At 51.6% G+C, this 40,521-nt stretch carries 35 protein-coding genes, 5 tRNA genes and 3 pseudogenes; 11 read left to right on the top strand and 32 right to left on the bottom strand.

Going from position 1 to position 40,521, the window contains the following annotated elements:
- The coding region (locus BHE85_RS04755; protein WP_000327172.1) for an IS1 family transposase at positions 1-200 on the top strand (200 nt) is incomplete at its 5' end.
- A gap of 233 nt (positions 201-433) precedes the next feature.
- On the opposite strand, the gene lnt is transcribed toward BHE85_RS04755, so the two are convergent.
- The 5 genes from lnt to miaB all read right to left on the bottom strand — a co-directional run bounded on the left by lnt (position 434) and on the right by miaB (position 6,046).
- Entirely contained in the window at positions 434-1,972 is a 1,539-nt protein-coding gene (gene lnt / locus BHE85_RS04745; protein ID WP_000853030.1) for an apolipoprotein N-acyltransferase, read from the bottom strand.
- Between the two features lie 24 nt (positions 1,973-1,996).
- Positions 1,997-2,875: a CNNM family magnesium/cobalt transport protein CorC gene (corC, locus tag BHE85_RS04740; RefSeq protein WP_001278605.1), complete on the bottom strand. Its 879-nt coding sequence runs from the start codon at positions 2,873-2,875 to the stop codon at positions 1,997-1,999.
- Positions 2,876-2,964: 89 nt separating this feature from the next.
- Positions 2,965-3,432, bottom strand: a complete 468-nt coding sequence (gene ybeY / locus BHE85_RS04735) for an rRNA maturation RNase YbeY (protein ID WP_000084469.1) — start codon at positions 3,430-3,432, stop codon at positions 2,965-2,967.
- Positions 3,429-4,469 carry a PhoH family protein gene (locus BHE85_RS04730; protein WP_004981284.1) on the bottom strand — a complete coding sequence of 347 codons (1,041 nt, stop codon included), beginning with the start codon at positions 4,467-4,469 and terminating at the stop codon, positions 3,429-3,431. Before BHE85_RS04730 ends, ybeY begins: the two co-directional genes overlap by 4 nt.
- Positions 4,470-4,621: 152 nt before the next feature.
- Positions 4,622-6,046: a tRNA (N6-isopentenyl adenosine(37)-C2)-methylthiotransferase MiaB gene (miaB, locus tag BHE85_RS04725; RefSeq protein WP_000162733.1), complete on the bottom strand. Its 1,425-nt coding sequence runs from the start codon at positions 6,044-6,046 to the stop codon at positions 4,622-4,624.
- Positions 6,047-6,191: 145 nt separating this feature from the next.
- Here miaB and ubiF point away from each other — a divergent pair, with 145 nt between their 5' ends.
- Positions 6,192-7,367 carry a 3-demethoxyubiquinol 3-hydroxylase gene (gene ubiF / locus BHE85_RS04720; protein ID WP_000184583.1) on the top strand — a complete coding sequence of 392 codons (1,176 nt, stop codon included), beginning with the start codon at positions 6,192-6,194 and terminating at the stop codon, positions 7,365-7,367.
- Positions 7,368-7,520: 153 nt separating this feature from the next.
- Here ubiF and BHE85_RS04715 read toward each other — a convergent pair.
- The 10 genes from BHE85_RS04715 to nagB form a co-directional block, all read right to left on the bottom strand.
- Positions 7,521-7,595 (bottom strand) — tRNA-Gln (locus BHE85_RS04715).
- A 48-nt stretch (positions 7,596-7,643) separates the two neighbouring features.
- A tRNA-Met gene (locus BHE85_RS04710) sits at positions 7,644-7,720 on the bottom strand.
- Positions 7,721-7,735: 15 nt separating this feature from the next.
- Positions 7,736-7,810, bottom strand: a tRNA-Gln gene (locus BHE85_RS04705).
- Positions 7,811-7,833: 23 nt separating this feature from the next.
- Positions 7,834-7,918: transfer RNA gene (locus tag BHE85_RS04700), tRNA-Leu, on the bottom strand.
- A gap of 8 nt (positions 7,919-7,926) precedes the next feature.
- A tRNA-Met gene (locus tag BHE85_RS04695) sits at positions 7,927-8,003 on the bottom strand.
- A 380-nt stretch (positions 8,004-8,383) separates the two neighbouring features.
- A complete protein-coding gene (asnB, locus tag BHE85_RS04690; RefSeq protein ID WP_000337089.1) occupies positions 8,384-10,048 on the bottom strand; it encodes an asparagine synthase B in 1,665 nt (554 codons plus the stop codon).
- Between the two features lie 396 nt (positions 10,049-10,444).
- Positions 10,445-11,197, bottom strand: a complete 753-nt coding sequence (gene nagD / locus BHE85_RS04685; RefSeq protein ID WP_000153135.1) for a ribonucleotide monophosphatase NagD — start codon at positions 11,195-11,197, stop codon at positions 10,445-10,447.
- A gap of 47 nt (positions 11,198-11,244) precedes the next feature.
- Positions 11,245-12,465, bottom strand: a complete 1,221-nt coding sequence (gene nagC / locus BHE85_RS04680) for a DNA-binding transcriptional regulator NagC (protein WP_000187594.1) — start codon at positions 12,463-12,465, stop codon at positions 11,245-11,247.
- 8 nt (positions 12,466-12,473) lie between these two features.
- Positions 12,474-13,622 carry an N-acetylglucosamine-6-phosphate deacetylase gene (gene nagA, locus BHE85_RS04675; protein WP_000271168.1) on the bottom strand — a complete coding sequence of 383 codons (1,149 nt, stop codon included), beginning with the start codon at positions 13,620-13,622 and terminating at the stop codon, positions 12,474-12,476.
- A gap of 59 nt (positions 13,623-13,681) precedes the next feature.
- Positions 13,682-14,482, bottom strand: a complete 801-nt coding sequence (nagB, locus tag BHE85_RS04670) for a glucosamine-6-phosphate deaminase (RefSeq protein WP_001237072.1) — start codon at positions 14,480-14,482, stop codon at positions 13,682-13,684.
- A 331-nt stretch (positions 14,483-14,813) separates the two neighbouring features.
- Between nagB and nagE the strand changes: the two genes are divergently transcribed.
- A complete protein-coding gene (gene nagE, locus BHE85_RS04665) occupies positions 14,814-16,760 on the top strand; it encodes a PTS N-acetyl glucosamine transporter subunit IIABC (protein ID WP_001023109.1) in 1,947 nt (648 codons plus the stop codon).
- Here nagE and BHE85_RS28020 read toward each other — a convergent pair.
- Entirely contained in the window at positions 16,730-16,852 is a 123-nt protein-coding gene (locus tag BHE85_RS28020) for a hypothetical protein (protein ID WP_001297734.1), read from the bottom strand. The two genes, nagE and BHE85_RS28020, sit on opposite strands and share 31 nt — an antisense overlap.
- Before the next feature lie 110 nt (positions 16,853-16,962).
- On the opposite strand from BHE85_RS28020, the gene glnS reads away from it, so the two are divergent.
- From glnS to BHE85_RS04650, 3 genes are all read left to right on the top strand, one after another.
- Positions 16,963-18,627 carry a glutamine--tRNA ligase gene (gene glnS / locus BHE85_RS04660; RefSeq protein ID WP_001287158.1) on the top strand — a complete coding sequence of 555 codons (1,665 nt, stop codon included), beginning with the start codon at positions 16,963-16,965 and terminating at the stop codon, positions 18,625-18,627.
- Between the two features lie 446 nt (positions 18,628-19,073).
- Complete coding sequence (gene chiP, locus BHE85_RS04655; protein WP_001258853.1) at positions 19,074-20,480, top strand: chitoporin ChiP; 1,407 nt, start codon at positions 19,074-19,076, stop codon at positions 20,478-20,480.
- Between the two features lie 49 nt (positions 20,481-20,529).
- Entirely contained in the window at positions 20,530-20,856 is a 327-nt protein-coding gene (locus tag BHE85_RS04650) for a ChiQ/YbfN family lipoprotein (protein WP_000733572.1), read from the top strand.
- A gap of 84 nt (positions 20,857-20,940) precedes the next feature.
- Here BHE85_RS04650 and fur read toward each other — a convergent pair whose 3' ends face one another.
- From fur to ybfF, 5 genes are all read right to left on the bottom strand, one after another.
- Positions 20,941-21,387, bottom strand: a complete 447-nt coding sequence (fur, locus tag BHE85_RS04645; protein WP_000131702.1) for a ferric iron uptake transcriptional regulator — start codon at positions 21,385-21,387, stop codon at positions 20,941-20,943.
- Entirely contained in the window at positions 21,380-21,466 is an 87-nt protein-coding gene (gene uof, locus BHE85_RS04640; RefSeq protein WP_001406816.1) for a fur leader peptide, read from the bottom strand. The genes fur and uof overlap by 8 nt, the downstream gene beginning before the upstream one ends.
- A gap of 209 nt (positions 21,467-21,675) precedes the next feature.
- The gene (fldA, locus tag BHE85_RS04635) at positions 21,676-22,206 is read right to left on the bottom strand and encodes a flavodoxin FldA (RefSeq protein ID WP_001018618.1); all 531 of its coding nucleotides are present in this window, start codon (positions 22,204-22,206) and stop codon (positions 21,676-21,678) included.
- A gap of 139 nt (positions 22,207-22,345) precedes the next feature.
- Positions 22,346-22,639 (bottom strand): LexA regulated protein, encoded by a 294-nt coding sequence (gene ybfE / locus BHE85_RS04630; RefSeq protein ID WP_001300829.1) that lies wholly within the window; start codon positions 22,637-22,639, stop codon positions 22,346-22,348.
- Positions 22,640-22,778: 139 nt separating this feature from the next.
- Positions 22,779-23,543 (bottom strand): esterase, encoded by a 765-nt coding sequence (ybfF, locus tag BHE85_RS04625; RefSeq protein ID WP_000773287.1) that lies wholly within the window; start codon positions 23,541-23,543, stop codon positions 22,779-22,781.
- 184 nt (positions 23,544-23,727) lie between these two features.
- Here ybfF and seqA point away from each other — a divergent pair, with 184 nt between their 5' ends.
- From seqA to BHE85_RS04610, 3 genes are all read left to right on the top strand, one after another.
- The gene (seqA, locus tag BHE85_RS04620) at positions 23,728-24,273 is read left to right on the top strand and encodes a replication initiation negative regulator SeqA (RefSeq protein WP_004981377.1); all 546 of its coding nucleotides are present in this window, start codon (positions 23,728-23,730) and stop codon (positions 24,271-24,273) included.
- 25 nt (positions 24,274-24,298) lie between these two features.
- Complete coding sequence (gene pgm, locus BHE85_RS04615; protein WP_001297249.1) at positions 24,299-25,939, top strand: phosphoglucomutase (alpha-D-glucose-1,6-bisphosphate-dependent); 1,641 nt, start codon at positions 24,299-24,301, stop codon at positions 25,937-25,939.
- A 214-nt stretch (positions 25,940-26,153) separates the two neighbouring features.
- Complete coding sequence (locus BHE85_RS04610) at positions 26,154-26,648, top strand: hypothetical protein (protein ID WP_000856357.1); 495 nt, start codon at positions 26,154-26,156, stop codon at positions 26,646-26,648.
- 40 nt (positions 26,649-26,688) lie between these two features.
- Here the strand turns inward: BHE85_RS04610 and BHE85_RS04605 are convergent, their stop codons facing one another.
- The 11 genes and pseudogenes from BHE85_RS04605 to kdpF all read right to left on the bottom strand — a co-directional run bounded on the left by BHE85_RS04605 (position 26,689) and on the right by kdpF (position 39,553).
- Entirely contained in the window at positions 26,689-27,339 is a 651-nt protein-coding gene (locus tag BHE85_RS04605) for a DUF2625 domain-containing protein (RefSeq protein ID WP_001208817.1), read from the bottom strand.
- Between the two features lie 123 nt (positions 27,340-27,462).
- Positions 27,463-27,597 (bottom strand): annotated as a pseudogene (locus tag BHE85_RS04600) (winged helix-turn-helix domain-containing protein); the annotation flags it as partial.
- A gap of 90 nt (positions 27,598-27,687) precedes the next feature.
- Positions 27,688-29,026: pseudogene (gene potE / locus BHE85_RS04595) on the bottom strand (putrescine-ornithine antiporter).
- Positions 29,023-31,221 carry an ornithine decarboxylase SpeF gene (gene speF / locus BHE85_RS04590; protein WP_000040185.1) on the bottom strand — a complete coding sequence of 733 codons (2,199 nt, stop codon included), beginning with the start codon at positions 31,219-31,221 and terminating at the stop codon, positions 29,023-29,025. The pseudogene potE and the gene speF overlap by 4 nt, the downstream one beginning before the upstream one ends.
- A gap of 257 nt (positions 31,222-31,478) precedes the next feature.
- Positions 31,479-31,583, bottom strand: coding sequence for a leader peptide SpeFL (locus tag BHE85_RS27200; protein WP_211180488.1), 105 nt, complete (start codon positions 31,581-31,583; stop codon positions 31,479-31,481).
- 233 nt (positions 31,584-31,816) lie between these two features.
- Complete coding sequence (gene kdpE / locus BHE85_RS04580) at positions 31,817-32,494, bottom strand: two-component system response regulator KdpE (RefSeq protein ID WP_000186097.1); 678 nt, start codon at positions 32,492-32,494, stop codon at positions 31,817-31,819.
- The gene (gene kdpD / locus BHE85_RS04575; RefSeq protein ID WP_005004937.1) at positions 32,491-35,175 is read right to left on the bottom strand and encodes a two-component system sensor histidine kinase KdpD; all 2,685 of its coding nucleotides are present in this window, start codon (positions 35,173-35,175) and stop codon (positions 32,491-32,493) included. The genes kdpE and kdpD overlap by 4 nt, the downstream gene beginning before the upstream one ends.
- Positions 35,168-35,711, bottom strand: a pseudogene (gene kdpC, locus BHE85_RS04570) (K(+)-transporting ATPase subunit C). The gene kdpD and the pseudogene kdpC overlap by 8 nt, the downstream one beginning before the upstream one ends.
- A gap of 8 nt (positions 35,712-35,719) precedes the next feature.
- Entirely contained in the window at positions 35,720-37,768 is a 2,049-nt protein-coding gene (gene kdpB / locus BHE85_RS04565; protein ID WP_000087963.1) for a potassium-transporting ATPase subunit KdpB, read from the bottom strand.
- Between the two features lie 22 nt (positions 37,769-37,790).
- Positions 37,791-39,464 (bottom strand): potassium-transporting ATPase subunit KdpA, encoded by a 1,674-nt coding sequence (gene kdpA / locus BHE85_RS04560; RefSeq protein WP_000730106.1) that lies wholly within the window; start codon positions 39,462-39,464, stop codon positions 37,791-37,793.
- Positions 39,464-39,553 (bottom strand): K(+)-transporting ATPase subunit F, encoded by a 90-nt coding sequence (kdpF, locus tag BHE85_RS04555; RefSeq protein WP_001365534.1) that lies wholly within the window; start codon positions 39,551-39,553, stop codon positions 39,464-39,466. The genes kdpA and kdpF overlap by 1 nt, the downstream gene beginning before the upstream one ends.
- 312 nt (positions 39,554-39,865) lie before the next feature.
- On the opposite strand from kdpF, the gene BHE85_RS04550 reads away from it, so the two are divergent.
- Both BHE85_RS04550 and BHE85_RS04545 read left to right on the top strand, forming a co-directional pair.
- On the top strand, positions 39,866-40,072 hold the full coding sequence (locus tag BHE85_RS04550) for a YbfA family protein (RefSeq protein ID WP_000424925.1): 207 nt from the start codon (positions 39,866-39,868) through the stop codon (positions 40,070-40,072).
- A 239-nt stretch (positions 40,073-40,311) separates the two neighbouring features.
- Positions 40,312-40,521: hypothetical protein (locus BHE85_RS04545; protein ID WP_000015110.1), on the top strand; the 210-nt coding region annotated here is incomplete at its 3' end.

Genomic DNA, 40,521 nt, shown 5'->3' with positions numbered 1-40,521 from the left:
GCTGGCCGCTGTATGAATCACGCCTGAAGGGAAAGCTGCACGTTATCAGCAAGCGTTACACTCAGCGCATTGAGCGACATAATCTGAATCTGAGACAACATCTGGCAAGGCTGGGACGGAAGTCACTGTCGTTCTCAAAATCGGTGGAGCTGCATGACAAGGTCATCGGGCATTATCTGAACATAAAACACTATCAGTAAGTTGGAGTCATTACCCGTTTTTCAGCGGATGGTAGAAAAATATTTGTCATGGCGAAGAACGGGTTGATCCAAATGGACAGGACGCGCTCGCTTGATCCGCAGGCAATTATTCGTCATCCCCAATATGGCAATGTGGCTTGTATCCCTGAACCGTAAGAAAAAGGGGCATGATAACCATGCCCCAAAGCTCAATGAGAAAGTACGTTTTGCTCATGCAGGATACATCAGGCACATCAACGTTTACGTGCTCGCAGACTCATCAACACAGCGGCAAAACCAAACAGTGCCGTCAGCACCCACAGTGGCCAGTTGCCGGTACGTGCATACGGTGTGAGTCCGGTGGTCGGTGTCACATTAGTGGTTAACACCTCGCGGGTGAACTGCGGGATCATCGCCTGAATCTCACCCTGCGGGCCAATCACCGCCGTAATGCCGTTGTTGGTGCTGCGCAACAGTGGGCGCGCCAGCTCCAGCGCACGCATTCGCGCCATCTGGAAGTGTTGCCATGGACCAATAGATTTACCAAACCACGCATCGTTGGAGATAGTCAGCAGATAGTCGGTATCCGGGCGGAAGTTATCGCGCACTTGCTCGCCGAGAATGATCTCGTAGCAAATAGCCGCAGTAAGCTCAATACCATTTACTGACAGCGGCGGCTGGATATATGGCCCACGGCTGAACGACGACATCGGCAGATCAAAGAACGGTGCTAACGGACGCAGAATCGACTCCAGCGGGACAAACTCGCCAAACGGCACCAGATGGTTTTTGTTATAGCGATCGGCTGATTCGTAGCTGTACGGTGCACCTTTACCCAGTGTGATGATGGTGTTGTAGGTATCGTAGCGGTTCTGCTTATTGAGACGCGCGTCGACAATCCCGGTTACCAGCGAGCTACCTTTATCGCGCAACTCACCGTCCAGTGCTTTGAGGAACGGTTGCTGATTAATTTCCAGATCGGTTATCGCCGACTCCGGCCAGATAATCAACGATGATTTGCCCATCAGCGGAGCCGTTGCGTTGTAGTAAATCTTCAGCGTATTAAGAAGCTGATCTCCATCCCATTTCAGTGATTGCGGAATATCGCCCTGAACCATCGAAACCTGAATGGTTTTCTCCGGTTGCGGGGTAAACCATTGGATGTAACGCAGCGGGAAGGGTAGGGCAAACAGCACGACGGCCACCACCAGCGGACGCCAGTTGCGTTTGACCAACGCCAGTGCCAGCAGGCCACTAACCATCATCAGCAGGAAGTTAATGGCTTCCACGCCCATTATCGGTGCCAGCCCTTTTAACGGGCCATCAATCTGGCTATAGCCGAACTGTAACCACGGGAAGCCTGTCAGTACCCAACCGCGCAGAAACTCGGTCACTTGCCAGAGAGCAGGGGCGGCAATCGCCACGCGCAGCCAGGTGGTTTTCGGCCACAGACGCGACAGCACGCCAGCAAACAGTCCGGTATACAGCGACAAATACGCCGCCAGCAGCACCACCAGGAAGATGTTAACCGGGCCAGGCATTCCGCCAAAGGTCGCGATGCTGACATAGACCCAGTTAATACCGCTGCCAAAGAGGCCAAATCCCCAGCAAAAGCCAATAGCGGCAGACTGGAGTGGACGGCGGTTAAAGGTCAACGCCTGAAGCCCCATCAACGAAATAATCGCCGCAGGCCAGACGTCGTAAGGAGAGAAGGCCAGCGTTCCGCAGGCACCGAATAATAACGCCAGCAGCAGGCGAATGCGCTGGCGTTCAATTAATGAGGCAAAAGCCATGTAGTTATCTATCCAGTTTCGGTTTTATTCATCCAGCTTCGGCTGGGGTGAGTCATCCGGGATTTTGACATGAACCTGAATAATACGTCGACTGTCGGCCATCGCCACTTTGAACTGGTAACCGTCGATGTCGATAGTTTCGCCACGCGCCGGAAGATGCCCAAACGCCTGCATCACCAGACCACCGATAGTGTCGACTTCTTCATCGCTAAAGTGGGTGCCGAACGCTTCGTTGAAGTCTTCAATGGAAGCCAGTGCGCGCACGGTCCAGGTATGACGACTCAGCTGACGGAAGTCGATATCATCTTCTTCGTCATATTCGTCTTCAATCTCACCAACAATCAGTTCCAGGATGTCTTCAATGGTCACCAGACCGGAAACCCCACCGAATTCGTCAATGACGATCGCCATGTGGTAACGCTGAGAGCGAAACTCTTTCAGCATCCGGTCTACGCGCTTACTTTCAGGAACGACAACCGCCTGACGTAACACTTTGTCCATGCTGAAGGCTTCAGCATCGCTGCGCATAAACGGCAGCAAGTCTTTCGCCATCAGAATCCCTTCAATGTGATCTTTGTCTTCGCTAATCACCGGGAAACGTGAGTGGGCGGACTCGATGATGACATCAAGGCATTCGTCCAGCGTCTGGTTGCGTTTCAGGGTAATCATCTGGGAGCGGGGGATCATGATGTCGCGAACGCGTTGGTCTGCGATGTCCATCACCCCTTCGAGCATATCGCGCGTATCTTCGTCGATAAGGTCGTTCTGCCCGGAATCACGGATCAGCGCCAGCAGTTCGTCACGGTTTTTCGGTTCACCGTGGAAAAGTTGGCTGAGTAACAGGGAGAAAAATCCCTTCTTGTTGCTTATCGTGTCACTACTGTGTGAATTGTCGTCGCTCATGGCGTCGTATGGGTTCTCATGTTAGTTAATCAAAACGCCGTCGTTAATCACCAACGGCGGGGACGTCTGCCAGTCAAATGCCTGGCAAATTATTCTTTCTCGGCAATGTACGGATCCTCATAGCCCAGAGCAAGCATAATCTCTGTTTCGAGGGCTTCCATTTCTTCTGCTTCGTCATCTTCGATGTGATCGTAACCTAACAAATGCAGACTGCCGTGCACCACCATATGCGCCCAGTGCGCCTCCAGTGGTTTGCCTTGCTCCTGAGCTTCCTTCTCAACCACCTGACGGCAGATAACCAGATCGCCCAGTAGCGACATTTCCATGCCAGGCGGCACTTCAAACGGGAAGGAGAGCACGTTGGTCGGCTTATCCTTACCGCGATAGGTCAGATTCAGACTGTGGCTTTCGGCGGTATCGACCACGCGAATAGTCACTTCCGATTCTTCCTGAAACTGCGGGATCACCGCATTCAGCCATGTTTGAAACTGGCTCTCTTCCGGTAACCCGGAATTATCTTCACATGCCAGTTGTAAATCGAGGATCACCTGACTCATTTTTGTTCCTGTTCTTCGCGCTTGCGTTCTGCCGCCAGCGCCGCTTTTCGTTTTTGTTCGGCTTCTTCCCAGGCTTCATAGGCGTTAACGATACGCGCCACCACAGGGTGACGAACCACGTCTTCGCTGTGGAAGAAGTTAAAGCTGATCTCTTCGACATCGGCCAGTACTTCGATGGCGTGACGTAAGCCTGATTTAGTATTACGCGGCAGGTCGATCTGTGTGACGTCGCCGGTGATAACCGCTTTTGAGTTAAAACCGATACGGGTCAGGAACATCTTCATCTGTTCGATGGTGGTGTTCTGGCTCTCATCGAGAATGATAAACGCGTCGTTCAGCGTACGACCACGCATATAGGCCAGCGGCGCGACTTCAATAACGTTGCGCTCAATCAGTTTCTCAACTTTCTCAAAGCCCAGCATTTCAAACAGCGCGTCGTACAGTGGGCGCAGATACGGGTCTACTTTCTGGCTTAAATCGCCAGGCAGGAAGCCCAGTTTCTCACCGGCTTCGACCGCCGGACGAGTCAGCAGAATACGGCGAATCTCCTGACGCTCCAGGGCATCAACTGCCGCAGCCACTGCCAGGTAGGTTTTACCCGTACCCGCCGGGCCAACGCCGAAGGTAATGTCATGGTCGAGAATATTGGCGATGTACTGCGCCTGGTTTGGCGTGCGCGGCTTAATTACGCCGCGTTTGGTTTTGATATTGACCGCTTTGCCGTACTCCGGCACGCTCTCCGCACTTTGCTCCAGTACTCGCGCTTCTTTAATCGTAAGGTGGATCTGTTCCGGTTCGATATCCTGAATCTGACCGCGCATCGGGGCTGTATCGACATACAGGCTACGCAGAATGTCTGCCGCAGCGGTGACGCAAATCGGACGGCCGGTCAGTTTAAAGTGGTTGTCGCGGCGATTGATCTCGATGCCGAGACGGCGTTCGAGCTGCTTGATGTTGTCATCAAACGGGCCGCACAGGCTCAACAGACGCGCGTTGTCTGCTGGCTCCAGGGTGATTTCGCGAGTGTCTATGTTCAAACCGTTCCTCTTATCTGTATGCCGCCGGAAGCTGAACATTCACCGGCCTATAAGGAAATTATTCACGCCACAGGAAAAAGGCGCAAGCATTGCGATAAAGATGGGGATAAAGAGAGAAAAAACAAGGCCCACCGGAACGGCGGGCCTGAGAATTACGGCTGATAATAACCCACGCCAAGGTCGTTTTCTTTGCGGGTACGGGCAATCACCGATTCCGGTGTTTCTGCCACGCGCAGGCCCATTTCATCTTCAGTACGCACCACTTTACCGCGCAGAGAGTTCGGGTAGACGTCGGTAATTTCTACATCGACGAATTTACCGATCATATCCGGTGTGCCCTCGAAGTTGACCACGCGGTTATTTTCGGTACGCCCGGAAAGCTCCATGATGCTCTTACGCGAAGTCCCTTCTACCAGAATACGCTGGGTGGTGCCGAGCATCCGGCGGCTCCATGCCATCGCTTGCTGATTGATACGTTCTTGCAGAATATACAGACGCTGCTTCTTCTCTTCTTCCGGAACATCATCAACCATATCGGCGGCTGGTGTACCCGGACGTGCAGAGAAGATAAAGCTGTAGCTCATGTCGAAATTGACGTCGGCAATCAGCTTCATCGTTTTCTCGAAGTCTTCGGTGGTTTCGCCAGGGAAGCCAACGATGAAATCAGAACTGATCTGAATATCTGGACGCGCCGCACGCAGTTTACGGATGATCGCTTTGTACTCCAGTGCCGTATGAGTACGGCCCATCAGGTTCAGAATGCGATCGGAACCGCTCTGTACCGGCAGATGCAGGAAGCTCACCAGCTCCGGCGTGTCGCGATACACTTCGATGATATCGTCGGTGAATTCGATCGGATGGCTGGTGGTAAAGCGAATACGATCGATCCCGTCGATCGCAGCAACCAGACGCAGCAGATCGGCAAACGATCCGGTGGAGCCGTCGTAGTTTTCACCACGCCAGGCGTTCACGTTCTGACCGAGCAGGTTGACTTCACGCACGCCCTGAGCCGCAAGCTGGGCAATCTCAAACAGAATATCGTCAGACGGACGGCTTACCTCTTCACCACGGGTGTAAGGCACCACGCAGTAGGTGCAATATTTATTGCAGCCTTCCATGATGGAGACAAACGCGGTCGGCCCTTCGGCGCGCGGTTCCGGTAGACGGTCAAACTTCTCGATTTCCGGGAAGCTGATATCTACAACCGGGCTGCGGTCGCCGCGCACGGAGTTGATCATCTCCGGCAGACGGTGCAGCGTTTGCGGCCCAAAAATAATATCGACATAGTGGGCGCGCTGGCGAATGTGCTCGCCTTCTTGCGATGCCACGCAGCCACCGACGCCGATAATCAGGTCTGGATTCTTCTCTTTTAACAGTTTCCAGCGACCCAACTGATGGAAGACTTTTTCCTGAGCCTTCTCGCGGATTGAGCAGGTGTTCAGCAGCAGCACATCCGCTTCTTCCGCCACGTCGGTCAGTTGATAGCCGTGGGTGGCATCCAGCAGATCGGCCATCTTCGATGAATCGTACTCGTTCATCTGACAGCCCCAGGTTTTAATATGGAGTTTTTTGGTCATCGACTTGCTCTTGCGAAATAGTAGCCAGGAATGCAGGGCGCATAGTGTAATGCTTTGCTGCCGTTGTGGCCAGTATGAGCGTTATCAGCCCTTGGGGGTAAAAATCCTGTAAACTTAAAGCATATTGCTAACAGGATGATTGACCATGACAAATCAACCAACGGAAATTGCCATTGTCGGCGGAGGAATGGTCGGCGGCGCGCTGGCGCTGGGGCTGGCACAGCACGGATTTTCGGTAACGGTGATCGAGCACGCAGAACCTGCACCGTTTGTCGCTGATAGCCAACCGGACGTGCGGATCTCGGCGATCAGCGCCGCATCGGTATCATTGCTTAAAGGGTTAGGGGTCTGGGATGCAGTACAGGCTATGCGTTGCCATCCTTACCGCAGACTGGAAACGTGGGAGTGGGAAACGGCGCATGTGGTGTTTGACGCCGCTGAACTTAAGCTACCGTTGCTTGGCTATATGGTGGAAAACACCGTACTGCAACAGGCGCTGTGGCAGGCGCTGGAAGCGCATCCGAAAGTAACGTTACGTGTGCCAGGCTCGCTGATTGCATTACATCGAGATAATGATCTTCAGGAGCTGGAACTGAAGGGCGGTGAAACGATCCGCGCGAAACTGGTGATTGGTGCCGACGGCGCAAATTCTCAGGTGCGGCAGATGGCGGGAATTGGCGTTCATGCCTGGCAGTATGCGCAGTCGTGCATGTTGATTAGCGTACAGTGTGAGAACGATCCCGGCGACAGCACCTGGCAGCAATTTACCCCGGACGGACCGCGTGCGTTTCTGCCGTTGTTTGATAACTGGGCATCGCTGGTGTGGTATGACTCTCCGGCGCGTATTCGCCAGTTGCAGAATATGAATATGGCGCAACTCCAGGCGGAAATCGCGAAGCATTTCCCGTCGCGTCTGGGTTACGTTACACCGCTTGCCGCTGGTGCGTTTCCGCTGACGCGCCGACATGCGTTGCAGTATGTGCAGCCGGGGCTTGCGCTGGTGGGCGATGCCGCGCATACCATCCATCCGCTGGCGGGGCAGGGGGTGAATCTTGGTTATCGTGATGTCGATGCCCTGATTGATGTTCTGGTGAATGCCCGCAGTTACGGTGAAGCGTGGGCCAGTTATCCTGTCCTCAAGCGTTACCAGATGCGGCGCATGGCGGATAACTTCATTATGCAAAGTGGTATGGATCTGTTTTATGCCGGATTCAGTAATAATCTGCCGCCGCTGCGTTTTGTGCGTAATCTCGGGTTAATGGCGGCAGAGCGTGCTGGCGTGTTGAAACGTCAGGCGCTGAAATATGCGTTAGGGTTGTAGCCTTACAACATTGCCGGATGCGTGCCAACCGTAGGTCGGATAAGACGCGGCAGCGTCGCATCCGACATTGAAGGATAAGACGTGTCAACATCGCATTCGACATTGAATGAACGCAGAAAAGCAAAAAGCTCGCCGAAGCGAGCTTTTTTAATGTGGCTGGGGTACGAGGATTCGAACCTCGGAATGCCGGAATCAGAATCCGGTGCCTTACCGCTTGGCGATACCCCAACAAATTGGTTTTTGAATTTGCCGAACGTATTCGACACATTCAGAATTTGGTGGCTACGACGGGATTCGAACCTGTGACCCCATCATTATGAGTGATGTGCTCTAACCAACTGAGCTACGTAGCCAGATTGTTTCTTCTATGGCTGGGGTACCTGGATTCGAACCAGGGAATGCCGGTATCAAAAACCGGTGCCTTACCGCTTGGCGATACCCCATCCGTACAACACTTTCTGGTGAATGGTGCGGGAGGCGAGACTTGAACTCGCACACCTTGCGGCGCCAGAACCTAAATCTGGTGCGTCTACCAATTTCGCCACTCCCGCCAAAAAGATGGTGGCTACGACGGGATTCGAACCTGTGACCCCATCATTATGAGTGATGTGCTCTAACCAACTGAGCTACGTAGCCATCTTTTTTTTCGCGATACCTTATCGGCGTTGCGGGGCGCATTATGCGTATAGAGCCTTGCAGCGTCAACCTCTTTTTCAAGGAAAATTGCTCGAAAGTGACTATTTGGTTAGGTTGCGAACAGCGTGGCGCTATATTCGTCAATTATTGTTTACTTTGTGTTTTTTCCCCACCCTACAGCCATTCTTTTGTCGTACAGGATGAAATTCGGAATTCAACAATAGTGGTGGGAAATTAATCTATGAAATACTGGCCTACAGTGATGAGTTGTCAAACAGTGATGTGGCAAACCCGGAACATTTCCTTACTGCATATCAGAATCAACAAGCACCTCAATAACTGAAACAGCCCCGGATTTCACCGGGGCTGTTTCGCATTTCTTACTTATATGCCGACTGGTGAACACCAACCGCACGACCAGATGGATCGTCCATTTTCTTGAACGCTTCATCCCATTCGATCGCTTTAGCGGAAGAACACGCGACGGAAGGACCGCCAGGCACGCACTCAGCGGCGCTCGGAAGCGGGAACAGTTCTTCAAAGATCTCCCGGTACAGATACGCTTCTTTTGAGGTTGGCGTGTTGTACGGGAAGCGGAAGCGGGCAGTTTCCAGTTGCTGATTAGAAACCTGCTGCGCCGCCACTTCTTTCAGGGTGTCGATCCAACTGTAACCGACGCCATCGGAGAACTGCTCTTTCTGCCGCCAGGCCACGCTTGCGGGCAGGTATGACTCAAAACATTCACGCAGGATGTGTTTTTCCATTTTGCCGTTACCGCACATTTTATCCTGCGGGTTAATGCGCATCGCCACATCAAGGAATTTTTTGTCGAGGAACGGAACGCGTGCTTCCACGCCCCAGGCTGACATCGCTTTGTTGGCGCGCGCGCAGTCATACATATGCAGGGCCAGCAGTTTACGCACCGTCTCTTCATGCAGTTCTTTAGCGTTGGGCGCTTTATGGAAGTAAAGATAACCGCCAAACACTTCATCAGAACCTTCACCGGACAGCACCATTTTAATGCCCATCGCCTTGATCTTACGCGACATTAAATACATCGGTGTTGAAGCGCGAATAGTGGTCACATCATAAGTTTCGATGTGGTAAATCACGTCGCGGATGGCATCCAGACCTTCCTGTACAGTGAAGTGAATTTCGTGATGCACCGTGCCCAGATGGTTTGCCACTTCCTGGGCTGCTTTAAGATCCGGTGAACCCGGCAGACCTACAGCAAAGGAGTGTAACTGCGGCCACCAGGCTTCAGAGCGTTCCTGATCTTCCACGCGACGGGCTGCGTATTTCTTGGTGATAGCGGAAATAATTGAGGAATCCAGACCACCAGAAAGCAGCACACCGTAAGGCACATCAGACATCAGATGGCTTTTAACGGAATCTTCCAGAGCCTGACGCAGCTCGTTTTTGTCGGTCACGTTATCTTTCACTGCATCAAAGTCGAACCAGTCGCGATGATAATAAGAACGGATTTCGCCGTCCTGGCTCCACAAATAGCTCCCCGCCGGGAACTCTTTAATCGTGCGGCAAACTGGCACCAGCGATTTCATTTCTGAGGCCACATACAGCTGACCGTGTTCGTCATAGCCCATATACAGTGGGATGATCCCCAGATGGTCGCGACCAATCAGGTAGGCATCTTTTTCGCTGTCGTACAGGGCAAAGGCAAACATGCCCTGCAAGTCGTCGAGAAATTCCGGCCCTTTTTCCTGATACAGCGCGAGGATCACTTCACAGTCAGACCCTGTCTGGAACTGATAACGATCGCCATATTCAGCGCGCAATGCCTGGTGGTTGTAGATTTCACCGTTTACCGCCAGTACGTGGGTTTTTTGTTGGTTGTAGAGAGGTTGCGCCCCCGCGTTAACGTCAACAATTGACAGACGTTCGTGAGCGAGAATGGCGTTATCGCTGGCATAAATACCGGACCAGTCCGGGCCACGATGACGCATCAGGCGTGACAGCTCGAGTGCTTTCTTACGCAGCTCAACTGCGTCTGTTTTGATATCGAATACGCCAAAAATTGAACACATAACCTTCTCCGTTAATCTGGTATTTGTTGCTTGTTGTGTTTGCTTGTTTAAAAAAATGCCGCAAAGCAGCACTGTGCGCAAGCGATTTGGCGGTGAAAAAATAAAAAACGTAATGGTGATTGTCGATTGGTGAAAAAAGGTCTGGTGTGAGGATATATTTATTGATGAATCGATAATTTTCAGCGGGTTTTATTGAATGTTTGTATTTTACGGGGGCCAAATTGCTGACAAAGTGCAATTTGTTCATGCCGGATGCGGCGTGAACGCCTTATCCGGCCTACAAAAGCATGAAAATTCAATATATTGCAGGAGCTGCGTAGGCCTGATAAGCGTAGCGCATCAGGCAGTTTGGCGTTTGTCATCAGAGCCAACCACGTCCGCAGACGTGGTTGCTATTCAGATAACGTCGATTTCAGCGACCGACGGGTAAATCCAGCTTGGGCGGAACGGCATACTGTCGATATCGTCGAGCGATGAAACACCAGAAAGCACCAGAATCGTTTCCAGACCTGCCTGGAAGCCCGCCAGAATATCGGTACGCAGGTTATCGCCGACAATCACCGTTTCTTCCGAATGCGCCTGCATTTTGTTTAATGCCGCGCGGATGATCCACGGACTCGGTTTACCAACATAGAACGGTTTACGCCCGGAGATTTTTTCGATGCCTGCACACAACGCGCCACACGCGGGATAAAAACCGCGCCCGTGGGTGTCCGGATTGGTGGCGATAAAACGTGCACCGTTAGCGACGAAATAGGCTGCTTTATGCATCATGTCCCAGTTGTAGGAACTCGTTTCGCCAACAATCACGAAATCAGGGTTCACATCGGTAATAGTGAAACCGGCTTTGTACAGTTCATGAATCAGTGCGCCTTCGCCCACCACATACGCTTTCTTGCCTTCCTGGCGACGCAGGAAATCGGCAGTCGCCATCGCAGAGGTATAAAACACGCTGTCAGGTACATCGACACCTGCGGTGGCAAAGCGGTTCGCCAGATCTTGCCCAGTCTGCGAAGGATAGTTGGTCAGCAACACCAGCGGCAGGCCTTTATCCATAATCCCGTGCAAAAATTCCGCTGCACCCGGTACGGCGACGTTATCGTGCATCAGCACGCCATCGATATCGCAAATTACATTTTTAATGGTCATGGACTACCCAGAATATTGACAACAATAAGCGCCACTATAAAAGCACATTAATTTTCCAGCAAATGCTGGAGCAAAATACCGTTGAGCATGGCGCGTTTTACCAGCGCAAAAGCGCCGATTGCCGAGCGGTGATCCAGCTCAGAACGTACCACCGGCAGATTAGTGCGAAACGCCTTCAGCGCCTGGGTATTAATGCAGCTTTCAATAGCAGGGAGCAGCACTTTATCGGCTTCGGTGATTTCACCGGCAATAACAATTTTTTGCGGATTAAATAAGTTGATAGCAATGGCGATGGTTTTACCCAGATGACGACCGACATACTCAATTACTTCCGACGCCAGACTATCGCCTTTGTTCGCGGCTTTGCAGATAGTTTTGATGGTGCAGTCGTCCAGCGGCACGCGGCTCTGGTAGCCCTGCTTTAACAGATTCAACACCCGTTGTTCAATGGCAGCGTTGGCGGCGATAGTTTCCAGGCAGCCAAAGTTGCCGCAGTGGCAGCGTTCACCCAGCGGTTCGACCTGAATATGGCCAATTTCACCGACGTTACCGTTGCGGCCAATAAAAATGCGCCCGTTAGAGATAATCCCGGCCCCGGTTCCGCGATGGACACGCACCAGAATGGAGTCTTCGCAATCCTGACTTGCACCGAAGTAGTGCTCCGCCAGCGCCAGACTACGGATATCGTGACCAACGAAACAGGTCACTTTAAAACGTTCTTCCAGAGCTTCTACCAGCCCCCAGTTTTCTACCTGAATATGCGGCATGTAATGAATTTTGCCGCTGTCCGGGTCAACAAGCCCTGGCAGGATCACCGAAATCGCGATCAGCTCGCGCAGTTTGCGCTGGTAGCTATCAATAAACTGAGCAATGGCATTCAACAGGGCATGTTCCAGCGTTTGCTGGGTACGTTCCGGCAGCGGGTAATGTTCTTCTGCCAGCACTTTGCTGCTGAGATCAAACAGGGTGATGGTGGCGTCGTGACGACCAAGCCGTACGCCGATTGCGTGGAAATTGCGGGTTTCGGTGACGATGGAGATAGCGCGGCGGCCCCCGGTGGAGGCCTGCTGATCAACTTCTTTGATCAGCCCGCGTTCGATAAGCTGACGCGTAATTTTGGTTACGCTGGCGGGGGCAAGCTGGCTTTGCTCGGCAATCTGAATCCGCGAGATTGGCCCGTACTGGTCAATCAGGCGATAAACCGCCGCGCTGTTAAGCTGTTTTACGAGATCAACATTACCTATCTGAGCTTGTCCGCCTGGTGTCATACTTTCTCTTATTGAGTTACGACCTCGTTACCGTTAACGATGGTCTTGGTGATTTTAAAATCAGGTGTGAATGCGGTCAGGTTGGCTACTTTACCTGCGGCGAGTGTGCCGAGACGTTTCTCAACGCCAATCGCACGCGCCGGATAGAGCGTCGCCATACGCAGCACTTCATCCAGTGCGATACCGCAATGTTCGACCAGATTACGCACGCCTTCAATCATGGTTAAGGATGAACCGCTTAACGTACCGTTCTCATCCACACAAAGTCCGTTACGGTAGTATATTGTTTTACCCGCAAAAATGAACTGTTCAATGTTGGCACCTGCTGGCGCGGTGGCGTCGGTAACCAGACACAGTTTGTCGCCTTTAAGGCGTTTAGCGTTACGAATGTTGGCGTAATCAACATGCAGGCCATCAGCGATAATACCGCAATAAATGTCAGCTTCGTCGAGGATCGCGCCCGCCAGGCCCGGTTCACGACCGGTAATATACGGCATCGCGTTGTACAGATGGGTGGCAAAGGTAATCCCCGCGCGGAAACCGGCTTTCGCTTCTTTCAACGTCGCGTTGGAGTGACCGGCAGAAACCACAATCCCGGCATTTGCCAGTTTGCTGATGACTTCCGCAGGAACCATTTCCGGTGCCAGGGTCACTTTGGTAATGACGTCGGCGTTTTCACACAGGAAATCGACCAGCGCGGCATCAGGCTTACGCACAAAATTCGGATTATGGGTGCCTTTTTTTACCAGATTCAGCCACGGACCTTCCAGATGCAGACCTAACGCCTGATTCGGATGTCTTGCCAGGTACTCGCGCATAACGCGCACGCCCTGTTTCATCAGCTCATCGCTGGTGGTGATAAGCGTCGGCAGATAGTTAGTACAGCCTGATTTCTCATTGGCTTTCTGCATGATTTCCAGCGTTTCCACGCTGACCGCTTCAGCGGTGTCGTTAAACTGTACGCCGCCGCAGCCGTTTAACTGCACATCGATAAAACCGGGGGAGAGAATGGCCCCGTTCAGTGAACGTTGTTCGATCTCTGGCGGCAGTTCCGCTACCGGACAGACGCTTTTAATCAGGCCATCAGCGATAACAACCGCGTGGTCATCAAGAAATTCGTGGCCGGTAAAGATCCGGCCCTGGGTTAATGCATACATTCTGACCCCCGATTTTAAAAAATATTGCCCTGAGCAAGGAGCCAGGGCAGGGATAACAATTACAGACCTTTGATATTTTCTGCTTCTAATTCATTGAAATATCTTAAAGTCTTAACTTTCAGCTCCATGGTGGAAGGTTCATCGCACACCATGATCGCTTTTGGATGCAGTTGCAGACAGCTGATGGTCCACATGTGGTTCACGCAACCTTCAACTGCAGCCTGCAGTGCCAGTGCTTTCTGGCTACCCAGCACCAGAATCATCACTTCTTCGGCATCCAGCAATGTACCAACACCGACAGTCAGGGCATATTTTGGCACCTGATTGACATCGTTATCAAAGAAACGAGAGTTCGCGACGCGAGTGTCATGAGTCAGGGTTTTGATACGAGTACGAGAAGCCAGAGAAGACGCCGGTTCGTTAAATGCAATATGGCCGTCGTTACCTACACCGCCCATAAACAGATGAATTTTTCCGTAAGAACGGATTTTTTCTTCATACTGGCGGCATTCGGCGTCGATATCCGGGGCGTTGCCGTTGAGAAGGTTGATGTTTTCTGCTGGAATATCAACGTGATCGAAGAAATTACGGTGCATAAAGCTGTAGTAGCTTTCCGGATGCTCTTTCGGCAGACCGACATATTCGTCCATGTTGAAGGTGACAACGTGCTTAAAGCTGACCTGGCCTGCTTTATGCATTTCGACTAACGCTTTATAGGTGGTCATCGGCGTGCCGCCAGTTGGCAGGCCCAGAACAAACGGACGATCGGCAGTCGGTTTGAACGCATTGATACGATTGACGATATGGCGAGCAGCCCATTTGCCGACCTGTTCAGCGGTAGTCAGGGGGATCAGTCTCATTATTCACCTCAATAAGTAAAATGTAAGCCGTTGGCGGATTAGGCATCTTTAAGCGTAACTTGGATTTGCGCAGACAGGCGTCAATCGACCTGATTTTTTGAATGATAAAATAAGTTTTCTGGTTTAGCCAGTAAAAGGGAGTGATGATAACGATATTTGGTGACAAAACTCACAAAAGACACGCGTTTAATTTGCGATACGAATTAAATTTTCACACACTCTGTAGCAGATGATCTAACAATCTGATTACAGAACATCGGCAGTACAATTTGCAGCAAAATAAAAATACGGCTTTAAACGAGCCAAATAGGGTTCTCGTAGGGGGAATAAGATGAATATTTTAGGTTTTTTCCAGCGACTCGGTAGGGCGTTACAGCTCCCTATCGCGGTGCTGCCGGTGGCGGCACTGTTGCTGCGATTCGGTCAGCCAGATTTACTTAACGTTGCGTTTATTGCCCAGGCGGGCGGTGCGATTTTTGATAACCTCGCATTAATCTTCGCCATCGGTGTGGCATCCAGCTGGTCGAAAGACAGCGCAGGTGCGGCGGCGCTGGCGGGTGCGGTAGGTTACTTTGTGTTAACCAAAGCGATGGTGACCATCAACCCAGAAATAAACATGGGTGTACTGGCGGGTATCATTACCGGTCTGGTTGGTGGCGCAGCCTATAACCGTTGGTCCGATATTAAACTGCCGGACTTCCTGAGCTTCTTCGGCGGCAAACGCTTTGTGCCGATTGCCACCGGCTTCTTCTGCCTGGTGCTGGCGGCCATTTTTGGTTACGTCTGGCCGCCGGTACAGCACGCTATCCATGCAGGAGGCGAGTGGATCGTTTCTGCGGGCGCGCTGGGTTCCGGTATCTTTGGTTTCATCAACCGTCTGCTGATCCCAACCGGTCTGCATCAGGTGCTGAACACCATCGCCTGGTTCCAGATTGGTGAATTCACCAACGCGGCGGGTACGGTTTTCCACGGTGATATCAACCGCTTCTATGCCGGTGACGGCACCGCGGGGATGTTCATGTCCGGCTTCTTCCCGATTATGATGTTCGGTCTGCCGGGTGCGGCGCTGGCGATGTACTTCGCAGCACCGAAAGAGCGTCGTCCGATGGTTGGCGGGATGCTGCTTTCTGTTGCTGTTACTGCGTTCCTGACCGGTGTGACTGAGCCGCTGGAATTCCTGTTCATGTTCCTTGCACCGCTGCTGTACCTCCTGCACGCACTGCTGACCGGTATCAGCCTGTTTGTGGCAACACTGCTGGGTATCCATGCTGGCTTCTCTTTCTCTGCGGGGGCTATCGACTACGCGTTGATGTATAACCTGCCGGCCGCCAGCCAGAACGTCTGGATGCTGCTGGTGATGGGTGTTGTCTTCTTCGCTATCTACTTCGTGGTGTTCAGTTTGGTTATCCGCATGTTCAACCTGAAAACGCCGGGTCGTGAAGATAAAGAAGATGAGATCGTTACTGAAGAAGCCAACAGCAACACTGAAGAAGGCCTCAATCAACTGGCGACCAACTATATTGCTGCGGTTGGCGGCACTGACAACCTGAAAGCAATTGACGCCTGTATCACCCGTCTGCGCCTGACCGTGGCTGACTCTGCCCGCGTCAACGATACGATGTGTAAACGTCTGGGTGCTTCTGGTGTAGTGAAACTGAACAAACAGACTATTCAGGTGATTGTTGGCGCGAAAGCAGAATCCATCGGCGATGCGATGAAGAAAGTCGTTGCCCGTGGTCCGGTAGCCGCTGCGTCAGCTGAAGCAACTCCGTCAACTGCCGCGCCTGTAGCAAAACCGCAGGCTGTACCAAACGCGGTATCTATCGCGGAGCTGGTATCGCCGATTACCGGTGATGTCGTGGCACTGGATCAGGTTCCTGACGAAGCATTCGCCAGCAAAGCGGTGGGTGACGGTGTGGCGGTGAAACCGACAGATAAAATCGTCGTATCACCAGCCGCAGGGACAATCGTGAAAATCTTCAACACCAACCACGCGTTCTGCCTGGAAACCGAAAAAGGCGCGGAGATCGTCGTCCATATGGGTATCGACACCGTAGCGCTGGAAGGTAAAGGCTTTAAACGTCTGGTGGAAGAGGGTGCGCAGGTAAGCGCAGGGCAACCGATTCTGGAAATGGATCTGGATTACCTGAACGCTAACGCCCGCTCGATGATTAGCCCGGTGGTTTGCAGCAATATCGACGATTTCAGTGGCTTGATCATTAAAGCTCAGGGCCATGTTGTGGCGGGTCAAACACCGCTGTATGAAATCAAAAAGTAATCTGCTTTATGCCTGATGCGACGCTTGAGCGTCGCATCCAACAATGACAAGCGGTGGAGATCTTCTCTGCCGCTTTTTTTTTCATCAATCATCCCCATAATCCTTGTTAGATTATCAATTTTAAAAAACTAACAGTTGTCAGCCTGTTCCGCTTATAAGATCATACGCCGTTATACGTTGTTTACGCTTTGAGGAATCCACGATGAGTGAGGCAGAAGCCCGCCCGACTAACTTTATCCGTCAGATCATCGATGAAGATCTGGCCAGTGGTAAGCACACCACAGTACACACCCGTTTCCCGCCGGAGCCGAATGGCTATCTGCATATTGGCCATGCGAAATCTATCTGCCTGAACTTCGGGATCGCCCAGGACTATAAAGGCCAGTGCAACCTGCGTTTCGACGACACTAACCCGGTAAAAGAAGATATCGAGTATGTTGAGTCGATCAAAAACGACGTAGAGTGGTTAGGTTTTCACTGGTCTGGTAACGTCCGTTACTCCTCCGATTATTTTGATCAGCTCCACGCCTATGCGATCGAACTGATCAATAAAGGCCTGGCGTACGTTGATGAACTGACGCCGGAACAGATCCGCGAATACCGCGGCACCCTGACGCAACCGGGTAAAAACAGCCCGTACCGCGACCGCAGCGTTGAAGAGAACCTGGCGCTGTTCGAAAAAATGCGTGCCGGTGGTTTTGAAGAAGGTAAAGCCTGCCTGCGTGCGAAAATCGACATGGCTTCACCGTTTATCGTGATGCGCGATCCGGTGCTGTACCGCATTAAATTTGCTGAACACCACCAGACTGGCAACAAGTGGTGCATCTACCCGATGTACGACTTCACCCACTGCATCAGCGATGCCCTGGAAGGTATTACGCACTCTCTGTGTACGCTTGAGTTCCAGGACAACCGTCGCCTGTACGACTGGGTGCTGGACAACATCACCATTCCTGTTCACCCGCGCCAGTACGAATTCTCGCGCCTGAATCTGGAATACACTGTGATGTCCAAGCGTAAGCTGAACCTGCTGGTGACCGACAAGCACGTTGAAGGCTGGGATGACCCGCGTATGCCGACCATTTCCGGTCTGCGTCGTCGTGGTTACACTGCTGCTTCTATTCGTGAGTTCTGCAAACGCATCGGCGTGACCAGGCAGGACAACACCATTGAGATGGCGTCGCTGGAATCCTGCATCCGTGAAGATCTCAACGAAAACGCCCCGCGCGCAATGGCGGTTATCGATCCGGTGAAACTGGTTATCGAAAACTATCAGGGCGAAGGCGAAATGGTTACCATGCCGAACCATCCGAACAAACCGGAAATGGGTAGCCGCCAGGTGCCGTTTAGCAGTGAGATTTGGATCGATCGCGCCGATTTCCGCGAAGAAGCTAACAAGCAGTACAAACGTCTGGTGCTGGGTAAAGAAGTGCGTCTGCGTAATGCTTACGTCATTAAGGCAGAACGCGTGGAGAAAGATGCCGAAGGCAATATCACCACCATCTTCTGTACTTATGACGCCGACACCTTAAGCAAAGATCCGGCAGATGGTCGTAAAGTCAAAGGTGTTATTCACTGGGTGAGCGCGGCACATGCGCTGCCGGTTGAAATCCGTCTGTACGACCGTCTGTTCAGCGTGCCTAACCCAGGTGCTGCGGATGATTTCCTGTCGGTGATTAACCCGGAATCGCTGGTGATCAAACAGGGCTTTGCTGAACCGTCGCTGAAAGATGCGGTTGCGGGTAAAGCATTCCAGTTTGAGCGTGAAGGTTACTTCTGCCTCGACAGCCGCCATTCCACAGCGGAAAAACCGGTATTTAACCGCACCGTTGGGCTGCGTGATACCTGGGCGAAAGTAGGCGAGTAATTTTAAGTTCTACCAGGCCGGGTGAGGCATTTACGTCGCATCCGGCAAGAAATAGCAAACAATCCCAAACGCCGCACTCTGCGGCGTTTTTTCTGCTTTTCTTCGCGAATTAATTCCGCTTCGCAATTTATCCATAAAATAAATTTAAAATCACAAACCATAATTAAATAAAATGTAACCGCTTTCATCTTGCTGGAAATTTACGCTTTTATTCTTCTGCAAGCCTTTCAACCGCAAACTTAAGCCTTGTAACAAAAATCATCAAAATATGTGCGGTTGCTCATGTTCTTACATTCTGGTTACAGAAAGAGATTGATAATTCGCGTCGCGAAAAATAGTCTATTCCTGTAGTCAGCGAGACTTTTCTCAATGCTACTTTTTTAATTTTTATTTTTTTCGCTGTTCACCTTTGGTGCAGCAATTTATACGTCAAAGAGGATTAACCCATGCGTACGTTTAGTGGCAAACGTAGTACGCTGGCGCTGGCTATCGCCGGTGTTACAGCAATGTCGGGCTTTATGGCAATGCCGGAGGCTCGCGCCGAAGGATTCATCGACGATTCAACCTTAACCGGCGGTATATATTACTGGCAGCGTGAACGCGACCGTAAAGATGTTACCGACGGCGACAAATACAAAACCAACCTTTCTCACTCCACCTGGAATGCCAACCTCGATTTTCAGTCCGGTTATGCTGCTGATATGTTCGGCCTTGATATTGCTGTGTTTACGGCGATTGAAATGGCGGAAAACGGCGACAGCTCCCACCCGAACGAAATCGCGTTTTCAAAAAGTAATAAAGCCTATGACGAAGACTGGTCCGGCGACAAAAGCGGTATAAGCCTGTATAAAGCTGCGGCCAAATTTAAATACGGTCCGGTTTGGGCGAGGGCAGGTTACATTCAGCCAACTGGTCAAACGCTGTTAGCGCCGCACTGGAGCTTTATGCCAGGTACTTATCAGGGGGCGGAAGCCGGGGCGAATTTTGATTACGGCGATGCTGGTGCGTTGAGTTTCTCCTACATGTGGACCAACGAATACAAAGCGCCGTGGCATCTGGAAATGGATGAGTTTTATCAGAACGATAAAACCACCAAAGTTGATTATCTGCACTCCCTTGGGGCGAAATACGACTTCAAAAATAACTTCGTACTGGAAGCGGCATTTGGTCAGGCGGAAGGGTATATCGATCAATATTTTGCCAAAGCCAGCTACAAATTTGATATCGCCGGTAGCCCGTTAACCACCAGCTACCAGTTCTATGGTACGCGCGATAAAGTTGACGATCGCAGCGTCAACGACCTTTATGACGGCACCGCCTGGCTGCAAGCGTTGACCTTTGGTTACCGGGCGGCTGACGTAGTGGATTTGCGCCTCGAAGGCACCTGGGTTAAGGCTGACGGTCAGCAGGGATACTTCCTGCAACGTATGACTCCAGCCTACGCTTCCTCCAACGGCCGCCTGGATATCTGGTGGGATAACCGTTCCGACTTCAACGCTAACGGCGAAAAAGCGGTCTTCTTCGGTGCGATGTATGACCTGAAAAACTGGAATCTTCCAGGCTTCGCCATCGGCGCTTCCTACGTTTACGCATGGGATGCTAAACCTGCGACCTGGCAGAGCAATCCGGATGCGTACTACGACAAAAACCGGACTATTGAAGAGTCTGCATACAGCCTGGATGCGGTCTACACCATTCAGGACGGTCGCGCCAAAGGCACGATGTTCAAACTGCACTTCACCGAATACGACAACCACTCCGACATCCCAAGCTGGGGCGGTGGTTACGGCAACATCTTCCAGGATGAGCGTGACGTGAAATTTATGGTAATCGCACCATTCACCATCTTCTGATGCCCGACGCGGCAGGTTTTGTGCCTGCCGCACGTTTGAGGAATTTGCTATGAAAAAACTGATTCTCATCGCCATAATGGCATCGGGGCTGGTAGCTTGTGCGCAATCAACCGCGCCACAGGAAGACAGTCGTCTGAAAGAGGCATACAGCGCCTGTATCAACACCGCACAAGGTTCGCCAGAAAAAATTGAAGCCTGCCAGAGCGTGTTAAACGTGCTGAAGAAAGAGAAACAACATCAGCATTTTGCCGACCAGGAAAGTGTCCGCGTACTGGATTATCAGCAGTGTCTGCGTGCAACGCAAACCGGAAATGATCAGGCGGTGAAAGCCGATTGTGATAAAGTTTGGCAGGAAATTCGCAGTAATAACAAATAAGTGAGAGCTGTAACTCTCGCTTTTCTTATTTCCCTTGCATAAAAAAGCCAACCCGCAGGTTGGCTTTTTCTCATTCAGGCTGGCTTATTTGCCTTCGTGCGCATGTTCATCTTCGCGGCAATCGCCTTCGGCACAGTGACCGTAAAGATAGAGACTGTGGTTAGTCAGGCGAATGCCATGTTTTGCGGCAATTTCACGCTGACGCGCTTCGATGGAATCATCACTAAATTCGATAACCTTGCCGCAGTCGAGGCAGATCAGGTGATCGTGGTGATGTTGCTGTGTCAGTTCAAATACGGATTTACCGCCTTCAAAATTGTGGCGGGTGACGATACCAGCGTCGTCAAACTGGTTCAGTACGCGATATACCGTAGCCAGACCAATTTCTTCACCCATATCGATCAGACGTTTGTATAAATCTTCCGCACTGACGTGATGGTTGTCCGGCTCCTGAAGAACTTCCAGGATTTTTAAACGAGGAAGCGTTACTTTCAGGCCAGCTTTCTTTAGGGCGGTATTGTTATCAGTCATGCGGAATCTGTCCTGTTACTAAGCGGTTCACTTCATTAGAAGAAGTGACAGAATTTGCTCTTGAGATAATGCGTATCATTATAGAATTGCCACGCCTAAATGAAAACCACAAGTCCCTGGCAAATATTGTTAATAAAAACGTGGCACAGCTTACATTTACAACGGCAAGGCCACTTGAACACCGGGACATTGTACAGGTACAACAGCAAAAGTTACAAATTTGTAGCAATTATTTTGATTGGCATTATCTATTAATACGGCGTAGACATGAGTCTACGCCGCATCACATCAGGCATTGAGAATTTCGTCGAGATGCAACTCTTCAGAAATCTGTTTAACCCATTTTTCTACACGTTCAGCGGTCAGTTCCGGCTGACGGTCTTCGTCGATAGCCAGACCGACAAAGTGGTCGTCATCAGCCAGACCTTTTGATGCTTCGAAATGATAGCCCGCAGTTGGCCAGTGACCAACGATCGTTGCACCGCGCGGTTCAATGATGTCGCGGATGGTGCCCAATGCGTCGCAGAAATATTCGGCGTAATCTTCCTGGTCACCACAACCAAACAGCGCAACCAGTTTGCCGTTGAAATCAATCTCTTCGAGAGTCGGGAAGAAGTCATCCCAGTCACACTGCGCTTCGCCATAATACCAGGTTGGGATGCCCAGCAGCAGAATGTCATAAGCTTCCAGATCTTCTTTGCTGCTTTTTGCAATGTCATGGACATCGGCAACGTCTTTACCAAGCTGTTTTTGAATCATTTTTGCGATATTTTCGGTATTACCGGTGTCGCTGCCGAAAAAGATGCCAGTGATAGCCATGAGTGAAATAACCTCTTGAAACTTATTGAAATGGGGGTGGAAAATTGCCCACGGATAAAGGCAATCATAGCAGAACAGGCAGTCTTTCGGAATCAGCAAACGAGCAGGACTGCACACTGTGCTACATGAAAGTGGAAATTTAAACGATGCCCTGACTACGCAGCGCCGCCAGTTGCTGCATTAACATCTCTTCGATCAGTTCGCTACGGCTCATATTGCGCGACTCCGCCAGCTCGTTCAGCGCCTCGACAGCTTCCGCGTTCAGCTTCAGTTCGACACGCTTAAGGCCACGTACTTTGTCGCGTTTTAGCTGGTTGCGTTTATTAATACGCAGCTGTTCATCGCGCGAAAGCGGATTAGTTTTCGGTCGTCCCGGTCGACGCTCGTGCGCGAACAGATCTAATGTCGTACGGTCCGTTTGTTCTTTGGCCATGATCTTGGTGACTTCGGGGGAAACAATCAGCCAGGCCTCTGCCCGGATGGATAGCGCGCCATAATACATCAGCGCGATGAGTCACGCCAACGCCCACGCGCGGAAAGCGACGCGGACGCTGGGTTTTTAATCAGTTGCGTTAATCATTGAGATAGCGACGGATAGCGCGTAATACCGCATCCGGTTTTTCAGCATGGACCCAGTGACCCGCGCCTGCAATCACATGCGCCCGTGCCTGTGGAAATTGTGCCAGTAAATCATCACGGTACTGCTCGCTAACATACGGAGAATTGCCGCTAGGGATAAACAGGGCAGGGTGATCCCATGCCGGGATTTTCTCCCAACCCACAATATGCGGATACTGATCCCACAATACCGGCACGTTAAAGCGCCACTCCCCGTCAACAAAAGATTTCAACAGAAACTGAATCACCCCTTCTTCATTAAGATGCTGGCGCATTATTGCTGCTGCTTGCTGGCGAGTTTGTGCGTCCGATTCACTGACCGCGTTGATAGCCGCGAAAATCTCATCATGACGGCGTACGTGATAGTCGACCGGTGCGATATCGATCGCCACCAGTTTATCGATGCGATCGCGGGCCAGTGCCGTAAGTGCCATTACCGCTTTACCGCCCATGGAGTGACCGATAAATGTTGCTTTGTCGATCTGCTGTGCATCCAGAGTATCAACAAGATCCTGCGCCATCGCCGGGTAATTCATTACCGGATCTCTCGGTGAAAGACCGTGGTTACGCATATCAACCTGGATGATATTGTGATCGTTTACCAGATCGCGAGCCAGTACGCCAAGGTTGTCGAGGCTACCAAACAGACCATGGACAAGAACGATGGGAGAATTATTGTGCTGGTTTTGTGCAGTTTGCGCGCGGATATTCAATTTCATGGCAAAGTTCTTTTTTTCGCGTTGTCGGGTTAGGGTATTATGTTGACCATTGTGCCACAGGGCTGCAACAAATAAGGTTTATTCCGAGTTTTTCTGCAAGCCAGGCTTGACGCTATCCGCTGCCGGGATTTATTCATATACTCTTGGCGACTTGTATTCAGCTAAGACACTGCACTGGATTAAGATGAAAACGATTGAAGTTGATGATGAACTCTACAGCTATATTGCCAGCCACACTAAGCATATCGGCGAGAGCGCATCCGACATTTTACGGCGTATGTTGAAATTTTCCGCCGCATCACAGCCTGCTGCTCCGGTGACGAAAGAGGTTCGCGTTGCGTCACCTGCTATCGCCGAAGCGAAGCCGGTCAAAACGATTAAAGACAAGGTTCGCGCAATGCGTGAACTTCTGCTTTCTGACGAATACGCAGAGCAAAAGCGAGCGGTCAATCGCTTTATGCTGCTGTTGTCTACACTATATTCTCTTGACGCCCAGGCGTTTGCCGAAGCAACGGAATCGTTGCACGGTCGTACACGCGTTTACTTTGCGGCAGATGAACAAACGCTGCTGAAAAATGGTAATCAGACCAAGCCGAAACATGTGCCAGGCACGCCGTATTGGGTGATCACCAACACCAACACCGGCCGTAAATGCAGCATGATCGAACACATCATGCAGTCGATGCAATTCCCGGCGGAATTGATTGAGAAGGTTTGCGGAACTATCTAAAACGTTGCAGACAAAGGACAAAGCAATGGCAATCCACAATCGTGCAGGCCAACCTGCACAACAGAGTGATTTGATTAACGTCGCCCAACTGACGGCGCAATATTATGTACTGAAACCAGAAGCAGGGAATGCGGAGCACGCGGTGAAATTCGGTACTTCCGGTCACCGTGGCAGTGCAGCGCGCCACAGCTTTAACGAGCCGCACATTCTGGCGATCGCTCAGGCAATTGCTGAAGAACGTGCGAAAAACGGCATCACTGGCCCTTGCTATGTGGGTAAAGATACTCACGCCCTGTCCGAGCCTGCGTTCATTTCCGTACTGGAAGTGCTGGCAGCGAACGGCGTTGATGTCATTGTGCAGGAAAACAATGGCTTCACTCCAACGCCTGCCGTTTCCAATGCCATCCTGGTTCACAATAAAAAAGGTGGTCCGCTGGCAGACGGTATCGTGATTACACCGTCCCATAACCCGCCGGAAGATGGTGGTATCAAGTACAATCCGCCAAATGGTGGCCCGGCTGATACCAACGTCACCAAAGTGGTGGAAGACAGGGCCAACGCACTGCTGGCCGATGGCCTGAAAGGCGTGAAGCGTATCTCCCTCGACGAAGCGATGGCATCCGGTCATGTGAAAGAGCAGGATCTGGTGCAGCCGTTTGTGGAAGGTCTGGCCGATATCGTTGATATGGCGGCGATTCAGAAAGCGGGCCTGACGCTGGGCGTTGATCCGCTGGGCGGTTCCGGTATCGAATACTGGAAGCGTATTGGCGAGTATTACAACCTCAACCTGACCATCGTTAACGATCAGGTCGATCAAACCTTCCGCTTTATGCACCTTGATAAAGACGGCGCGATCCGTATGGACTGCTCCTCCGAGTGTGCGATGGCGGGCCTGCTGGCACTGCGTGATAAGTTCGATCTGGCGTTTGCTAACGACCCGGATTATGACCGTCACGGTATCGTCACTCCGGCAGGTTTGATGAATCCGAACCACTACCTGGCGGTGGCGATCAACTACCTGTTCCAGCATCGTCCGCAGTGGGGCAAAGATGTTGCTGTCGGTAAAACGCTGGTTTCTTCTGCGATGATCGACCGTGTGGTCAATGACTTGGGCCGCAAGCTGGTAGAAGTCCCGGTAGGTTTCAAATGGTTTGTTGATGGTCTGTTCGACGGCAGCTTCGGCTTTGGCGGCGAAGAGAGCGCAGGGGCTTCCTTCCTGCGTTTCGACGGCACGCCGTGGTCCACCGACAAAGACGGCATCATCATGTGTCTGCTGGCGGCGGAAATCACCGCTGTCACCGGTAAGAACCCGCAGGAACACTACAACGAACTGGCAAAACGCTTTGGTGCGCCGAGCTACAACCGTTTGCAGGCAGCTGCGACTTCCGCACAAAAAGCGGCGCTGTCTAAGCTGTCTCCGGAAATGGTGAGCGCCAGCACCCTGGCAGGCGACCCGATCACCGCGCGCCTGACGGCGGCACCGGGCAATGGTGCTTCTATCGGCGGTCTGAAAGTGATGACTGACAACGGCTGGTTCGCCGCGCGTCCGTCAGGCACGGAAGACGCATATAAGATCTACTGCGAAAGCTTCCTCGGTGAAGAACATCGCAAGCAGATTGAGAAAGAAGCGGTTGAGATTGTTAGCGAAGTTCTGAAAAACGCGTAAACACATTAAATAAGAAAAAGGGCGGTCGGAAGATCGCCCTTTTTTACGTATGACAAACACAGAATTGCCTGATGCGCTACGCTTATCAGGCCTACGAGGATGGTGCAATATATTGAATTTACGAGATTTTGTAGGCCGGATAAGGCGTTCACGCCGCATCCGGCAAAAACAACGAACACTTTGTCAACAAACTGAGTAGCTCAAGGAAATCCCAATGAAGACCAACAGGAGTCTGGTCGTCATAGTGTCACTAATTACCGCCACATTACTGCTGACTGCATGCGCCCAACCTGAACAATCATCATTAGCTGGCGACTGGTTACTGACCCCTAAAGATAAAACCAGAAGATTAACGGGTAGCATTGCGGTAAATATTGCACCTTCCCGGTGTAAGACAAATTGCCGTGGTGATAACTTACCTGATAATACCCGCCGCTGGCAGTTGTCAGGCGGGAACGAAAAAGAACTTACTTATCTTCATAATATGTCAGCACAAGAAAAGGTCGGTTTAAATCCCGGTTGGCAATGCTACACCTCATTTTTTATGCGGGTTTGCCAGGGCAAGCCCGGCACTCGACCGATAGTCAATGAGGATTATGTCAGCGAAAGCGGATTTTTTGGCTCGATGATGCATGTCGGGATTATTGAGTTACGACGCTGCCAGTCAGAAAATTGCCAGCAAGAATTGAAAGCGATAAATACACATTAAAATAGTGAGTCCGGGAATGAAACCCGGACCTGAACATGTCTTATTGCGTGAATGTTTCTTTCATTTGATACTGCATTTCCCAGAGTTCAGTAAGCGAAATAACTTTTCTTGTTCTTGCTTCTTCACTTTGTACCCATAAGAAAGGGTAGAACGTGAAGGCTTCCGTTGCCGATAATTTTATTACGTCTTCTCGCCATTGCTGCCATCGTACATTTTCATAGAAGGTATCTAAATCACCGGATAATGCCCACTGAAGAAACTCAGAATATCCAACTTCCAGACTTTCCCAATTCAGCGTATCTGGCGCAAAATAATAAACGCAGCCAGTATCTTCCCCAAGATCGCCACCATTAAGAGCAAAAATTCCCCCTGCGACATCGTCAGCGATGGGTAAAGCCCGCACGCCTGCGAATTCAGGGCGTTGTGTCCAACTTACTGGATCTCGTGGCAACCGGGGGTGACCAGATCCTGCTATGCGTAACCAACCATTATCAATCAGCAGACCTCCGGAGCCATAGACAAGCGCACCCATCGGTGATTTTGTTGTCACCTGTAATTGATAAAGTGCGGTTTCGGCTAAATTTTTATTAACCGGTAAGAGTTCGGTATGGTTTGTGGCGTCTTTTAACCAGTTCTGGATTATTGGCCAGGCTGAATCTTCAGTATTTACTAACTGATTCATTTCACGCATCGCTACTTGCTCCTTGTGTGCTACGGTGTCATTTATGATGAGGAATTGTATGGAACATTTTTTAAATATTAAGTTCCTTATATTTGAATAAAAAATGACTTTATCCATACATTGCCACTTTTTTCAAAGCATAAACCGATACCCAATACCGGTTTCAGTAATAAAATGGCGAGGCCGGGCCGGATCCTGTTCCAGTTTTTGTCGCAGATGCCCCATATAATTACGCAAATAGTTGCTGTGTTCGATCGCGTTTAGACCCTACATCTGCCGGATGCGGCATAAATAACGAACTATTTGCCAACAAACAGAAAGGGCGATCATTCAATCGCCCTTTTTTACTTTGTTTTATTAACCGTGTTTATTTTTCAGTTCAAAGCATGGTGATACCAGACCATACAGTGTCCAACCAAGGAAGGTCACGATAGAACCGTACAGCATGGCTTCTTCCCCGGATGAGTACAGCGCATAGAAACTGTACATCGCACCAACAAAGGCAACAAAGTTTGCTACTTTCGCTTTTGAGGGGGGCACATTAGCGACCTTCTGAATAATGACTAATGCCGCCATTGACAGAATATACGGAATGATATTGGTCACCACGGCCAGGTTAACCAGCACGTTGAACTGGCTGTTCAGTGACGGGCTAATGGTCATCAGTGCCAATCCACTCTGAATAATCACAATGGTCAACATTCCCTGCACCGGTGCATCCACTTTGGTTACACGGGAGAAAATTTTAGGGAAGTAGCCTTCATCAGATGAAGATTTAAACACCTGGGCAATGGTGAACTGCCAGCCAAGCAGTGAACCGCCAGCCAAGCAGTGAACCGCAGCAGGACATCACCATCAGCGCCATAATGACTTTACCCACTTCTGGTGTGAACATCTGTGCGAAAGCCAGGCCAAATGGTGCCGTTGAATTTGCCAGCTCCATATTAGGCACAATCCCGGCAATCACGTTGGTGGAGACGATATAAATCACCGCCGCACCTAAAGTACCGCCAAGAACTGCAATCGGCACGTTACGTTCCGGGTTTTCCACTACTTCGGCGTTGGCACAGGCTGACTCCAGACCGAGGAAAGCCCACAACGTCATGGCGATGGAAGAACCTACAGCGCTAAAGAACGGCACATGGTGCGGGTTCCATGAGTTAGCGTACAGCGTCGGACTAAACCAGAACCAGCCAATAATGCACAGACCGACGACCGGAATAATGACTCCCCACACAGTAATGCTACTGATTTGCCCGGTAATGCGCGCACCACCAAAGTTAGCCACGGTACAAATCCACAGCACTCCGATGGTCGCAAGACCAATCTGCACTGGCGACAAACTCGCGCCGAGCAGTTCGGTGCCGTAACCAACCGCCGAAATAGCAATCGCGACGTTAGCAATCAGCAGCGAGACACCGTAGGTGTAGTTCGCCATAAAATTGCCGGACTTACCGAAAGCATACTCCGCATAACCGCCCATACCGCCTGATTTACGGCTGAACATACCGCATTTTGCGAATGCCCATGCCAGTGCCATTGAGCCTACGGCTGTCACCAGCCAGGAGATAATTGAGATTGTCCCAACTTCGGCAAGCTTTGTCGGCAGCATGATGATACCGGAGCCCATCATGTTGACCATCGTCAGTATGGTTAACTGAACGACGCCCATTTTGTTCGATTTAGCCTGACTCATAATTTTTCCCCTTTCAACAGGGTGCTTTGCGCATCACGAGGCTTGATGACATAGCACCAAACTTGCTTACGACCATCATGTTCTTCGATATAGACACCCTGCAGCTCCGGTGCAAAACCTGGCAGCAGGTTGATCCCTTCTTCCAGAGCGCTGAAGTAACGCAAAACAGCACCACCCCAGATTTCACCCGGAACAACACACAGCACACCCGGAGGATAAGGAAGCGCACCTTCGGCAGCGATACGGCCTTCGGCATCCGGCAGACGAACCAGCTCCACTTCACCGCGTGAATAGGCGTAGTTGGCTTCTTGTGGATTCATGCTTACGCGTGGGAAGTGTTCCTTACGGAACATCTCTTTTTGCGGTTGTTTCACGTTGTGACGGGCATACAAATCATGCATTTCCTGGCATAACTGACGAAGGGTATAACCGGCGTAGCGCTCTTCATGCTGTTTGTAGATGGAAGGCAGCACTTCTGCTAATGGCGCGTCGGACTCAAGCAGTTTTTCGAAGCGTACCAGCAGGGCAACAAGTTGCTGAAGTTTGGCCATATCTTCTGCCGGAGTCAGCAGGAAGAGGATGGAGTTAAGATCGCATTTTTCCGGCACTACGCCATTTTCGCGCAGGAAGTTAGCAAGAATCGTCGCGGGTACACCGAACGCTTCATATTCGCCGTTACGTGCATCAAAACCTGGGGTTGTCAGCAACAGTTTGCATGGATCGACAAAGTATTGATTCTCTGCATAGCCTTCAAAAGAGTGCCAGTGTTCCCCTGGTACAAACTGGAAGAAGCGCAGATCAACCGCAATTTGCGCTGTTTCATACGACTGCCAGGGTTTACCATCCACTAGTTCAGGTACGAACGGACGAATATGCTGACAGTTATCGAGGATCAGCTTGCGGGCATTAATGCCATTTACCACACAATCCATCCACATATTACGACCGCTGACACCTTCATGCATTTTGGCGTTGATATCCAGTGCGGCAAACAGCGGATAGAACGGGCTGGTGGAGGCATGCATCATAAAGGCGTTGTTCATGCGTTTGTGCGGTACATAACGCTGTTGCCCTTTGATGTGGCTGTCTTTTTTATGGATTTGTGAAGTTTGAGAAAAACCAGCCTGCTGTTTATGCACAGATTGCGTAACCAGAATGCCCGGATCGTTCTCATTAAGATCCAGCAACAGCGGTGAACAGTCAGCCATCATCGGGATAAATTGCTCATAGCCGACCCATGCGGAGTCAAACAGAATGTAGTCACACAGATGACCAATTTTATCCACCACCTGGCGGGCGTTATAAATCGTACCGTCGTAGGTGCCTAGCTGAATAACGGCGAGGCGGAAAGGACGAGCCTCTTTTGTCCGCTGCGGTGCGACTTCCGCGATCAGCTCACGCAGGTAACTTTCTTCAAAACAGTGCGCATCAATGCCACCGATAAAGCCATACGGGTTACGTGCGGTTTCCAGATAAACCGGTGTTGCACCAGCCTGTAGCAACGCTCCGTGGTGGTTAGATTTGTGGTTATTGCGGTCAAACAGCACCAGATCACCCGGTGTCAGCAGGGCGTTTAAAACCACTTTGTTAGAAGATGAAGTGCCATTTAGAACGAAGTATGTTTTATCGGCATTGAACACTTTTGCCGCATGTTGCTGTGCAATGCATGGCGCGCCTTCGTGAATCAGCAGATCACCCATTGCTACGTCTGCGTTGCACAAGTCGGAACGGAACAGCGCCTCACCAAAGTATTCCACAAACTGATTCCCCGCCGGATGGCGACGGAAAAATTCGCCGCCCTGATGACCAGGGCAATCAAACGCGCTGTTACCTTGATTGACATAATCGACCAGTGCGCGGAAGAAAGGTGGGCGCAGTTGAGTTTCATAATGGCTGGCAGCGGTTTCTAACTGACGACCATAAAATTCTCGTCGCGATTCGCAATTCTCAAAGACACCCGAAATACAGGGCAAATACTCTGCGGGTACACGTTCTTGATTTTCAGTAGCAATAAATACCGGGATGCCATAACCCGTGGCATCGATTTCATCGAGTTTTCCGCATGTAACATCGTTGAGCGATAAAACGATTGCCGCCACATCGATATTACGACTTTCATTAATGTAGATACATTCTCGCTGCGTGGTAAAACAGTCCGGGCAAGAATCACTAACCGCAATTTTTAATTTTGACATTTTTCATCTCTTTATTTTAGGTAATAGCAGGTCCTCAATTTCTCGAATGAGAAATCGATCGTGCCGGAAAAAAGCAAAGTTACCCCGCTGATAAATAAATCAGGTAGATTGCTTTTTTCAGAATGCAGAAACCCTTACCAGTCCGGTGGCTGATAATACAAGGGTTAACAGAGAATGAGCACTGCGGAATACAGGCATATGCCTGTAATACAGAGAGTCAGGAAGACCTGTACGCTGAAGTGCCCTTAGTCGGTAGACTAACGGGCATTGAAGAAGTGAAAGTCGAAGCTATTGCGATGAGCAAACTTCATAATATGAGTTGTCCGCCTTATATGGGGCATAGTGCGGCTGTTATTTTCCATTTAATTTACCTTTCCTGATGTGAATGAAGGTGAAGATATTCTATCCAGGAAATACGGTTGAACTGTGAAGGTGATCAATAAAAAATGATCAATCTTAATTTATTTAATGATGAGCTTTTTACTCAGTAATATAAAATATTGAATTGTTATTTTTGTGTGTTGTTTAAGATAAAAAGCCGTATTTATTATTACGGCTTTAATTAATAAAAGGCAGGCTGTATTAAAATTAATATTCAAAGCATAAACCGATAGCCAATACCGGTTTCAGTAATGAAATGGCGTGGGCGGGCGGGATCCTGTTCCAGTTTTTGTCGCAGATGTCCCATATAAATACGCAAATAGTGACTGTGTTCGACCGCGTTTGGCCCCCACACCTGGTTAAGGAGCTGGCGCTGGGTGAGTACTTTTCCGGCATTGTTGAGCAGCACCGCCAGCAGGTGGAACTCAATTGGTGTGAGATGCACCTCTTCCTCACCCCGGTGAATCACGCGGGCGGCTAAATCGACGGTAACATCGGAAAATTTCACCAGCGGATCGGGCGCGGCGGTAGCGGAGTGGCGGCGTAAAGCGACGCGCAGACGGGCCTGCAATTCGCCAATGCCAAACGGCTTACTCAGATAATCATCCGCTCCGGCATCCAGCGCGGCGATTTTGTCGCTCTCTTCGCTGCGTGCGGAAAGCACAATCACCGGCACCGCGCTCCACTGGCGCAGGTCGCGGATAAACTCAATCCCATCACCATCGGGCAGGCCGAGATCGAGAATAATCAAATCTGGCTTACGGGTAGCCGCTTCCAGCAAGCCGCGTTGCAGCGTTTCGGCCTCATAGACGCGCATCCCGTCGCCCTCCAGCGCCGTGCGCAGAAAGCGACGAATAGCCTGTTCATCTTCAACAATCAGAACGTTTGTCACATATCCTCATGAAATTCTTCAAGTTCAGGGGCAGTTTGCTGGGGAAGTGTAACACGAAAACAGGCACCACCTTCCGGTCGGTTGAACGCGGTAATAGTGCCCCCGTGTACATCCACTATCGCCCGACAAATTGCCAGTCCAAGCCCTACCCCCGGTACTGCCGACTCTTTATTCCCGCGAGCAAACTTATCAAATATCGTCTGCTCCTGGCCTGGCGGAAGACCGGGGCCGTTATCCCAGACATCCAGTTGTAGATTTTCGCCCTCAACGTGGGCATCGATACCAATTTCGGCCTGCGCACCCGCATATTTCACCGCGTTCTCCAGCAGATTAATCAGCACCCGTTCAAAGAGTGGCCCGTCAACGTGGATTAAGGTCAGCGGTTCTGGCAGAGAAAGATTGATGGGCGACGATAAACCCGGTTCCAGCATTTGCAGCGCGCTACCGACCACTTCTTCCAGCGTTAACCACTCTTTCTTCAAATTAAAGCCGCCGGACTGAATTCGCGCCATATCCAGTAGATTATTCACCAGTCGGGTAGTGTTCAGCACATGCTGACGAATCTCGCTGGCCTGGCGGGCGTGGGGCGATCCTTCGCTTGCCAGATCGAGCGTTAAGATTTCTGCCTGACCGAACAGCACCGTGAGCGGCGTGCGTAAATCATGCGAAAGCGCTGCCAGTAGGGCGTTGCGGATCTGTTCACGTTCGCTTGCCATCCGCGCCTGTTCTTCGCTGGCGGTTAGCGTCAGCCGCTCAAGGGCATTGGCGACTAACAGCGTAAACGTCTCCAGCAGGCGCTGCTGTTCCGGGATCATCAACTGGCGCAGATTCCCCGGCTCCACCACCACCAGCCCGTAGGTTTTCTCGCCGCTTTTTAGCGGCAAAATCTGGTACGGTACACCGGGTAACGTGTCGGTGCCCGCGCCCGCAGGCAGGCCTTTATCAAAACTCCACTGCGCGATGGTATCGTCCCATGGCGTCATTCCTTGCGGATGTGTTAACGGCTGCAATTTACCGTTGTCATCGGGCAACAACACCTGACTGCGGGCATGAAACGTGGAGGCAATAAATTGTTCGATGGTGGCGGCGATGTCCTGCGGACTGCGGCCCACCGCCAGAGCTTTCGACATTTCATATAAGTGCCGTGTGCGTTGCTCGCGGTAACGGGCTACCCGCGCCTGATAACGCACGCCAGCAGTAAGGTTCCCGATCACCAGCCCGACGGTTAACATCACTGCGAAGGTCAGCAGATATTGCACATCAGAGACGGCGAGCGTGCCGCGTGGGGCGATAAAAAAGAGATCGAAACTCACCACATTAATGACGGTAGCAACCACCGAAGGCCAGCGTCCATAAAATAGCGCCACCACCACCACGCCAAGCAGATACAGCATCACCAGGTTGGCGGCATCAAACGCCATCAGCCACTGCATGGCAATTAAAGTGATAACGGCGCATAACGCGGCGGCAACCACGCATCCCTGAATCTGTACCCGCCACTTGTCTTTAAAAGAGCGGCTATCCGGCGCGTTGTTAATCGTGCGGGCGGGTGGTTCATCAAGCGCGACCAGCACCTGATCGAGATCGGGGGCGATGCGCGCCAGTCGGTCAGCAAACGTTTCCCGACGCCACCAGCGGCGCGAGGCCGGGCGACCGAGAATAATCTTGCCGAGATTATGTTCACGGGCATAACGCACTACTGCTTTTTCTTCCGCTGGATCAGAAAGTGTTGCCGTCTCCGCGCCCAGCTCCTGCGCCAGACGTAAGGCGCTGAGAATTGCCCGACGTTTTTTTTCCGGTAAGCGGTGCAGGGCAGGGGTTTCAACATACACCGCGTGCCAGACGCTACCCAGCCGTGACGCCAGCCGCGCCGCCGCGCGGACCAGCTTCTCACTACCGGTGTTATGGCCGATGCATAAAAGGATCGCGTCGCGCGTGTGCCAGACTTTCTCTTCGCCAGGATGCCCCCGCCAGGCGCGCATTTGCTCATCAACGCGATCGGCAGTACGGCGCAGTGCCAGTTCGCGCAGGGCGATCAGATTGCCTTTGCGGAAAAAATGTTCAATGGCGCGCTCCGCCTGCCCGGCAATATAGACTTTGCCTTCTTTCAGCCGCTGGCGCAGATCGTCCGGGGGCAAGTCCACCAGAACCACGTCGTCGGCGGCATCGAAAAAAGGATCGGGCACGGTTTCCCGTACCTGAATTCCGGTGACGCCGCTGACCACATCATTCAGACTTTCCAGATGCTGAACGTTGACGGTAGTGAAAACATCAATGCCTGCTTCCAGCAGCTCTTCGATGTCCTGCCAGCGTTTAGGGTGACGAGAACCTAGCGCATTACTGTGCGCCAGTTCGTCCATTAAGATCAGCGCCGGACGGCGGGCGAGGGCGGCATCGAGGTCAAACTCGCAGATGTGCCGCCCACGGTACGCCAGGCGTTTTGGCGGCAGAACAGCCAGCCCTTCCAGCATTGCGTCGGTATCTTTTCGCCCGTGGGTTTCTACCACGCCAACCACAATATCCAGCCCTTGCGCCCGCAGTCGCTGGGCTTCTGCCAGCATCGCCCAGGTCTTCCCGACGCCTGCACAGGCACCGAAGAAAACTTTCAGCTTCCCCCGATGCGGCGCGGCAGTTTGTTCCAGCAGACGATCGGGGTCGGGACGTAAGGGTTCGTTATTCATCAAGCTTATCCAGCGCCAGATTGAGTTCGACAATGTTGACGACCGGCTGGCCGATATATTTCACCAGCGGTTGTTGGCTGTATTTTGCGATCAGCTGCGTGAGCTGTTCAACGCTGAGATTACGCGCTTTCGCGATGCGTGGGATCTGCCAGGCCGCCGCTTGCGGGGTGATATTATTGTCCAGCCCGCTTGCCGATGCCGTCACCAGTTCAACCGGAACGTTCGTACTGGCATCCGGGTTAGCGGCCCGTAATGCAGCAACGCGTGCGGCTATTTGTTTATCCAGCTCAGGGTTACTGACCGCCAGATTGCTCCCGCCAGAAGCCTGTGGATTATAGGGCATTTCTGCCGTTGCCGGTAAAATTCTGCCCGATTAATGCCGAACCCCGCACCGTATCACCTTCACGAATCAACGAACCGTTGGCCTGCCAGGGAAACCACCATTGCCCCAGCACGGTGGTCAGCAGCGGGTAAACGCCGCCAGTAATCAATAACAGAAAGATAAATGTCGATAATGCCGGACGTAAGCCACGCATGGTAAACCTCACACCAGACCGCAAACGGTCAGCAGTAAATCAATGACTTTGATACCAATAAACGGCACCAGCAGCCCACCCAGACCGTAAATCCATAAGTTACGGCGCAACATGGCAGAAGCGGTAAGCGGTTTATAACTCACGCCTTTTAACGCCAGAGGAATCAAAAAGACGATAATCAAGGCGTTGAAAATGACTGCACTGAGAATGGCGGAGTCGGGCGAATGCAGGCGCATGATGTTCAGCGCATTTAACTGCGGATACGTTGCCGCGAACGCCGCCGGAATAATGGCGAAGTATTTCGCCACATCGTTGGTAATGCTGAAGGTGGTCAGCGAGCCACGGGTCATCAGCATCTGTTTGCCAATATGCACCACCTCGATCAACTTGGTCGGGTTAGAGTCGAGATCGACCATATTGCCCGCCTCTTTCGCCGCCTGGGTGCCGGAGTTCATCGCCACCGCGATATCTGCTTGCGCCAGCGCCGGAGCATCGTTGGTGCCGTCGCCGGTCATCGCCACCAAACGGCCTTCCGCCTGATACTGACGAATCAATGCCAGCTTGGCCTCCGGTGTCGCTTCGGCGAGAAAATCATCGACGCCCGCTTCCGCAGCAATGGCGGCGGCAGTCAGACGGTTATCGCCGGTAATCATCACCGTTTTAATGCCCATTTTGCGCAGCTGGGCGAAGCGCTCTTTAATACCGCCTTTGACGATATCTTTCAGCGCAATAACGCCCAGCACACGGGAACCTTCCACCACCACCAGCGGCGTGGCCCCCTGACGCGCAACCTGATCGACTTTTTGATCAACATCGGCAGGGAAGTGACCGCCGTTAGCCTCAACATGGCGGCGAATGGCATCGACAGAACCTTTACGGATCATGCGGTTGTCGATGTTGATCCCGCTCATCCGGCTTTGCGCAGTAAACGGTACAAAGGTGGCATGGAGCGACTGCACATCGCGCTCGCGCAGGTTAAAACGTTGCTTGGCGAGGATCACAATACTGCGGCCTTCCGGCGTTTCATCAGCCAGCGAAGCCAGTTGTGCGGCGTCAGCCAGCGTTTTTTCATCCACGCCCTGCGCAGGGATAAACTCCGACGCCTGACGGTTACCGAGTGTGATGGTGCCGGTTTTATCCAGTAGCAGAACGTCAACGTCACCTGCCGCTTCAACTGCACGTCCGCTGGTGGCAATCACATTCGCGCCCAGCATCCGACTCATCCCGGCGACGCCGATCGCTGACAACAGGCCGCCAATAGTGGTTGGGATCAGACAGACCAGCAGCGCCACCAGTACCGTTACACTCACGGCATTACCGCCCCACGCGGAAAACGGCCACAGCGTGGCGGTTGCCAGTAAAAAGACGATGGTCAGAGCAATCAGCAGGATAGTCAGGGCAATCTCGTTCGGTGTTTTGCGTCGCTGTGCGCCTTCCACCATCGCGATCATCCGATCCAGAAATGTCTCACCGGGGTTAACGCTACACTCAATCACCAGCCAGTCAGAAAGAATACGCGTGCCGCCGGTGACGGAGGCAAAATCGCCGCCGGATTCACGGATCACCGGTGCCGATTCCCCGGTGATGGCGCTTTCATCGACCGATGCGCCGCCTTCAATGACTTCACCATCGCAGGGGATAATATCGCCAGCTTCTACCAGCACGATGTCACCTTTACGCAGTTGATCGGCAGGAACTTTGTCCGCCGCAGCGCCATATTTCGGCTCACGCAGCTTGCGGGCAAAGGCAGTTTTTTTCACCCCTTTAAGACTGTTGGCCTGCGCTTTACTGCGGCCTTCTGCCAGCGCCTCGGCGAAATTAGCGAACAGTACGGTGACCCACAGCCAGCCGCTAATTGCCGCGCTAAACAGCGCATTGCCAGGCATCGCACCGCTTGCCATCGCGATGCTAATACAGGTGGTCAGCAGACTGCCGATCCAGACGATAAACATCACCGGATTGCGCCATTGCGCCTGCGGGTTTAATTTTTTCACCGCTTCTTTCAGCGCCTGAACGACAAGTGTTGGTTCGAATAGCGCCAGTTGTTTACGACTCATATTCAGTGCTCACTCAATATCATCAGGAGAGATATTCCGCCACCGGACCAAGCGCCAGGGCAGGGATAAAGGTCAGTGCGCCAACCAGCAACACGGTGCCGATTAACAGGCCAACAAACAGCGGGCCGTGCGTTGGCAGCGTGCCGGAGCTGGCGGGTTGGCTCTTTTTACTCACCAGCGAACCGGCAATTGCCATCACCGGGATAATCACCCCGAAGCGACCGACAAACATGCAGAACGCCAGTAAACAGTTCCAGAACGGAGAGTTGGCGCTTAATCCGGCAAAGGCGCTGCCGTTGTTGTTAGCGGCGGACGACACGGCGTACAGCACTTCGCTAAAACCATGCGGGCCAGGGTTAAGCATGGCGCTACGTCCGGCGTCGGTCATCATCGCCAACGCCGCGCCCATCAGTACCAGTGTTGGAGTAACCAGAATCGCCAGTGCAGTCAGTTTCATCTCGCGTACGTCGATTTTTTTACCCAGATATTCCGGTGTACGACCAATCATCAGCCCGGCAATAAACACCGCCAGCAGGACAAACAGCATCATGCCGTAAAGACCAGAACCGACACCGCCGAACACCACTTCACCAATTTGCATTAGCCACATCGGCACCATGCCGCCGAGAGCGGTAAACGAATCATGCATCGCAATCACCGCGCCACAGGACGCCGCCGTAGTCACGACCGCAAACAGGCTACTGACCAGCACGCCGAAACGGCTCTCTTTACCTTCCATATTGATGCTGCTGTCTGCGCCGAGCGCCAGCAGATGAGGATTACCCTGAACTTCTGCCCACATAACCACGCCTACGCAGATGACAAAAATCACTGACATCGCCCACAGCAACATGCGCCCCTGGCGGCGATCGCCCGTCACTTCACCAAAGGCAAAGCACAGAGCTGTTGGGATCAAGAAGATCGCCAGCATCTGCACGAAGTTGGTCAGTGCGGTTGGGTTTTCAAACGGATGCGACGAGTTGGCATTAAAGAAGCCACCGCCGTTAGTACCGAGCATCTTGATCGCTTCCTGAGAAGCTACTGGTCCCATGGGTAACAGCTGTTGCGCTCCTTCAACGGTATTCACTGCCTGATAGGGCAGAAAGTTTTGCAGCGCACCTTGTTGAATAAAAAACAGTGCGATCAACAACGCCACAGGGACTAGCACCCATAACGTGATGCGTAGCAGATCGACCCAGGCATTCCCGAGTGTGCTCATGCTCTGGCGAGTAAACGCACGGATGAAGGCAAAAATCACCGCAATCCCGCTGGCGGCAGAAAGAAAGTTTTGTACCGTTAAGCCTGCCATCTGGCTGAAATAGCTCAACGTGGTTTCACCGCTATAAGATTGCCAGTTGGTATTCGTGACAAAGCTGACGGCGGTATTCAGCGCCAGATCCCACGACAGCCCCGGCAACTGCTGTGGATTAAGCGGCAGATAGTGCTGACCGAGCAACATAAAAAACAGCACCGCCAGCCCCAGCATGTTCAGGCCGAGAATGGCACAAAGATATTGCTTCCAGTTCATCTCATGGTCAGAGACGCCAGGTAAACGAAAGAGTATACGTTCAACGCCCGCTGTACCTGGAAGAGGAATGTCATTAATCAGCCGCGCCAGCCCGCTGCCTAAAGGACGCGCCAGCACCATTAATACCAGTAAAAACGTGGCAATCAGTAAGAACCCTTGCGCAGCCATCAGAACGCCTCCGCATTGATCAGGGCATAAACCAAATAACCCAGTAATAAAAACACCAGCAACACGCCGGCTATCACGCCTGCACTCACAGTGCACCTCCAGTGGCCTAAAAGTGATACCGGAAGAGTAGAATTCTGGCTGCAAAGATTTCGCAAAAATCTGCGGGCGGGGTGTAAAAAAAGTATAAAAATGGCAAAAGCCATGGTTTAACTAATGTTTAGCATTAATTTAACTTTTATGCAACTTAATTACAGAGTGAATGTAAATAAACCATCAATAAGCAAAAATAAGTGGTCGGATGAGTAGTAAAATTACACAAAAGGCGGTACTATTTTCATCAGATAAACAAATTCATTTTTCCGGTGCTATTCACCGGGTAGATACAAAAGGGGGAGAAAAGTATGGAACTCTACAGAGAATATCCTGCATGGCTTATCTTTTTACGCCGTACATATGCGGTTGCAGCGGGCGTTCTGGCGCTGCCTTTCATGCTTTTCTGGAAAGACCGCGCCCGCTTTTACAGCTACCTGCACCGCGTCTGGTCGAAAACCAGCGATAAACCGGTTTGGATGGAACAGGCCGAAAAGGCAACCGGTGATTTTTACTGATTGCCGAGTTTTGAATACATTGAAAACCGCTAGTGGAGATGCTGGCGGTTTTTTTATTAGGAAGATGTTCAGGTAAATATTTAGATATGGTATTACCCAGCTGAAATATATTCAGGAAAAATATATAAATATTTTCCTAATTGTTTCTATCTGATGGATATCTCACTTAAGGCTTTCTTATAAATCTGTAGGGTTTTGCCTGTCAGCGGACAAATAACCCGATAAAACAAGGATGAGAAATGAGCGGAAAACCGGCAGCGCGTCAGGGCGACATGACGCAGTATGGCGGTAGCATTGTTCAGGGTTCAGCCGGGGTGCGCATTGGTGCCCCCACCGGCGTGGCCTGTTCGGTGTGCCCCGGCGGGGTGACGTCCGGCCATCCGGTCAATCCGCTGCTCGGTGCAAAGGTCCTTCCCGGTGAAACCGACATCGCCCTGCCCGGCCCGCTG

Origin of the sequence: Shigella sp. FC1567, assembly GCF_001743015.1 — a bacterium.
Lineage (GTDB): Bacteria > Pseudomonadota > Gammaproteobacteria > Enterobacterales > Enterobacteriaceae > Escherichia > Escherichia coli.
The sequence above is the reverse complement of the archived record's forward strand: the minus strand, read 5'-3'. Positions and strand labels throughout refer to the sequence as shown.

Coding starts and splice junctions, on each gene's coding strand:
- lnt (WP_000853030.1), bottom strand. CDS start 1,972: ATGGCTTTTGCCTCATTAATTGAACGCCAGCGCATTCGCCTGCTGCTG.
- corC (WP_001278605.1), bottom strand. CDS start 2,875: ATGAGCGACGACAATTCACACAGTAGTGACACGATAAGCAACAAGAAG.
- ybeY (WP_000084469.1), bottom strand. CDS start 3,432: ATGAGTCAGGTGATCCTCGATTTACAACTGGCATGTGAAGATAATTCC.
- miaB (WP_000162733.1), bottom strand. CDS start 6,046: ATGACCAAAAAACTCCATATTAAAACCTGGGGCTGTCAGATGAACGAG.
- ubiF (WP_000184583.1), top strand. CDS start 6,192: ATGACAAATCAACCAACGGAAATTGCCATTGTCGGCGGAGGAATGGTC.
- asnB (WP_000337089.1), bottom strand. CDS start 10,048: ATGTGTTCAATTTTTGGCGTATTCGATATCAAAACAGACGCAGTTGAG.
- nagD (WP_000153135.1), bottom strand. CDS start 11,197: ATGACCATTAAAAATGTAATTTGCGATATCGATGGCGTGCTGATGCAC.
- nagC (WP_000187594.1), bottom strand. CDS start 12,465: ATGACACCAGGCGGACAAGCTCAGATAGGTAATGTTGATCTCGTAAAA.
- nagA (WP_000271168.1), bottom strand. CDS start 13,622: ATGTATGCATTAACCCAGGGCCGGATCTTTACCGGCCACGAATTTCTT.
- nagB (WP_001237072.1), bottom strand. CDS start 14,482: ATGAGACTGATCCCCCTGACTACCGCTGAACAGGTCGGCAAATGGGCT.
- nagE (WP_001023109.1), top strand. CDS start 14,814: ATGAATATTTTAGGTTTTTTCCAGCGACTCGGTAGGGCGTTACAGCTC.
- BHE85_RS28020 (WP_001297734.1), bottom strand. CDS start 16,852: ATGATTGATGAAAAAAAAAGCGGCAGAGAAGATCTCCACCGCTTGTCA.
- glnS (WP_001287158.1), top strand. CDS start 16,963: ATGAGTGAGGCAGAAGCCCGCCCGACTAACTTTATCCGTCAGATCATC.
- chiP (WP_001258853.1), top strand. CDS start 19,074: ATGCGTACGTTTAGTGGCAAACGTAGTACGCTGGCGCTGGCTATCGCC.
- BHE85_RS04650 (WP_000733572.1), top strand. CDS start 20,530: ATGAAAAAACTGATTCTCATCGCCATAATGGCATCGGGGCTGGTAGCT.
- fur (WP_000131702.1), bottom strand. CDS start 21,387: ATGACTGATAACAATACCGCCCTAAAGAAAGCTGGCCTGAAAGTAACG.
- uof (WP_001406816.1), bottom strand. CDS start 21,466: ATGATACGCATTATCTCAAGAGCAAATTCTGTCACTTCTTCTAATGAA.
- fldA (WP_001018618.1), bottom strand. CDS start 22,206: ATGGCTATCACTGGCATCTTTTTCGGCAGCGACACCGGTAATACCGAA.
- ybfE (WP_001300829.1), bottom strand. CDS start 22,639: ATGGCCAAAGAACAAACGGACCGTACGACATTAGATCTGTTCGCGCAC.
- ybfF (WP_000773287.1), bottom strand. CDS start 23,543: ATGAAATTGAATATCCGCGCGCAAACTGCACAAAACCAGCACAATAAT.
- seqA (WP_004981377.1), top strand. CDS start 23,728: ATGAAAACGATTGAAGTTGATGATGAACTCTACAGCTATATTGCCAGC.
- pgm (WP_001297249.1), top strand. CDS start 24,299: ATGGCAATCCACAATCGTGCAGGCCAACCTGCACAACAGAGTGATTTG.
- BHE85_RS04610 (WP_000856357.1), top strand. CDS start 26,154: ATGAAGACCAACAGGAGTCTGGTCGTCATAGTGTCACTAATTACCGCC.
- BHE85_RS04605 (WP_001208817.1), bottom strand. CDS start 27,339: ATGCGTGAAATGAATCAGTTAGTAAATACTGAAGATTCAGCCTGGCCA.
- speF (WP_000040185.1), bottom strand. CDS start 31,221: ATGTCAAAATTAAAAATTGCGGTTAGTGATTCTTGCCCGGACTGTTTT.
- BHE85_RS27200 (WP_211180488.1), bottom strand. CDS start 31,583: ATGGAAAATAACAGCCGCACTATGCCCCATATAAGGCGGACAACTCAT.
- kdpD (WP_005004937.1), bottom strand. CDS start 35,175: ATGAATAACGAACCCTTACGTCCCGACCCCGATCGTCTGCTGGAACAA.
- kdpB (WP_000087963.1), bottom strand. CDS start 37,768: ATGAGTCGTAAACAACTGGCGCTATTCGAACCAACACTTGTCGTTCAG.
- kdpA (WP_000730106.1), bottom strand. CDS start 39,464: ATGGCTGCGCAAGGGTTCTTACTGATTGCCACGTTTTTACTGGTATTA.
- BHE85_RS04550 (WP_000424925.1), top strand. CDS start 39,866: ATGGAACTCTACAGAGAATATCCTGCATGGCTTATCTTTTTACGCCGT.